This is a genomic window from Candidatus Eisenbacteria bacterium (assembly GCA_026388185.1).
Lineage (GTDB): Bacteria > Eisenbacteria > RBG-16-71-46 > JAFGJU01 > JAFGJU01 > JAPLKG01.
The window spans coordinates 115,343-173,013 of sequence record JAPLKG010000017.1; the positions used below are offsets into that span (position 1 = coordinate 115,343).

At 56.5% G+C, this 57,671-nt stretch carries 44 protein-coding genes (2 of these 44 running past the window's edge); 3 read left to right on the top strand and 41 right to left on the bottom strand.

Translation table 11 applies throughout. The features are described 5' to 3' along the window. Positions 1-3,751, bottom strand: the 5' portion of a protein-coding gene (locus NTX17_09560) for a T9SS type A sorting domain-containing protein (protein ID MCX5801618.1). It extends 590 nt beyond the left edge of the window; only the first 3,751 of its 4,341 coding nucleotides appear in the window; its start codon is at positions 3,749-3,751; its stop codon lies beyond the left edge, outside the window. A gap of 5 nt (positions 3,752-3,756) precedes the next feature. Beyond that, positions 3,757-4,917, bottom strand: a complete 1,161-nt coding sequence (locus tag NTX17_09565; GenBank protein ID MCX5801619.1) for a LacI family DNA-binding transcriptional regulator — start codon at positions 4,915-4,917, stop codon at positions 3,757-3,759. A gap of 289 nt (positions 4,918-5,206) precedes the next feature. On the opposite strand from NTX17_09565, the gene NTX17_09570 reads away from it, so the two are divergent. Next, positions 5,207-5,701, top strand: a complete 495-nt coding sequence (locus NTX17_09570; GenBank protein ID MCX5801620.1) for a C-GCAxxG-C-C family protein — start codon at positions 5,207-5,209, stop codon at positions 5,699-5,701. A 54-nt stretch (positions 5,702-5,755) separates the two neighbouring features. Here NTX17_09570 and NTX17_09575 read toward each other — a convergent pair whose 3' ends face one another. From NTX17_09575 to NTX17_09610, 8 genes are all read right to left on the bottom strand, one after another. Continuing rightward, positions 5,756-7,222 carry a hypothetical protein gene (locus tag NTX17_09575; GenBank protein MCX5801621.1) on the bottom strand — a complete coding sequence of 489 codons (1,467 nt, stop codon included), beginning with the start codon at positions 7,220-7,222 and terminating at the stop codon, positions 5,756-5,758. A 15-nt stretch (positions 7,223-7,237) separates the two neighbouring features. Then, the gene (locus NTX17_09580; GenBank protein ID MCX5801622.1) at positions 7,238-7,753 is read right to left on the bottom strand and encodes a hypothetical protein; all 516 of its coding nucleotides are present in this window, start codon (positions 7,751-7,753) and stop codon (positions 7,238-7,240) included. 41 nt (positions 7,754-7,794) lie between these two features. Continuing rightward, entirely contained in the window at positions 7,795-9,291 is a 1,497-nt protein-coding gene (accC, locus tag NTX17_09585; protein MCX5801623.1) for an acetyl-CoA carboxylase biotin carboxylase subunit, read from the bottom strand. Then, a complete protein-coding gene (locus NTX17_09590; GenBank protein ID MCX5801624.1) occupies positions 9,288-10,079 on the bottom strand; it encodes an enoyl-CoA hydratase/isomerase family protein in 792 nt (263 codons plus the stop codon). The genes accC and NTX17_09590 overlap by 4 nt, the downstream gene beginning before the upstream one ends. A gap of 9 nt (positions 10,080-10,088) precedes the next feature. Then, complete coding sequence (locus tag NTX17_09595) at positions 10,089-11,696, bottom strand: methylcrotonoyl-CoA carboxylase (protein MCX5801625.1); 1,608 nt, start codon at positions 11,694-11,696, stop codon at positions 10,089-10,091. Between the two features lie 43 nt (positions 11,697-11,739). Continuing rightward, the gene (locus NTX17_09600) at positions 11,740-12,132 is read right to left on the bottom strand and encodes a Zn-ribbon domain-containing OB-fold protein (GenBank protein ID MCX5801626.1); all 393 of its coding nucleotides are present in this window, start codon (positions 12,130-12,132) and stop codon (positions 11,740-11,742) included. After that, the gene (locus NTX17_09605) at positions 12,132-13,289 is read right to left on the bottom strand and encodes a thiolase domain-containing protein (protein MCX5801627.1); all 1,158 of its coding nucleotides are present in this window, start codon (positions 13,287-13,289) and stop codon (positions 12,132-12,134) included. The genes NTX17_09600 and NTX17_09605 overlap by 1 nt, the downstream gene beginning before the upstream one ends. Before the next feature lie 70 nt (positions 13,290-13,359). Further along, positions 13,360-14,403 (bottom strand): hydroxymethylglutaryl-CoA synthase, encoded by a 1,044-nt coding sequence (locus tag NTX17_09610; GenBank protein MCX5801628.1) that lies wholly within the window; start codon positions 14,401-14,403, stop codon positions 13,360-13,362. A 256-nt stretch (positions 14,404-14,659) separates the two neighbouring features. Here NTX17_09610 and NTX17_09615 point away from each other — a divergent pair, with 256 nt between their 5' ends. Continuing rightward, positions 14,660-15,628 carry an inositol monophosphatase family protein gene (locus NTX17_09615; GenBank protein ID MCX5801629.1) on the top strand — a complete coding sequence of 323 codons (969 nt, stop codon included), beginning with the start codon at positions 14,660-14,662 and terminating at the stop codon, positions 15,626-15,628. An 83-nt stretch (positions 15,629-15,711) separates the two neighbouring features. Further along, positions 15,712-18,195, top strand: a complete 2,484-nt coding sequence (locus NTX17_09620) for an ATP-binding protein (GenBank protein ID MCX5801630.1) — start codon at positions 15,712-15,714, stop codon at positions 18,193-18,195. A 149-nt stretch (positions 18,196-18,344) separates the two neighbouring features. Here NTX17_09620 and NTX17_09625 read toward each other — a convergent pair whose 3' ends face one another. The 31 genes from NTX17_09625 to NTX17_09775 form a co-directional block, all read right to left on the bottom strand. Beyond that, on the bottom strand, positions 18,345-20,648 hold the full coding sequence (locus NTX17_09625) for a transketolase (protein ID MCX5801631.1): 2,304 nt from the start codon (positions 20,646-20,648) through the stop codon (positions 18,345-18,347). 106 nt (positions 20,649-20,754) lie between these two features. Further along, positions 20,755-21,681 (bottom strand): malate dehydrogenase, encoded by a 927-nt coding sequence (mdh, locus tag NTX17_09630; protein MCX5801632.1) that lies wholly within the window; start codon positions 21,679-21,681, stop codon positions 20,755-20,757. A 179-nt stretch (positions 21,682-21,860) separates the two neighbouring features. Beyond that, on the bottom strand, positions 21,861-24,269 hold the full coding sequence (locus NTX17_09635) for a vitamin B12-dependent ribonucleotide reductase (GenBank protein MCX5801633.1): 2,409 nt from the start codon (positions 24,267-24,269) through the stop codon (positions 21,861-21,863). A gap of 448 nt (positions 24,270-24,717) precedes the next feature. Further along, the gene (locus tag NTX17_09640) at positions 24,718-24,912 is read right to left on the bottom strand and encodes a hypothetical protein (GenBank protein ID MCX5801634.1); all 195 of its coding nucleotides are present in this window, start codon (positions 24,910-24,912) and stop codon (positions 24,718-24,720) included. Between the two features lie 298 nt (positions 24,913-25,210). Next, complete coding sequence (locus tag NTX17_09645; GenBank protein MCX5801635.1) at positions 25,211-26,356, bottom strand: multiheme c-type cytochrome; 1,146 nt, start codon at positions 26,354-26,356, stop codon at positions 25,211-25,213. Between the two features lie 39 nt (positions 26,357-26,395). Beyond that, positions 26,396-26,542, bottom strand: coding sequence for a hypothetical protein (locus NTX17_09650; GenBank protein ID MCX5801636.1), 147 nt, complete (start codon positions 26,540-26,542; stop codon positions 26,396-26,398). A 130-nt stretch (positions 26,543-26,672) separates the two neighbouring features. Beyond that, the gene (locus tag NTX17_09655) at positions 26,673-26,966 is read right to left on the bottom strand and encodes an HU family DNA-binding protein (GenBank protein ID MCX5801637.1); all 294 of its coding nucleotides are present in this window, start codon (positions 26,964-26,966) and stop codon (positions 26,673-26,675) included. Between the two features lie 115 nt (positions 26,967-27,081). Then, positions 27,082-30,540 (bottom strand): putative LPS assembly protein LptD, encoded by a 3,459-nt coding sequence (locus NTX17_09660; protein ID MCX5801638.1) that lies wholly within the window; start codon positions 30,538-30,540, stop codon positions 27,082-27,084. A gap of 144 nt (positions 30,541-30,684) precedes the next feature. Next, entirely contained in the window at positions 30,685-31,662 is a 978-nt protein-coding gene (locus tag NTX17_09665) for an ROK family protein (protein ID MCX5801639.1), read from the bottom strand. A gap of 117 nt (positions 31,663-31,779) precedes the next feature. Further along, positions 31,780-32,892 (bottom strand): sn-glycerol-3-phosphate ABC transporter ATP-binding protein UgpC, encoded by a 1,113-nt coding sequence (ugpC, locus tag NTX17_09670; GenBank protein MCX5801640.1) that lies wholly within the window; start codon positions 32,890-32,892, stop codon positions 31,780-31,782. 30 nt (positions 32,893-32,922) lie between these two features. Continuing rightward, complete coding sequence (locus tag NTX17_09675; GenBank protein ID MCX5801641.1) at positions 32,923-34,290, bottom strand: bifunctional folylpolyglutamate synthase/dihydrofolate synthase; 1,368 nt, start codon at positions 34,288-34,290, stop codon at positions 32,923-32,925. Beyond that, on the bottom strand, positions 34,271-35,173 hold the full coding sequence (gene accD / locus NTX17_09680; GenBank protein ID MCX5801642.1) for an acetyl-CoA carboxylase, carboxyltransferase subunit beta: 903 nt from the start codon (positions 35,171-35,173) through the stop codon (positions 34,271-34,273). Before accD ends, NTX17_09675 begins: the two co-directional genes overlap by 20 nt. A gap of 19 nt (positions 35,174-35,192) precedes the next feature. Further along, positions 35,193-35,705, bottom strand: coding sequence for a ribosomal protein S18-alanine N-acetyltransferase (rimI, locus tag NTX17_09685; GenBank protein ID MCX5801643.1), 513 nt, complete (start codon positions 35,703-35,705; stop codon positions 35,193-35,195). Continuing rightward, entirely contained in the window at positions 35,662-36,369 is a 708-nt protein-coding gene (tsaB, locus tag NTX17_09690) for a tRNA (adenosine(37)-N6)-threonylcarbamoyltransferase complex dimerization subunit type 1 TsaB (protein ID MCX5801644.1), read from the bottom strand. The genes rimI and tsaB overlap by 44 nt, the downstream gene beginning before the upstream one ends. Then, positions 36,366-36,836 (bottom strand): tRNA (adenosine(37)-N6)-threonylcarbamoyltransferase complex ATPase subunit type 1 TsaE, encoded by a 471-nt coding sequence (tsaE, locus tag NTX17_09695; protein ID MCX5801645.1) that lies wholly within the window; start codon positions 36,834-36,836, stop codon positions 36,366-36,368. Before tsaE ends, tsaB begins: the two co-directional genes overlap by 4 nt. A gap of 34 nt (positions 36,837-36,870) precedes the next feature. Further along, on the bottom strand, positions 36,871-38,430 hold the full coding sequence (locus NTX17_09700) for a response regulator (protein MCX5801646.1): 1,560 nt from the start codon (positions 38,428-38,430) through the stop codon (positions 36,871-36,873). 15 nt (positions 38,431-38,445) lie between these two features. After that, positions 38,446-39,726: a HAMP domain-containing sensor histidine kinase gene (locus tag NTX17_09705; GenBank protein ID MCX5801647.1), complete on the bottom strand. Its 1,281-nt coding sequence runs from the start codon at positions 39,724-39,726 to the stop codon at positions 38,446-38,448. A 73-nt stretch (positions 39,727-39,799) separates the two neighbouring features. Next, complete coding sequence (gene serS, locus NTX17_09710) at positions 39,800-41,071, bottom strand: serine--tRNA ligase (protein MCX5801648.1); 1,272 nt, start codon at positions 41,069-41,071, stop codon at positions 39,800-39,802. A gap of 41 nt (positions 41,072-41,112) precedes the next feature. Next, the gene (hemC, locus tag NTX17_09715; protein ID MCX5801649.1) at positions 41,113-42,033 is read right to left on the bottom strand and encodes a hydroxymethylbilane synthase; all 921 of its coding nucleotides are present in this window, start codon (positions 42,031-42,033) and stop codon (positions 41,113-41,115) included. A gap of 184 nt (positions 42,034-42,217) precedes the next feature. Then, positions 42,218-43,240 carry an MraY family glycosyltransferase gene (locus tag NTX17_09720; protein ID MCX5801650.1) on the bottom strand — a complete coding sequence of 341 codons (1,023 nt, stop codon included), beginning with the start codon at positions 43,238-43,240 and terminating at the stop codon, positions 42,218-42,220. A gap of 68 nt (positions 43,241-43,308) precedes the next feature. Next, complete coding sequence (locus NTX17_09725; protein ID MCX5801651.1) at positions 43,309-44,349, bottom strand: GDP-mannose 4,6-dehydratase; 1,041 nt, start codon at positions 44,347-44,349, stop codon at positions 43,309-43,311. 169 nt (positions 44,350-44,518) lie between these two features. After that, positions 44,519-45,613 carry a UDP-N-acetylglucosamine 2-epimerase (non-hydrolyzing) gene (wecB, locus tag NTX17_09730; GenBank protein ID MCX5801652.1) on the bottom strand — a complete coding sequence of 365 codons (1,095 nt, stop codon included), beginning with the start codon at positions 45,611-45,613 and terminating at the stop codon, positions 44,519-44,521. A 10-nt stretch (positions 45,614-45,623) separates the two neighbouring features. Next, the gene (locus tag NTX17_09735) at positions 45,624-46,628 is read right to left on the bottom strand and encodes a Gfo/Idh/MocA family oxidoreductase (protein MCX5801653.1); all 1,005 of its coding nucleotides are present in this window, start codon (positions 46,626-46,628) and stop codon (positions 45,624-45,626) included. A 10-nt stretch (positions 46,629-46,638) separates the two neighbouring features. Next, on the bottom strand, positions 46,639-48,495 hold the full coding sequence (gene asnB, locus NTX17_09740; GenBank protein MCX5801654.1) for an asparagine synthase (glutamine-hydrolyzing): 1,857 nt from the start codon (positions 48,493-48,495) through the stop codon (positions 46,639-46,641). Positions 48,496-48,499: 4 nt separating this feature from the next. Beyond that, positions 48,500-49,684, bottom strand: a complete 1,185-nt coding sequence (locus NTX17_09745; protein ID MCX5801655.1) for a glycosyltransferase — start codon at positions 49,682-49,684, stop codon at positions 48,500-48,502. Continuing rightward, the gene (locus tag NTX17_09750; protein MCX5801656.1) at positions 49,681-50,640 is read right to left on the bottom strand and encodes a DUF362 domain-containing protein; all 960 of its coding nucleotides are present in this window, start codon (positions 50,638-50,640) and stop codon (positions 49,681-49,683) included. The genes NTX17_09745 and NTX17_09750 overlap by 4 nt, the downstream gene beginning before the upstream one ends. Beyond that, positions 50,630-51,799, bottom strand: a complete 1,170-nt coding sequence (locus tag NTX17_09755; GenBank protein ID MCX5801657.1) for a glycosyltransferase family 4 protein — start codon at positions 51,797-51,799, stop codon at positions 50,630-50,632. Before NTX17_09755 ends, NTX17_09750 begins: the two co-directional genes overlap by 11 nt. Next, positions 51,796-54,054: a glycosyltransferase gene (locus NTX17_09760; protein ID MCX5801658.1), complete on the bottom strand. Its 2,259-nt coding sequence runs from the start codon at positions 54,052-54,054 to the stop codon at positions 51,796-51,798. Before NTX17_09760 ends, NTX17_09755 begins: the two co-directional genes overlap by 4 nt. A 15-nt stretch (positions 54,055-54,069) precedes the next feature. Continuing rightward, the gene (locus NTX17_09765; protein ID MCX5801659.1) at positions 54,070-55,440 is read right to left on the bottom strand and encodes an O-antigen ligase family protein; all 1,371 of its coding nucleotides are present in this window, start codon (positions 55,438-55,440) and stop codon (positions 54,070-54,072) included. Positions 55,441-55,443: 3 nt separating this feature from the next. Further along, positions 55,444-56,928 (bottom strand): oligosaccharide flippase family protein, encoded by a 1,485-nt coding sequence (locus NTX17_09770; protein MCX5801660.1) that lies wholly within the window; start codon positions 56,926-56,928, stop codon positions 55,444-55,446. Positions 56,929-56,988: 60 nt separating this feature from the next. Beyond that, a protein-coding gene (locus NTX17_09775; GenBank protein ID MCX5801661.1) for a glycosyltransferase crosses the window boundary here: on the bottom strand, positions 56,989-57,671 show its 3' portion. It continues 241 nt past the right edge of the window; only the last 683 of its 924 coding nucleotides appear in the window; the start codon falls outside the window, past its right edge; it ends in the stop codon at positions 56,989-56,991.

A 57,671-nucleotide genomic window follows, 5' to 3' on the forward strand; every position in this document is an offset into this window, starting at 1 on the left:
CCGAGGCCAGTGTAGGCGGCGTTCCGTCAGGCAAATCAGGGCGGCCGTCGCCGTCGGCGTCCACGACAAACGTGAACACCCTGTCAATGGTAGGCAGGACGGCGCTGACATTGCTGGGCGCGCTGTCTCCGCCCAGGACTCCGCTTGGCTCCGGATCCCAGCAAAGCGACGCCACCATTGATATGCTGCAGTGCTCGGGGACTCTCCCCTCTCCCAACCCGAACAATACGCTCCACGGAATCGCAAGCTCACTGCCCCCTACATCTCCGTAATAGTGCATCGAGTCGAAGGCGCTGAGGATCGAGTCGGAATATGCGACGCTCGTCGTGGGCGATGTTATTTTCCAGAAACTGTCACCGTCGGATTGTCCCTGATGCTGATAGCAACCGTACTCCCAATCGGCCTTGAAACCGGAGGCGGTGAACAAAGCGCCCCTCTCCCAGTGGTCGATGCCCGTGAGGTCGGTCTGACCGTTCGAGCCGCCCGGATCGGTGTCAAGATATACGATCCAGCTATTGGCGGTGACCTTCCCGTCAAGCGCCAGATACAGATATGTGCTGTCCATCGCCACGTAAAGCGCGTCTATCTCGTTGGATGAGCTCCACTGGGAATCGTTGGAATCTCTGACCGCCATGGCGCAGGCAGGCCACTCGTCCGAAGAGAGATGTCCATCGATCGCGATCATGGTAGGCAGTCCGTATGAAATCATCTTGTTGTCGGTGTTTCTCACGGCGAGGTTTCCGTTGCCGTGAACGTCGCAAACAGTGTTGACGGCGAGGAGCAGCCTGAGATTGGAAGTGTTGAGCGCCTCTATCTGGGCGGCCGTGGCTGCCGCTACCGAGATCACGATGGCGGGACCGTTTGCAGTATTCGTCACGTGAGAACTGCTGTCGAGTGTGACCTCGGCCGCACCGTCGTTGTCATCGTCTATTGAGATCCCGGTGAGCGTGACCTGCTGATAATTGATGTCCTCGGTGAACTCAATGGAAAGCTCGTCACGCCCGGGGAAATAAGTCGAAGTGACCACCTCGGGTTTCACCTTGTCGTAGAGTGAATCGGCAAGAACTTCGAGCTCCGCTACCCTCCCCTGTCCGTCCGGTGTAGATGTCTTTCCGGCGTAAAGGTACAGCTCGAACGCCTGTCTCCCTGTGATCTCGTCTCCCTTCATTATGGTGCCCGTGAAATCCCTGACGTGAGACGTCCCACCGGTTCCGACGACGTACGCGCCCGTAGCACCCGTATTGGGGTTCCTCTGCCCCACGTAGGCGATGTCGGAGACCCAGATGCGGTCCATGCTTGCGTTCCAGACAAGGTCAACCAAGTCCGGGGAAAAGCCGGTCTGAACGTAGGCCTGCGTCCCGCCCGTGTAGTAGATAACGTCCAGGTACGGTTGTCCGGCAATAAGCTTCACGATCTTCTTTACACCTTCGTGCTGGAACGTGGCCTGGACGGTGTCACCGCTTGCTTGGTTGACTTCCATCGAGTAGAGGGAATGCTGATAGTTGGGGCCGACGTCGCTCAGCGCCCCGACGTGGTTGCCGTCGTTGTAGTCTGCGTCCGTGCCATACCAATAGGCGTTGTCAACGCCGACGACCGAAAAACTGTAGTCGGAGCCCTTTGCAAAAATGTTGACGGCCCGCCCGCCGATGGACTCAAACACGGCTAACACCCTGTCGTTGTACATCACAAGTTCCGAATAGCCGTCGTTGTCGATGTCGCTGAGATATGCGCCCGTGGAATTTGCGTAGAGGCCGGCCGCCCATCTGGAAGCCTCCGCGTACGTGTTAGCGTTCTTCATGTGGGAGGAGTATTTCTTCTCCCAATCGCTGATCGGTCCTCCCACGTAATCGTGCCAACCGGTCTCGTGGAGGTTGGTCATGAGAACGTACCATCCGGCCTGCGAGATGTTGTTGTTCGGCGCTGCCATGAGAGCATCGTAGGCGTCGTCCCAGAGCGTGCCGTAGTTCTTGCAGTTGCCGCCGGTGCCGGCACAGTTTCCGTAACCATCGCCTCCGTTGGCGTACGGAATGTAGCCGGCCCAGTGCGTGTACCACGCATTGTTGCTGCCGCCATATCCGTCCGTCCCGCCTATGCCCCAGTAAGTACCATTCGTGACGCTCATCGCCGAAGAACCGTTGAAACTAGGATTGCTGAGTGCGTCCGCCAGCTTCCACGTGTGGAGCCACGAGCTCTCGGACACGCACTTGTCCATCATCCAGTCATACGTGCCCTTCGCGTACGGCATGGTCTGCGCCCACTCACCCATCGCGGCGACCATCTCCCAGTCGTCTGCATATGTTACGATCCTGTAAGTGCCGTTGCCCGACGAAGCGAGATTCTGCAAGACGGCCAATGCGCCGGCGCCATCCCCGGAGTGCATCTTGCCGGTGAAATCGTGGTCTCTGAGAATCACCTTGAGCGAGCTCCCGCTCATCGTGTGAATCTGGTGATTGTCGTAGCCTATTCCGTGAACGTCGTCGTCGAGAATGACCGAATAGACCCCGTTGTTGGTCCAGTTGTCACCTATCCAATCTGAAACGCCGGCCGACGGATAGGAAGAGGAGCTGAGCCAGACCCGCTCGGGAACCCACGCCACGCGCGGGTAATAACCGTATCTTGTGTTGCCCATCTGGGTCTCGATGTTGACCGCCCAGTCGTTCATGCTGTTCTGCACAAACGGCATCATGTGCTGTCCGTAGGCCGACGAGACTATTCCGGCCCATCCCTCTGTCACGCCCGTCGCAAGCCACGTGTTGAAGTCCATTACGTCTCCGCAATTGTGATCCCAGAGTTGCGAGGTCTGAAGAAGAGGACAAAGCTGGAAGTTGCCGGGGATCCCCGTGGCCTCGTGCTTTTCGAGGGTTTCGTCGAAGCCGCTCTCCGCCTCGGCGCCGTAGCGACCGTGGAAGACGTCGGAGTGACCGAGACCCTGGTTACCGTGGTGAACGAAGGCGACGTTCGCCTCGTACGTGACGGGAGCCGGGTCAAAAGCCGTGAGCGTGTCCAAAACTGTGTTCCCTGATGCGGTAATGACAAAATACCCCGTGACGTTCTGCGCGACGGGGGCGGCCGAAACCCTTGCGCGGGGAATCGCCGCAAGGACGGCGTCGGAGGAACTGACCACGTTCATGAAGCGTTCGTCAAAGAGAGTCTCTCCGGCGGCCGAGTTGGTGCGGACGCGAAGACTACCGGGGACGTGAGCCGCTTGCGCGCCCGCGGGAGACTCACCTGCTCCTGTGCCTGCCGCACCGGGTCTGATCTCGACGAGCTCGTCCCAGGCAAACGGCGCTCTGCCTGCCAGACCGTTCGGCAGAGCGGTCTCACCTCCGGGGGCATTGTCAATCAGGACATAGACGCGGATGCCTTTGCTGAAAAATATCTCTTTCCCGGTTCTCAGGTCCTTCATGCTTACGAGGCTCACTCGAAAGCTCTCGTATCCGTCCTGCTCGTGAACGTAGAGTGAGAGAATGTCTCCCGGCGAAACTGAACCGTCTTCACGCCGGATGACCTTGCCCACTCCCTTGAGCGAACCTGAAGGCCATGCGACGGGAGCCGCTAGAAGCCTGGCCGAGAATGTTCCAGGCGCGGGAGAAGCAGTGACGCCGGCGGGTAGACTCTGAGCGCCGATTCCCTGGCGACCATCGGCATCACCGCCCGGAACGGGCGCCGCCAGCGCGTACGCAAGAGACACCAACGTAAGCCCAAGGACGATTAGCGACGTGACAATAGTCGATTGCAGTGTGCGCTCCATGTTCCTTAACCCTCTTTCCTGAGACTTGAGATCGCTCCTCTTGGTGTCTCCAAATGTGTCGTGACGTTGCAGCCGCAAGATTCGCGGACTATGAGCTCAGTAGCAACCGTCTCCTCCACCGGCCATTCCCCGGAACCGGAGAGTTTCTTGAGCAAGAGACTGGTAGCGAGACAGCCTATTTCGAACATGGGTTGCCTGAGCGTGGTGAGTCGTGGTTCGACGTACGAACCCAGCGCTATGTCATCAGCTCCTACCACGGCCAGGTCACCCGGGACGGCCATCCCTGCCTGCCTCGCGTATTCGATGCATCCGATCGCCATCATGTCGTTGCACGCAAAGACGGCACTCGGTCTATTCCTTCTGGAGAGAATTCTCCGGGCGGCCTCATACCCGCTCTGCTGCGAGAAGTCTCCGTACTCGACGTGGTTCCTTACGAACTGTAGACCGCAATCCGAGACGCCTCGTTTGTAACCTTGGTTTCTCCTGAGGCCCACGGTCGTGCTGTCCAGGCCACCGATGAACCCTATGCTTTTGTGACCCAGCGAGGCCAGATGAGACACGACGAGACGCGCACCGCCGAAGTTGTCCGCCACTACGCACGAGACCCCCGGGCGCCAACTATTGACGAGAACGGCGGTGCAGCCCCCTGCGAAAACCTCTCCGACGTAGGTGTCGGTGTCGAGCGTCCCAACCAGCAGCATCCCGTCAATCTGGCGCTCGCGAAAGAGTCTCACGTGCATCGAATCCTTGAGGAAGTTCTCGGTGACCATCTCTATGATCATGCGGTAGCCATTTGAACTGAGAACGTCGCTTATGCCGCTGATGGATTCGGAAAAGTAATAGTCGCTGAAAACGTGCGCGGATATCTTGGGGACCACGACCGCCACGATCATTGAACGCTTCCTCGCGAGACCCCTGGCCATGCAGTTGGGCTCGTAGCCCACCCTTTCAATAACCTCCCAGACCTTGGCCCGCGTAGAATGAGCTATGCGAGGGTCGCCGTTCAGCACCAGAGAAACCGTGGAGCGCGAGAATCCCGAGAGCCGTGCGATGTCCCTTATGGTGTGATGCGCCATGGGATCGTCAATCGCACGATTCCCTGCAACGGGCAGATTCCCAGACGAATTGGGACGGACGGAGACTGCGGAAGTGGAACGTCGAGACATGTTTGGTTTTCTCTGCTCTGCAGAGCGAACGTCGTTGGAGCGGTCCAAAAGACAACAACAAAAAAAGACATCTCGCAAGCAGTGGAATGATAGCACATTTGAGGCTTTTTTGCAAGCACAATACGAAGCACCAAAGGGGTTTTTCGCCACGACCTTCCCGTTTCCGATTGACGGGTGTGAAGGCTTCCACTAGCATGGGCTTCCGGGCACATTCTACCGGACATGTCTATCGTGCCGGCTGAACGCAGCCCGGATTCATTGGAACCGGTTGAGAACTTGGGGGGGTCACATGGTACGCGAGGACTACACCGACGGCGGAAGGAATGATATCGCCGCCAAAGCTGTTTCGCTCTTCATGGACACAGACTTCAACTGCGCCGAGAGTGTTCTTCTGGCTGCTGCAGAGTGCCTGACGAAGCGCACTCCCTCGATACCTTGTGTCGCGACTGCGTTCGGCGGAGGGATGGGAAGAAAGGGTTCGGTGTGCGGGGCGCTGACAGGCGCCCTCATGGCACTCGGTCAGATCTACGGGAGAAGCGAGCCGAAGGACGACAAAGAGAAAATCTATGCCCTCACGTGCGAACTCTACGATGGCTTCTCAAAGAAATTCGGAAGCCCATTTTGTGCCGAGCTTCTCGAGTGTGACCTCGGCACCGCAGAGGGAATGGACAAATATCACAAGCTAGCATTGCGTAGATTCAAGTGCAAGAATTACGTGGCGTTTTGCGGAGAGACTCTGACCCGCATGCTGAAACCTGCCGCGCCGAAGCCGAAAACTTCCTGATTGTAACCCGGCCGGTCGGAGGCAAAGCGGCAAACCCACCTCATTGCCGGGCGACTATCCCCTCTTTTCCAGCAACGCGGCGGCGCCAGCGAGATTGTCCGCGAATGCTCTTGCGTAGTCAGACTCGCGCAGCAACGAAGCCAACACCCTCGCTGCAAGCGGGACGGTTTCCTCGACGGGCAGGCAGTACTGCATTTCCAGGAATTTCGACCTTTCCTTCTCAACGACTCTACCGACGTCCTTGTTGCGTATGACAACGTCCGCCACCAGGCCGGCCAGCACCTCGAAGTCAGTCTCTCTCATTCCGAATCGCGTCATTTCCTGGACGCCGGTTCTGATTCCGCTCGAATTAATGAAGCTCTCGTCGTCAGGAAGAGCCTGGTAGTTGACGACGATGCCGTTTTGTTCGAGCCTTTGAGCGATTTCCTCACCCGTGCCGTACTTGCGCACCCTGACTATCACCTGGTGGGTCTGCGTGTAACCGTATGCGGAGTTTCCTTCAACATCAAGTCCGTGTTTCTTGAGATGACCCGCGAATGCCTTCGCATTCTTGATGACCTGCGCCTGGTACTCTTTCTTGAAGGCGTTCATCTCGTGGACGGCCAAGAGCAGCCCCAGAAGCGTTCCAAGATGATGATTGCTGGTCGAGCCGGGGAAAGCTCGACCCTTGATTTCCGTCCACAGACCGGCGTTGGGCGCGCCCTTTTCCATTGAACTCGCTATGACCCCTCTCTGCGGGCCGAAGAAGGTCTTGTGCGTGCTTCCTGTAACAAGCTCGGCTCCCTCGTCGAACGGCTTCTGGAACGCTCCGTACAGGCCCAGCACGTGAGCCATGTCGTACATCAGCGTCGGCCGAGGATTCATTCCTGTCGCTATCTGAGCGACTTCGCGCACGGGTTCGGGGTAGATGAACATGCTCTTTCCGAAGACAACAAGCTCCGGTTTTGCGGCCGTCATCAGCTCTTCCAGCTTCGAGACGTCCGCGCGATAGAGGTCGCCCTCGAGCACGGGAAAATTGACCACCCTCTCCTTTCCCGTCGCAGGGTCAACCTCGACGTAATTGAACAGCGCTCCCATGGGCTGGCTGCTCAAGTGTCCGCCCTTCGTGAGCTCGTTGTTCATGACGGCTCTCATGCGGGTGAAGGGCTTTCCCTGTGTCGCGTCACGATTCAGGAACTTCAGCATTGCCTTGAAAACGACTTCGTTCGCCATCTGGCCGCTTATCGGCCTCAGTTCCACCCTCGTGCATCCGAAATACTCGCACATGGCGGCCCTGGTTTCTTCTTCAACGTCGCGTATGAAATCCGTGCCCTGATAGAAATAGATCTCTTTGCCCTTGAGTGTTCTGTGCTCGGCGTATCTGCCCGCCGGGTCAGATATCTCGCACAACTTCACGAGGAGACTCGGGGTCGTCTCGGAGGGGATGAGGTTGAAGCACTTGTTCTGGCGCCAGAGATTGTTTGCAATCACCCTGTCGATGACCGATTCGATCTTCTCTCTGAGCATGTCATTCCTTCCCATCAGGCAGAGACCGCCTCAAGTTCCGGCGGAGGAAATCGGTTCCAGTTCCACGAGCGGCGAGCCGAAGTTCACAGAATCGCCCGCCCCGACGTTCACGCGCTTGACACGAGCTTCGCTGCCGGCGCGGATGTTGTTCTCCATTTTCATGGACTCGACGACCACCAAGACCTGGTTGGCCTTCACCACTTCCCCTTCGGCGACCGACACCTTCACTATGACACCGGGCATCGGAGCGCAGACGACTTCCTCTGCCTTTAACGTTCCGCCGATTTCGGATTTCCGCCTGGCTCCCGAGGCCGGTTTGGCAATGCAGTATTGTCGGCCTGCGACAAAAACGTAGAATTTTCCGTCGCTCTCCGCGGCGTGGGTGACGAAGGACTTCCCGGAAGCACTAATCCAGAAAGTGCAGGGTCCGACGGGAAGAACGTCGGCCTCGATGGTCTCGTCGCCGAACTTGACGAGCCAGAAACCGCCCTTCTCCTCTACGTTGAGTTTCTCTTCCCTTTCGCCTACGACGAACACGAACTCCATTTCTTGCCTTTCACCGTTTTCTCAAGGCTCGCCAAAGCTTCTCATCCGGTCCCGGCGATCCGCCACCTGTTGTTGGATTTCCAGGGAGAGAAGGTCTCTCTCGTCGCGACCCCTGTCTTGACAGTGGAGCTGCTCTTGCCAAGCGCCGCGGCCAAGAGTGCGATCTTGAGCTCCAAGGGATCTCCCTCGGCCGGTTTCCACTCCGAAAAGTACTCGGGAATGAACCCGGTGTGGGTCCTGCCTTCGGCGAAGGCGGGGTGTTCCATCACGTCTGCGAGGAAGGGGATCGTGGTCTTTATACCCAGAATCACGTATTGTCTCAGGGCGGATGCCATCCTCCGCCGCGCTTGCTCTCTCGTCTCGTCCCACACGACAAGCTTCGAGAGTATAGGATCGTAGTGAACCGAAACCTCGCAACCGCTCCAGATTCCGCTGTCGCATCGAATGCCCGGCCCCGCGGGTTCTTTCACGAAGAGAATCTTGCCCGCGCACGGGAGAAAACCGTTCTCCGGATCCTCTGCATAAATTCGACATTCGATGGCGTGCCCGCGCTGACGCAGGTCTTCTTGTTTGAGCGAAAGCCTCTCGCCGGAAGCAACACGGATCTGTTGCTTCACCAAGTCCACCCCGACCACCGCCTCCGTTATGGGATGCTCAACCTGAACTCGCGCGTTCACCTCAAGGAAGTAGAACTTCCCCGCCTGATCCAAAAGAAACTCTACCGTCCCTGCATTTGTGTAGCCCGCCGTTCTCGCCACTTGAACCGCGACGTTGCCCATCTTCTCTCTGAGCTCTCCGCCGAGGGCAACGGACGGGGTCTCTTCGACAATCTTCTGATAGCGCCGTTGTATGGAACACTCTCTTTCGAAAAGGTGAACGACGTTGCCTTGGGTGTCGGCCAGTATTTGAAACTCGATGTGTCTCGGCCGCTCTATGTATTTCTCGAGATAAATGGTGTCGTCTCCGAAGGCCGACCTCGCTTCTCTCATGCACGCTGCGAGAGAGTCCTCGAGCTCCTTTGCGTCTCGAACTATCCGCATCCCCTTACCGCCACCGCCACCCGCAGCTTTCACGAGAACGGGATAACCCATCTGATTGGCCTCGCCCGCCAGCGAACCCGCGTCGTTACATCCGCCCATCATGCCAGGAATGACCGGAATGCCCGCCTTGACCATCGTCTTTCTGGATTCGACCTTGTTTCCGAGAAGCCTCATGGCCTCGTGGTTTGGCCCGATGAATGTGATGCCCTCTTCCGCGCAGCGCCGGGCGAAATCGGAGTTCTCGGCCAGAAACCCGTAGCCGGGATGAACGGCGTCGGCTCCAGCCTGTTTCGCGGCGCCCATGATTTTTTCGATGTTGAGGTAGCTCTCGAGCGGCTGAGGGGGTCCGATGCAGATCGCCTCGTCCGCAAACTGAACGTGAAGGCTTCCTTTGTCCGAGGTCGAATAGACGGCAACGGTAGGTATGCCCATTTCGCGGCAGGCCTTCATGACCCTGAGAGCAATCTCGCCCCTATTCGCAACAAGGATCTTGTTCATGTGGACCAGCGGGGTTTCCGTTTCTCCAGGAATGCCTTCATTCCTTCCTGACCTTCGTCGCTCACCCTCAAGTTCGCTATGGCCTCGGCCGTCATTTTCTTGGCCTCGTCAAGGCTCATGGCGGGGACCTTTCTCAGAAGTTCTTTACAGATGGCAATGGCTTTCGGCCCGCTCGAAATGAGCCTCTCGACAAGCGCTGAAACGGCGTTGTCCAGATCGCCTGGCTCAACAACTTCGTTCACGAGCCCAAGCCGCATGGCTTTTTCTGCGGTGAGTCTCTCTCCCGTCAACATGAATTCTCGGCAGGCGCCCTCCCCTGCCTTGCGGATGACGTACGGCGAGATGCACGCGGGTACAAGTCCGAGCTTCACTTCACTCAAGCTGAAACGCGCGTCGGACGCAGCCACGGCAATATCGCAAGCGGCCACGAAACCCATGCCGCCGCCGACGGCGGCTCCGTTCACCCTGGCAATCGTGGGGAGCGGCAGAGAATAAATGGAGTACATTAGTTCGGAAATGTCCAGGGACTCGCTCAAGTTTTCCTCGAAAGAGTAGTCCTTCACCCTCTTCATCCAGTTGAGGTCGGCTCCCGCACAAAAGCTCTTGCCGGCCCCCGTGAACACGACCACCCTCACGTCGCGAGCTTCGCGAAGCTTACGAAACACTTCAAGTAACTCCGTTATCATGCTGTCATTGAAAGCGTTATGTACCTCGGGCCTATTAAGGATGACCTTGACCACGAGCCCCTCGGCTTCGCAGCGGATGGTTCTGAAGTCCTCCTCAAACATCTGTCTTCCTCACATCCTGAACACGCCGAACTTGTGTTCGGGGATCGGGGTGTTTAGAGCGGTAGAGATTCCAAGAGCAAGACACATGCGCGTATCGAGCGGATCTATTATCCCGTCGTCCCAGAGCCTTGCCGTGGAGTAATAGGCGCTGGACTCCTCTTCGTATTTCTTCAAGATCGGCTCCTTCATCCGCTCCTGCTCTTCCCCAGTCAGAGTCTTACCCTGCTTCCTAAGCGCGTCCACCTTCACTCTCACGAGCACGCTGGCTGCTTGCTCACCACCCATCACACATATTTTCGCGGTGGGCCACATCCAGAGCAGCCTGGCGCCGTACGCTCTGCCGCACATGGCGTAGTTCCCGGCCCCGTACGATCCGCCCACGATGACGGTGAACTTGGGGACGTCGGCGTTCGCCACTGCGTGGACAAGCTTGGCCCCGTCCCTCGCAATTCCGCCGTGCTCGTATTTCCTACCCACTATGAAGCCCGTGATGTTCTGCAGAAAAACGAGAGGAATCTTTCTCACCGCGCACAGTTCTATGAAGTGTGCACCCTTCAAGGAACTTTCCGAGAAGAGCACACCGTTGTTTGCAAGTATCCCCACGGGGTAGCCCATTATCCGAGCGAACCCGCACACGAGAGTCGTGCCGTAAAGCTCCTTGAACTCGTGGAATCTGCTGCCGTCAACGATTCTGGCTATCACTTCCCTCACGTCGAACTGCGTCTTCAGATCCTTAGGGATGACACCGTAGAGTTCTTTCGGGTCGTACTGCGGCTCTTCCGGCTCGGCCATGTCCAGCCTGAATTTCTCCTGAGTGTTCAGGTTTTCCACTATGTTCCTGGCGATTTCAATCGCGTGAGCGTCGTTGCTGGCGTAGTGATCGCTGACTCCCGATATCCTACAGTGCACGTCGGCACCACCGAGCTCCTCGTCCGTGACGTCTTCGCCGGTGGCGGCTTTGACGAGCGGGGGTCCTCCGATGAAGATCGTGCCCTGTTGCCTCACGATTACGGTCTCGTCGCTCATGGCGGGCACGTAGGCGCCTCCCGCAGTACAGGAACCCAGCACGACGGACACCTGGGGAATGTTGAGCGCGGAAAGCCTTGCCTGGTTGTAGAAGATTCTGCCGAAGTGATCTCTGTCCGGAAACGTGCCCGACTGCAGGGGCAGGAAGATTCCGCCGGAATCGACGAGATAAACGCAGGGCAGGCGGTTTTCCATGGCGATTTCCTGCGCCCTGACGTGCTTCTTTATCGTCATGGGGAAATACGTGCCGCCCTTCACCGTGGCGTCGTTGGCGACGACCAGCACTTCCTTGCCGTGAACGACGCCTATCCCGGTCACCATGCTGGCGGCGGGAGCTTCGTTGTCATACATGCCGTAAGCGGCCAGAGCGCTGAGTTCCAGGAAAGGTGAGTTTCTGTCGAAAAGAAGGTCGAGTCTTTCTCGTACTGTGAGTTTACCCCGCGACTTGTGCTTTTCGATTGCGGAAGGAGGACCGCCCTTCTTCACTTGATCGAGTCTCTGCTTGAGCCCGGCCACGGCCTCTTCCATGGTGAGCTTGTTCTCTTTGAATTCAGGGTCCTGAGGATTGATCTGTGATTCAAGTACGTACATTGTCAATCACCTTCGCACGCGCCTTCGCGCATGTTCGAAAGACCTAGCTTACAGGCACGCACTTGTACCCGTAGCAGAGTATGCCCGCGCTTCCGTCCTCTTGAATGCGGCGGAATTCCACTCTCACCTTCTGGCCCACGTGTATCTTGTCGAGCGGACAATCGACTATTTGCGTGGTGATCTTGACGCCGCCATCGAGCTCGACAATTCCTACGGCGTACGGCGCCTGGTCAGAGAATTGAGACGGAGCCACGCGTATCACGGTGAAGGTCCGCACAACGCCGCCCTCGGACAACCTCACGGCATCAAACTCCATGCTCCCACACTTCGGGCACTTGCTTCTAGGCGGGAAGCAAATCCTCCCGCAGCGTTTGCATTTCTCTGCCTCGAGACGATATCTCTGCGGGATTTCCCTCCAATAACGTGCCGGAAACATCAGGCCACCTCCAGTATGTGTACGACGGTGCTGCCGCCTGTTCCACCCATGTTCTGAGTCAGCCCTCTCCTTGCACCCTTGACTTGTCTCTTTCCTGACTCGCCTCTCAATTGCTCGGTAATCTCAACGATCTGAGCGACGCCCGTGGCTCCCACGGGGTGCCCCTTCGACTTAAGCCCACCGCTCGTGTTGACGGGGATGCGACCCCCGAGAGCAGTGAGTCCGCTCTCCGCGGCTTTTCCGCCCTCCCCTCTCTCAACGAAACCCAAGGCTTCGATAACACAAATCTCTGCGATCGTGAAGCAGTCGTGGACCTCCGCGAGACTTATGTCGGAGGGCCCCACGCCTGCCATCTTGTACGCTCGCTCGGCCGCTCTCTTCGTCGCGGCGAATTCACAGAAGTCTTCCCTGTCGTGCAGGGCGATTGTGTCAGTGGAGCTGCCAGAGCCTGTGACCTTGATCAGCGGTTTCTTCGTGAACTTCTTCGCCGCGTCAAGAGGACAGAGAATCACGGCAGCGGCCCCGTCAGTTATCGGTGAACAGTCCAGTATGCGCAGCGGGTCCGCCACCAGGACCGATTTCAGTACCGCGTCGACCGTTATTTCGTATGGGTATTGGGCCCTGGGGTTCATCGCACCATGCTTGTGATTCTTCACGGCGACGTGAGCAATCTGTTCCCTGGTCGTACCGAACCGCCTCATGTGATCGCTCGCCATCATGGCGTAGAGCCCGGGAAAAGTCACGCCCTGGTAGCCCTCGTACTCCTGGTCCGCCGCCGTGGCGAGCGCGTAAGTGGCACCGTCTCCGCTCACGTCAGTCATTTTCTCAACGCCGCCCACGAGCACGATGTCGCTAATTCCAGAGGCGACCTCGATGTATCCGCTCCTGAAGGCGACGCCCCCGGAGGCGCAGGCAGACTCGACTCTCGCGGCTGATATTCCGGCGACCCCCACGTAGTCTGCAAGTAGAGAGGCCAGATGCTCCTGGCCGACAAAAAGCCCGCTGCTCATGCAGCCGACGTACATCGAGTCAATTTTGTCAACACCGGCATCGCCGATGGCCGCCAGAGCGGCGTCAACAAATATCTGTCTCAAGGATTTCTTCCAGAGCTCCCCCCACTGGCTCATTCCCACTCCGATTACTGCGACTTCGCGCATACGCACCTCCACCGCGGAAATCTAGGTTTGCCGACCATTCACTCTCACGTCCGTATCCGTTCCCGGGCGCCTATTCGTTCTTGAGAATCTTTCCTCTGAACTTGGCATAGACGCCATACTCGATGTAGCTCTTCCTATCCAACTGCTGTCTCGTTTTCGGAGCCAGATTCTGCACCTTCTCGATTTCCTTTGTCACCTCGAAGACGAACGCATCACTTCCGGCTCCCGAACCGTACGAGGTCATGAAGATCTTGTCTCCGGGTTTCGCTACGTCAAGGATTGCGGTCAATCCCATGGGCGAAGAACCGGAATAAGTATTGCCTAGAATCGGTGAGAGCCAGCCGGTTTCCAGTTGTTCCTTCTTGAAGCCCAGCTTCTGTCCCACCTGCATCGGGAATTTGCCGTTGGGCTGATGGAAGACTGCGTAAGCGAAATCCTGCGGCTTCAGGCTCATTTTTTCCATCATCTGCGTTGCGGCAGTGGTGACGTGGCGGAAATACGCCTGCTCACCGGTGAAACGGCCGCCGTGTCTGGGATAATACTCGTACTCTCGTCTCCAGAAATCGGGAGTGTCCGTCATGAAGGTGTGCGTGCCCAGCACCTTCGCCACTCCGTCTTCCTTTCCGAAGATGAAGGCAGCAGCGCCGGCTGCAGCGGAGTATTCGAGGGCATCGCCCGGCGCTCCCTGCGACGTGTCGGCGCCTATTGCCAAGCCGTACTTGACCATACCGCCCTGGACAAGACCTATACAAACGAACATCGCCTCGCTTCCCGCCTTGCACGCAAACTCGAAGTCTGCACAGTGCGTGTTCGGCGAGGTCCCTATGGCTTCAGAGACGACCGTACCGCTGGGCTTCACGGCGTACGGATGGGATTCGGAACCGACGTAAGTGGCTTCTATGAGGGACGGGTTGATTTTGGCCCGCTTCAAGGCATTCCTGGCGGCTTCAACGGACATCGTTATCGTGTCCTGGTCCGGCGAAGGGACGGATTTCTCGACGAGCATGAGTCCCCTCTTGTAGCTCTCGGCGTCCGCACCCCAGACCTTGGCGATCTCCTCAACTTTGATGCGATGCATGGGCACGTAGGCTCCGTAGCCGACTATTCCTGCCATGACTTCCTCCTTCCCTCGTTTTCCTTCCCTGTCTCAAGAAAAGGCATAGGTTCTCACGAAACTGGTGCGAGACGAGCGGGTGTAACGACACAACTAGCCAAGATTCAGATGATAGCATCTCTGCCGATAATCGTCAATCTTGTCCGAGCACCATGGGGTGCGAGGAATGCACGGGCGTCGCGCGATCACGCACACAACGGTCACTGACCGCACTACCCTTGACTACGCGGGGGCCCTCTGGCATTATTGGAAAGATATGAACCAAGCTCAAGTCAAGCTCATGTTCCGAGCCGCCGCCAAAGCCGCAAAGGCGGCCGGCAGGATTCTCAAGTCAAGGGCTTCCCTCAGGAAGAGGGTGACCTACAAGGGCAGAGTGAATCTTGTCACAGAGGTGGACACGCTCTCCGAGGCGACCATAGTCAGCTACCTGGCGGCACGATTCCCGAATCATTCATTCCTGGCGGAAGAAGGCGGCGTTACCCAATCCGGCTCCGAGTTCCAGTGGGTGATAGACCCCCTCGACGGCACAACCAACTACGTCCACGGCTATCCCATTTACTCCGTTTCAATTGCCCTTCGCCGTCGTGAGTCCACCGTGCTGGGCGTCGTCTATGACCCAAACCTGGACGAGCTCTTCGGAGCAATCGAAGGCGGCGGCGCGCATCTCAACGGAAAGAAGATACGAGTGTCCGCCACGGCTTCCTTGTCCCAGAGCCTGCTCGCAACCGGTTTCCCTTACGACGTTCGAGAGAGCAAGAATAACAACCTCGACCACTTTTCCAATTTCGCCGTGCGGGCGCAGGCCGTGCGACGCGGAGGCTCTGCCGCCCTGGACCTTTGCCAGGTAGCCTGTGGCAGGCTGGATGGTTTCTGGGAGCTCAAGCTTGGCCCCTGGGACACGGCCGCGGGCGCCTTGATCGTCAAGGAGGCCGGCGGAACGCTGACCGATTTCAGCGGCAACGACTTCGATATATTCAAGAAAGAAATCGCGGCTTCGAATGGGAAGATTCACAAGGAGATGCTGAGGACGCTCGAGCTGTCTCTCGACAACGCTCGGCGCACAAGAGGCGGTTCTCGCCCTCGGCGCACCAAGAATGGCTCACGCGCCCGCAGCGCAGGGGGCGGGCCCGGATCGCAGCAGTTCCGCTCGCGTGCGAAGCACACTCGGGGCTTGAGGTCCCCACTCTCGCGCACGGACGGCAGGCGGAACGGCGTAGGGCGTTGACGAACTTCCGCGCCTGTGTCAGACTCTCTACCTCGAAATGAAAACAGGCCGCGCGCCTGAACTTCCAACGTGGAGGCAAAGAAGTGAAAGAAAGAAAACTCCCCGAGGTTCCCGTTTCCAAGCTCAGGTGGAAGTGCCCGATCGAGAAACTTGACTTCAACTCTACCAAGGACGTCGAACCCTGCACAAAGATCATCGGCCAGGAGCGGGCTCTGAAGGCCGTGCGGCTCGGGCTGGAAATTGAGAGCGCGGGTTTCAACATCTACGTAGCAGGTTTTGTCGGGACAGGCAGAAACTCGACCATAAAGAGACTCCTCGAAGAGCTGGAAAAGGGGGAGACTCCTCCGGACGACCTCTGCTACGTGAACAACTTCAAGAATCCAGATGTGCCGACCTTGATCACGCTTCCGGCGGGAAAAGGAAAAGTCCTGAGGCGCGACATAAATCTGTTGATAGAGACTCTGCGAAGAAACGTGCCCCTCATCTTTGAGGACGAGCGCTATCAGGAGAACAAGAAGAAGCTTCTCGAATCGTTCAAGAGCAAAGAAAAGGAAATCCTAAAGGCTCTGGAGAAGCGCGTCGAAACGGACGGCTTCGTCCTGGCTCAGGTCCAGACGGGTCCCTTCACGAGACCGGAAGTGCTTCCAGTGGTCGGAGAAAACGCAGTCTCGATGGAGACTCTCGAGAAATACGTGGAGGAAGGCAAGTACAAGCAAGAGGATCTGGACCAGAAGAAGGTGCAATACGAACACCTATCCGGAGACCTCGAGGCCGCCTTCAAGGACGTGAGGAAGATCGAGAAGCAGATGAAGGCCGAGCTCGACAATTTCGACATGGTCGCCGTCATGCCTCTCGTCAAGGACGCCATAGGGGAGCTCAAGCAAAAGTACGCGAAATATCCAAAGCTCCTGGTTTACGTTGAAGAGGTGCAGACTGACATCATCCAGAACATCGACAAGTTCAAGCCCAAGGTGGAGCAGCCGGCAATGCTGGCGCCCTTCATGCCGTTCCAACCGAGGACGGATGAATTCCTTGAATACGAAGTGAACGTCGTCGTAGACAATTCTGAGATAAAGGGAAGGCCGGTCATAATCGAGACCACGCCGACCTACAGGAATCTCTTCGGTTCGATCGAGAGAGTCGTCGGCAGGTTCGGCGAATGGAAGAGCGACTTCACGCGCATAAAGGCCGGGTCTCTGATGAAGGCCAACGGAGGCTACCTCGTCTTGAACGCTCTTGACGTGCTCACCGAACCGGGCGCGTGGAACGCGCTCAAGCGCACGATAAGAAACAGAATTATAGAGATGCAGCCTTACGATCCTTTCTACTTGTTCGGCGGCACTTCTCTCAAGCCGGAACCTGTGGATTTCAAGTTGAAGGTCGTAATGATAGGCGACGCCTACCTCTACTCCCTCCTCTACGCCTACGACGAGGATTTCAGGAAGACCTTCAAGATAAAGGCGGACTTCGACACCGTGATGAAGCGGAGCAAGGACACAATCTACGACTACGCGTGCTTCATCGCCAAAGTCTGTAGGGACGAAGGACTTCGTCACTTCGACAAGAGCGGCGTCGCCGCCGTTGCCGAATACGCCGTGAGGCTGGCCGGAAACCAGGAAAAGCTCACCGCGCGCTTTCTCCAGATCGCCGACATAGTGAAAGAGGCGAACTACTGGGCCTCCAAGGACCGCGGCGAGCTTGTTCAGGGGAAGCACGTCGAGAGGGCGATCTACGAAAAGATCTACCGCGTGAAGCTCATTGAAGAGAAGATACAGGAGCTCATTGAGCGCGGCATTCTGATGATCGACATAGAGGGCGCCAGCGTGGGTCAGGTGAACGGGCTTGCGGTGTACGACCTCGGCGATCACGTTTTTGCCAAGCCCTCAAAGATCACGGCGCAGACTTCCCTGGGTAGGGCCGGCATCATAAACATAGAGAGAGAAGCCAACTTGAGCGGCCGCACTCACGACAAGGGCGTGCTCATAATGACCGGCTACGTGAGGGCGATGTATGCCCGCAAGAGACCCCTGACGCTGAGCGCAAGCCTCTGCTTCGAGCAATCGTATGCCGGAGTGGAAGGAGACAGCGCCTCCGCTGCCGAGCTCTTTGCGTTCATGTCGAGCCTGGCCGAGGTGCCCCTGAGACAGGACATAGCCGTTACGGGCTCGGTGAACCAGAAGGGAGAAATCCAGCCGATCGGAGGCGTGAACGAGAAGATCGAAGGCTTTTTCGACGTCTGCAAGGCGAACGAGCTCACCGGCACGCAGGGGGTGATAATCCCGGAGCGGAACGTGCAGGAGCTGATGCTGAGGAACGACGTCGTGCAGGCCGCGCAGGAAGGCAAGTTCCACATCTACACGATGAAGAAGGTCGAGGACGGGATTGCGATATTGACCGGCATGCCGGCCGGCGAGCGCGGCAAGAACGGAGAATACCCCAAGGGAACCGTCAACCACCTGGTCGACAAGAAGCTCCTCCAGATGAGCGAGCAAATGAAGGAATTCGGCGAGAAATCCAGGGGCGAGGAAGAAGAGGCGCCGAAGAAGGCGGAGAAGGGCCGAGGATAGGCGGGAGACAAGAGATCACGTCAACGGCGGAGGACTTGCCAAGAAACGAATCGCCGTCCTCCCGAGCAAGTCACTGCTCATGTGAAGGACGGCGTTCTATTGACAGCCTCGCCGAGCGGCCATCCACTCGTCGAGCAAATTGCTGGACGTTATCTCTTCCTAGCGCGCCTCGTGCTGCCCCGCTTCGGCTTGCCGATGGAAGAGGCTTTCTTCCGAGCAGAGGCAGACCTCGCCTTTGCGGAGGATGCTTTTCTCGGCCTGGAAGGCTTGCGGACTTTCGCGCGCCTCATCACTCCAGTCACCTTGATCGATGTCGTGCGCTTCCCGGCTTTCGCCTCGCTGCCCGCCGTCTTCACCGTCGCCTTCGCACGCTTCCCAGCCTGCGGACGCTGGGCCGTCCCAACCACCTTACCAGTCCCCTTCCCCGGCTTCGCCCCTTTCCTCTTTGCGAAGTCATAGAGTTCCTTCGCCTTCTGGGCAATGTGCTCCGCACTCACTTCAAACTCTTTGATGAGTTCCCACGGCTTCCCGGATTCACCGAATCTGTCTTTCACGCCGATCATGCCCATGATTGCAGGCAGGCCGTAGGCTTCCTTCGCTTCCGCAACAACTGCTGCAACAAGGTTGCCGAGCCCGCCGACCTGATGCTCCTCCGCGCTCACGACGATTCCCGTCTCCACGCACGCTCTCACTATGGTGCGCTTGTCCAAGGGTTTCACCGTGTGCATGTTCACGATTCTCGTTTCCAGGCCGTACTCCTCCTTGAGGATGTAAGCCGCCCTCATCGCCTCGGGAACTTCCGGACCACAGGCTATTATTGTGAGATCCTCGTTTTCGTTCTTGTACTTGGACGAAAGCACCGTCTCGAAGGCGTCCATGAAATTGTCCTTCTCGCCCCTGAGCCTGATCACGTTGGCTTCACCAAACTTGAAAGGCGTGGCGGCGTTGGTGACAATCGGCGTGGCCTCTCTCGCAAATCTCAAGTACTTGGGGCCGAACACGTCGAAGAGCAACATCTTGCCCGCCTTCGCCGTTTCGATGGAGTCGCAGGGCACGACCACGTTCATGTTCGGAAGGCCACACATCTGGAATAACTCTTCGAGAGCCTGGTGAGTGGCGCCGTCAGGCCCCACGGAGACACCACCGTGGGCGCCGGCTATGAAGACGTTGAAGTTCCCGTAGCAGACGGTTGTCCTCAATTGGTCAAGGTTCCTGCCGGAGGCAAAGACTCCGTACGTGCCGAACACGGGGAGCTTCCCTTCTTTTGCCAAACCGGCGGCAACGCCCGTCGCGCTCTGCTCGGCAATTCCCATGCTCAAGAATCTGTCGCTCCTGTGAGGATGCTTCGCATGGAACTCGCTGATTGCGATGGACCCTGAAATGTCGGCTCCAAGACAAACAACTCTCTCGTCGTCGCCCGTTTCTCTCAGGGCGCAGCCGAACCCAAACCTCGTGGGATCCATCTGAGCTTTCATGCGCGGCCCCGTGTTCCAGAAATAGTCCCTCGAGAACTTGGGCATCTTGGCGTCGAGCTTCCTGTCGGCGGACGCCTGATAGCGCTTCGCCTTCTCCATGAGCCTCTCCACGGGAAGCTTGTCCCTCAGGCCCAGTTGGGTGAGTCCGTCGAGCATCTGCTCATAGCTGGGCACCTTGCCGTGCCAGCCGGCCACGTTCTCCATGAAACTCACGCCCTTTCCCTTGATGGTGTGGGCGATTATCACGGTGGGCTTACCCTTGAAGTTCTTGGCTTGCTCGAAGGCGTTCAGTATTTGCGTCATGTCGTGGCCGTCTATTTCTATGACGTTCCAGCCGAAGCTCTCGTATTTCTTGTTCAGAGGGTCGATGTCCATTACTTCTTCGACCCAGCCGTCGATCTGGAGCCTGTTCTTGTCAACGATGCCGCAGAGGTTGTCGAGCTTGTAGTGGCCGGCTTCCATCGCGGCCTCCCAAATCTGTCCCTCCTGCTGCTCGCCGTCGCCCATGAAGCAGTAGACTCTGTAGTCGCGATTGTCGAGCTTTGCGGCAAGAGCAATCCCGTTTGATATGCTCAGGCCCTGGCCGAGCGACCCCGTCGAAGCCTCTACGCCGGTGAGTTTGAGCCAGTGCGGATGCCCCTGGAAAGGACTGTAGAGCTTCCTCAGGGTCACGACCTCCTCGATGTCGAAGTAGCCGCTCATCCCGAGGCAGAGATAGAGGGACGGGGCCTTGTGTCCGGTTGACCAGAGTATCCGGTCTCTCCCCTCCCAGTGGGGATTCTTGGGGTCGTGCTTGGCCACGTTCAGGTAAACAGCGGCCGCAATGTCCATGATCGAGAGTGTACCGCCGGCATGGCCTGACCCTGCGGCAGTAAGACAGATGAGGTTGTAGCCTCGAAGCAGCTTGGCGGCGTCAGCCAGCTCCGGTGCCGAAAGCTGCTTAAGAATTTCGCCGCTTCTTGAATCGATTATTGGCATAGTTCCTCCCGTGAACTACAAGAACGTGTGCGAAATCAATCTAAAAAAGGATGGAGGAAGCCGGCGATCCTCATCTGCAGCGCGCCTGCGCCATCCAAGCCGCCCCCTATATCTTTATGAGCTGCACGAGCTCGCGCACAGCATTCGCAGACTTGTTGAGCGCTGCCTTCTCCTCGTCGGTGAGCTTGAGCTCTATTATCTGCTCGACTCCGCTTGTGCCGATCTTGATGGGCACTCCCACGTACAAATCTCTTATGCCGTACTCCCCTTCCAGATAGGCCGCGCACGGGACAACTCTCTTCTTGTCCTTGAGCACTGACTCCACCATCTGCACCACGGCGGCGGAAGGAGAATAGTACGCGCTCCCCGTCTTGAGCAAAGCCACGATCTCGCCGCCGGCCTTCCTGGTCCTGCTGACGATGGCGTCGATCTTCTCCTTGGACATGAGCTCGGTTATGGGAACGCCTGCAACCGTCGTGTACCTGGGAAGAGGTACCATGTCGTCGCCGTGCCCGCCCAGAACCATCGCCTGAATGTCTTCGACGGAGACGTTGAGCTCCATGGAGACAAAGCATCTAAACCGAGCCGTGTCGAGAATTCCCGCCATTCCAAAAACGCGGTGTTTCGGGAACTTACTTACCATCTTTGCCACGTGGCACATGGCGTCGAGAGGATTTGAAACGATTATGAGTATGGCATTAGGCGAGTACTTACAGACTTGCTCGGTCACGCCTTGGACGATCTTCTTGTTCACGTCCAGGAGCTCGTCCCTGCTCATTCCGGGCTTCCTCGGGAGCCCAGCGGTGATGACAACGATGTCTGAATTCGCCGTATCTTTGTAGTCGTTGGTGCCCAGGATCTTTGTGTCGAAATCCTCGACGGGCCTCGTTTCCATCAAGTCGAGAGCCTTCCCTTGAGGCATACCCTCAACGATGTCGACAAGAACGATGTCGGCCAGCTCCTTTTCTGCTGCCCAGTGCGCAGCAGTAGCTCCAACGTTTCCCGCACCGACGATGGTCACCTTGTTCTTCATTGGCATCCCTCCTGAATGAACGGGTAGGTCCTCTGAAAGAGCCCGAGGCGCGCCTCAACCTCCCAAGGCAAAAGGGCGGCTGAGGCATCCAGCCACAAGTTGCAACTTGTTATTGTCCCTTGTGCTAGGCGATGTGTCAACAGAATTTTGGCGCGCTGATCGGGCCGGCGCCTTGTGGGTTATCCGCACCGCGAGAATCCGCAGAAATGGCAGACCAGGCAACCGCCTTCAGGTTCTACTTTGCCACCGCAGTCCGGACACGTGAGCTGCTGAATCTGCGTGTCCCGCGCCCCTTCTGACACGCCGCTGGAAGCGACCGTCGCGCCCGTGGAGCCGACCGCCCCGCCGCTACCGGGCTCACCCGAAGAGGGCCCAAAGCCCGAGCCGGAGGCAGAAGAGCGTTCGAGGAATCTCTCTATGGCCTTTCCTATGGCGTCGGGGCAGGAAAGGACTTGGCTGCCGTTGTCCCACAGGGGTTGAGGGCACCTTATTCCCTTCAATTGCGTGAGCGTAGAGCGGATGTCTATGCCCGACCTCAGAGCGAGAGAGACGAGCCGGCTTATGGCTTCCGTCTGGGAGGCGGCGCAACCGCCCGTCTTTCCGAGTCTGGCAAAGACCTCGAAGGGACCCTGCTCGTCTTCGTTCACCGTTACGTAGAGACTTCCGCAGCCCGTCCCGATCTTTTCCGTGGAACCTCTCGTGACGAGAGGTCGCGAACGTGGCGTCAGTCTTCCCCTGAGCCTTCCCCCGAGTTTCTTGTCCTCCCTGCCTATCGTGAGGACCTGCCGTTCCCGGCTCCCGTCTCGATAGATGGTCACGCCCTTACACTGAAGTCTGTAGGCAAGCATGTACGCGTTCTCTACGTCCGCGACGGTGGCGTTGCGACCGAAGTTTATGGTCTTTGAGACCGCGTTGTCTGTGTGCTTCTGGAATGCCGCCTGCATCCGAACGTGCCACTCGGGAGTGATGTCGTGCGCCGTGACGAAGACTCTTTTCACGTCCTCCGGAATCCCCTCGATGTCTTTGAGACTCCCTTTGGCCGCTACTGCCCTGGCAAGCTCTTCCGTGTAGAAGCCTCTGTCCTCCGCAGTTTTCCTGAACGCCTTGTTGACTTCGGGAAGTTCCGTGTTGTCCATCACATTTTTGATGTATGAAATTGCAAACAACGGCTCGATGCCACTCGAGCAATCCGCCAATATGCTGAGCGTACCGGTCGGCGCGATGGTCGTGGTGGTGGCGTTGCGCACCCTGGGAGCGCCTGGAGAGTCACTGGCGCTGCCCTTGAAGACGGGAAAGACACCCTTCTTCCTGGCAAGCTCGACGGAAGCCTTCTTGGATTCGGCTTGTATGAGGCTCATCACCTTCTCGGCAAGCTCAATGGCGTCCTGGGAGTCATACGGAATTCCCAACTTCAGGAGCATGTCCGCAAAACCCATGACTCCGAGGCCTATCTTCCGCGTGCCTCTGGACATCTTCTCAATGTCGGGGATGGGATACTTGTTCACGTCTATCACGTTGTCCAAGAATCTCACCGCAATCGGTATGACTTCTTGGAGTCTCTCAAAATCCACTTCTGTGCGGCCGTTGACGGTCCTCACCATTTTAGACAGATTGATCGAACCGAGGTTGCACGACTCGTAGGGCAGGAGAGGTTGTTCGCCGCAAGGGTTGGTGCTCTCTATCCTGCCGAGATGAGGCGTGGGGTTGTCGCGGTTGAGTCTGTCGAGAAAGACGACGCCCGGCTCGCCGTTTTTCCAGGCCATGAGGACAATCAACCTGAATACTTTCCTCGCCTTGAGTTTGCCGATCGCGTCGTTTGTTCGTGGGTTTATCAGGTCGTACTCTTCGTCCTTCTCGACCGCCTCCATGAACCTCTCGGTCACGCCGACGGAGAGATTGAAGTTGTTGAGACAGTTTTCCTTGTTCTTTGCTGTAATGAAATCGAGGACGTCGGGATGATCGACGCGAAGAAGCCCCATGTTGGCGCCCCTTCGCGTTCCGCCTTGCTTGATGGCATCCGTGGCAGAGTCAAACACTGTCATGAATGAGACCGGCCCGCTGGAGATACCCCGCGTGGAAAGCACGACGTCGTTTCTGGGTCTGAGTTTTGAGAAAGAGAAGCCCGTCCCGCCACCGCTTTTGTGAATCAGAGCGGTGTTCTTGACGGCTTCAAAAATGCTCTCCATTGAATCCTCGACGGGAAGAACAAAACAGGCAGAAAGTTGCTGCAGGTCGGCGCCCGCGTTCATCAGAGTCGGTGAATTCGGAAGGAACTCGAGCGAGGCCATGATCTCAAAGAAGTCCTTTTCTATCCTCGCTACTTCTTCTTGGTTCTCGTATCTCGCGTCCGACGAAGCTATGTTCTTCGCAACCCGCCGGAGCATCTCCTCGGGCGTCTCGATGAGTTTTCCGGCTTCGTCTTTCCTCAGGTATCTTCGTTCAAGGACTTTCGCTGCGTTTTCCGAGAAGCGGACTTCGGCTTCGCAGCTTCCGTGGCTGCACCTGGGGGGTTCAGTTCGGCGAGCAGATCTTCTAGCGACTCTAGATCTCATAGGAGCGCCCGGCGCATCCTGAATTGCCTTTGCCATCACTGCCACTCCCGAGCTCTATTGTAAAGAGAGATTGCTGGTCTAGAAGGTCCACGAAACGGAACCGGAATTTCCCCCGTGGAGAAACTCCGGCCCGAAACACTGCAGAACAAATCGACTTAACTCTATCTAGTGGCGAGGTGGACTATAGACACCCACATATAGTGGTGTCAAGAAAAATGTACTTTCACGTCCTGATATTGAGGTGTTTTTATAATCTCTTGGTATTACGTGGGTTATCGCCGCCGACGGAGTCGCACCGTGTGTTGAGAAGCCGACCTTTCGGCGATCCGAGATAAAGATATTTGTGATGTGCGCGGTGACAACGGAGGGTTCAGCGGAATTCTACAAAAAACTGAGGAAGAATCTGGAACATGAGGTTCCAGATTCTTCCTCGCTTATTGATGCCTGCTCATACAACTGACTCGCATACGGCAGGCTTGTTGGCTTAGTTACCTCCCGAAGTGGTCGTCGTAGTAGTGGTCGTCGTGGAGGTATCAACCGGAGCTGTCTCCGGAACTGGAGTGGTCTCCGTCGTCGTCGTCGTCGTCCCCTCCGGCGGCGCCTTCTTTGCGCAGCCCAGACCGGCGCAAAGGGTCACGACAAACAGGGCTATCAAAAGGATAGCTAGTGCCTTCTTCATTTCACGTATCACCTCCTTAAGCTCGCAACACCACGCAAAAGCGTCGTATTGTTGTGCTGTGAATCTTGATCTGAATTCCAGATGCTTCCGAAAAAAGGCATCTTGATGATGCCTACTACAACAAAGCAATAGAAGTTGTCAAAAGGTAGAAGCTACAGAATGGCTGTTTCAAAGTCAAGCTAAAAATTCGGGATTTCACGAAGTGAAGATCCGCGATTCGGAGCAAGGCCACAACTCTCTCAATACCAATATGTTACGAGGTGGGGGCGCGAGGCAACTAATCCCGCACACACATCCCTCAGTGCGAAATCTTCTTCACGTACGTCTTGTAGTTGAAATCGGGGCTTCTATCCTTCGTGTGGCACACAAGACACTTCTGTTCGCTCACCTGCTTGTAGCTTCCGTCCCTCTTGTGAGCGCTACCCATGCCGTGACAAGCCTCACATTGCACATTCTCCAACTCGACAGAAGAAGCCTTGCCAAATCCGGTGGGCTCTCCGTAGCCGGTCGTATGACAGGCCAGACACTCCGTCAAACCCTCACTGTTCGTCTTCGTGAGAGTCTCGTATGCGCGAGCGTGCCCCATCTTTGACACCTTCTGGTCTACACCTTCGTGGCATCGTCTACACGTCCCCTCACCGAGGTAGCGATCTTCGCCCGCTCTGGACAGAGACGCTTCCTGCTCCTGTCGCATTCTTTCGTCCGTCAGTTTTTTTTCCTGCTTGTTGTACTCTTGGATGACTGCCAGTACGAGTTTACCCTCACGTATTCTGCCGTCGAGCGGCACTTGTGTTCCTTCGTGAGATATTATGCCCTTCTTGCCCTCCAGTTTCAGGATCAGACGGCCCACGTACTGCGCCTTCGCCCCACCCGCCATGACCAGGGCATTACCTTCCTTGCGCGGCTCGATGAGAACGCTCGTGTTGTGACCGATCACAAGGACGTCGATCTGGGGGACTTCGTTGACCAGCTTCGTGCTCTTGGCGATGCCCATGTGGGCAAGCACCACCACTACGTCCACTTTCTTCTTCAGAGAAGGTATCAGCTTCTTTGCGGTCTCTACGGGATCAAGTATTACCAGACTGTCGGGCCTGCTTGCCGCTGGGGGCACGGAGAGCACGTTGTCGATGAGACCGACTATGCCCACCTTAACGTTGCCACGCTTGGTTATCAAGTAGGGCTGAACGACTGTCTTGCCGTTCCTGCGGTAAACGAGATTGGCGTTCACCAGGGGGACCTTTGTCTCACGCGCAGCATCAAGCAAGAATTCTGTCCCGAGCTCCAGTTCAAGCTCGCCGACGCACAGAGCATCGTATCCCATGAGACCCATGCAGCGGAGAACAACCTCGGCCTTCCTTTTCTCCAACTCGGAGTTGCCGCCGAAAGCGTCACCCGCATCCACAGAGACTACGTTATTGAAAGACGCGCGCATAGAGTCAATCAAGCCGGCCCGCCGGGCCAGACCACCCTTCTGGGACGAGTGTCAGCCACAGGGGGCAAGTTCTGAACGGGTGTCGTTAGTCGAGAGGATAACCAGAGTCTCTTCCTTGGCTTGCAGGACTGGCGGCATAAGTGCGAGCACCAGTGTGGCCGAGAGAAGAATGATGGGTGCAAGTCTCAGATGTTTCAACGTAAGCGTCACCTCCTGCATACTCAAGCGCATTACAGCATATAACTATAGCAGGCCTGAAGAGTGGGCGCAAGGAATTTGTGGCCGGCGCAGACGCAGCGGTGGGCACCCGCATCTCGTCAGGCTCGGATCAGGCTCGGACTCTCTCTTTGAGTGCTTTCCCAGCCTGAAACGCAGGGAATCTCGCCGCGGGTATCTTGATCCTCTCTCCAGTCTGGGGGTTTCGTCCCTCCCTGGCCTTTCGCTTCCTCGTCTTAAAGGTACCGAAACCCGTTATCTGGACTTTTCTCCGGCTCACGAGCTCACCAACTATGATCCCGCGCTTGGGAAGAGTGCTGAAAAGAGCGTCTATGGCCGCCTTTGCATCCTTGAGGGAGAGCCCGGTTCTTCTGGCAAGCTCCGCCGCAAGCTTCGTCTTGCTCATACGATTCACCTCCAGAAAACGTGAGAGAGGATGGTGCTTACGAAATGGCTTACTCGCAAGGTAGACGGAATCACACTATAACACCATGGCGTCGTTGTCAACACGTTCTCCAATACTACTGGGCCGTCCCACGCTCTACGTAGATTTCTTTGTGTGCCTTGATGTTGATCTTGAAGTAATACTCCCACTTTTGCCCCGAGAACACTCTCGTGAAATACGCTTCCCAACAATGGAGGTCCCTGTAGAGCGAGAATCTCTGGCTGATGATCTCCTTATCTTTCAAGTCATAGTGTGCGGAATACTGGACCCGCCAGTTGGGAGAAAGATCGAAGCCTGCATTGCCGTCGACCCAATAGCTGGCGCTCGCCCTGTCCTCGCCGCGGTTATAGCTGAAGGTGAAGGCGCCCTGCAGCGGAGGCAGGGAAATACCCTTTTCCTCAGTGTCCCCAGTGTCCTCATCAACTCCCTGCGCTGCGCTCTCCCCTTCCAGAACACGCTCTCCAGGGGCCGCCTCCTCCGGTTCTTCCCCACCACCCGCTTTTCCTCCGGTCTGGAAGGAAACGTTAGAAACAAGACTCATACTGGTCATGTGGAACTTCACGGGATCGTGGGTCAGAAATAGTTCCGAGGACAGGTTGTTTGTGGGTTTCAATCTCACAGAAGTGTTTATGTTCGAAAAGGCCTGTGAATTGTTCTTTTCTTTGTACAGAAAATCGTAGGAAGTGGAGACATTAAGATCCAGAAGGTCGTCCAGCTTTATCACCCTGTCCTTCCATTTCAATTTTGCCTGGAAGCGGTTGCTCAACGCCATTGAGAGAAGCTGGCTCTTACTCCACGAAGTCGAGATCGAGCTGAAACTGGGAAAACGGCTTCGTCTGGTGCCGTACTCGTCGACATAACTGTACTCCGGAAAATCGGGCTGGTAGGAAAACTGGAGGCTGGGCGAGAGAGAGTGCCTGATTCCGTCGAGTGGGCCAAGCCTCGGCATGAAGACACGATAGAGCGTGGCACTTCCTGTCATTGAAGCGCTCCAGACGCCCGAACGCTCATACTTGTTTCCAAGGAGATCCTTATCATACCAATTCTCGGTGTACGACAACCCTGGGGAAACGTTGAGAATCCCGAACAGCTTTCTCGCGTCCCTCAAGCTCAGACGCGTACTCATCCCGGAATGAGTGTCCTCACTCAATTCATATTTCTTGGATTCCGAAACGAGCACTGAAGACGCGCTGAGATACATGCTACTCAGCCAGGGAAGCCACCCCTTGTCCTTCCCGCCCTTGGAGGCCCTGCCAATCGCCTTGCTCTGTAACGACAGACTCACCTTGGGTCTCAACTCCGACCTCGTCAGCTCGTTCACGCCGTCGGTCGGGTCAGTGTTCATGTAGTCTGTTCTATCGTAGGCGCCGGTGAGCTGCGCTGAGGCCCAGCGCTTCGTTAGAGACATTTTCGAGCGCAATATTTGGTTCATGCGCTGCACGAAGTCCCTTCCTAATCCCCTATCCAGTCTGTAGGTCTTGTCGCTGACGAAATCCCCTTCCATGGAAAGATCGAGTCCTTCCCCCAACTTCTGGAGGTGACTGCCCCTGAGGTCCCACTGGGAGGTGCCGAGACCCTCATTCCGTGAGTATGAGGTGTTGAGGTAGCCCGACAGTTTGTAGCGAACCTCGTAGCGCCCCTCGAGATATCCAATCCAGCGAGGTGAGCTCTCGTAGTAGTCAATCCAGGCCGTGGCATCGGCGTACTCATTGACGGCCCAGTAGTAGCCGGCATTTCTGATAAACCTACCCTTGTTCGAGCTCAAGCCGAACTCCACCTGGGGAATCAAAAAACCTGAATGCCTTCCCGGTTTTATGGGAAATACATAGAACGGCAGAGCCAAGACGGGAATCTTCCTTACGTAGAGAATGAGCGGCTTCACGATCACCTTGTCGTTTGCGTAGACCTTCATTCGAGTGCCTGTGAAATGATAGTGCGGCTCCTTGAGCTCGCAGGTTGTGTAGTCACCCACCCTGACGTCGAGGATCTTGTCCCCCACCTTCCGAATCTGATCACCCGTGTAGAATCCCTTCTGAAATCTCGTGTTTCCGTGGAATATGGTGCCCCTTGCGCTCTCCAGGGAATACGTCATTCTGTCGCCCGTAACCTTCTGCTCGCCTTCCCAGAGGATGGGCTCTCCCGTGGCCTCGAGGCTCTGCTTGTCGGAATCAAACGCCACCTGCTCGGCTATCAGCCTGAGATTCTTGTACTTGAGTTCTGCCTGACCCGTGAGGTTTATGAGGTGTTCGCCCACGAAGAACTCTATTTTCTTCTTACTTGAATACTCGACCTCTTCTTGTTTCATGCTGTCGCCCGAGGCAGTGGAGAAATGGTACTTTCCTGAAGTCACTCCATCAAACGTCGCCTTGTAGGGCTTTCGGTCACGGACCTCCAGGTGCAGCGTCTCGCCGTCTGCGGTGTTCGAGGTGGGCTTGCGCCCTGCGGCGGAGAAGTATTCGCTGTGCGCGTGTCCGTAAACAAAAACCTCTTTGACTTCCTCGTTGTCCATCAGGATGCGTATGGAGTCTCCGCGCACAAGACTCGTCTCGGCCTCTTGGCCGGCGGGCGCTCTGTAGAAAACCTGCGCATTTTCAAAGACCTTGACGGTGCGGATCTGATCTCCGTCCGTGAGAAGTTCGAGCGAATCCCCCAGAATTTCTCCATCTTTGTCCCACGCACGCGGCTGTCCGGACAGCGCTGCTCTGTTCTCGTTCCTGAAGAACTCCGCCAGTTGGCAGGTGGCTTCCATGTCCTCACGATTTATGTGAACGCTGCCTCTGGCCTTGAAGATATCCTTGTCCATCAGGAATTCCATTTCCTCTCCAACGACGACCGTTTGCTTTCCCTTCTTGTCGGTGGAGACCAGCTTCGGGCTTGAGGTAACCAGTGCAACCTTCGTGTTTCTGTTGTACAGCGCCTGGCCGCCTGTGACGGTGGCGTCGTTCGGCCTGTCAAAGGCCGTGACGTTGCCCGTTGCCTCGACCAGCTCGGTGTCCCTGTGGTAGACGATCCTGTCCGCGTCAATCTTCCTCGTGCTGTCCACCATGGTGACATTTCCCGAGACCACAGCCACGTTTTCTCTCCTGCGAAACTCGGCCACCGCACCGGTCAGGGTGACGTCGGCGTTCTTGATGTGAACGTTCTCCTGAAGCGTGGCCACCTGAGTCTCGAGAGAATATGTGGCTCTCCTAGAATTCATTATGGTCTCTCCGTCAACGATCCTCACGCCGCCGCCGAGCGTGGCTATCCGTGAATTGCGGAAGTATATCCCCGTCGCGCCGGTTGCCGCCGTGGTGCCATGCACGATGCGAACATTACCTTCAAGAAGAAGAAAGTCCTCCCCGGTCTCTCCTTGCCCCTTCAGGTTGTCGGCGGAGATCTGGAAGGGTATCTCTTCCTCTGCTTGAGCCGAATCCTGTGCAGATTCGGTCGTGGCAGGTTTCTGGAGAGGCGCTGTGACGGTCGTCTGAGCAGAATCCTGGGACGTCTTTGGGTCGGCTCCCTGAGCCGTGGCGACACCGGGAGAGAGCGGCATGAGCAAACTCAAGGACAGGAAGAGAAACAGACAGAGGAAGGCGCAGGAAGACCGGCAATAAAACGGGCGGACGGACGGGCAGATCGACCGGAGAAATCGTGATCTGCGGGAGGCCGTGACGGGGCGAAGCCGCTTGTGCATGACTCAGTCTTCCTCGCTCGTCAACACCATCATGGCTGCGCCAATGACTCCCGCGTCATTACCAAACCGCGCAGGTACTATCTCGACGCACTTGCTGGAGGGCGCAATCGCTCTCCTGGTCACGGTGGCCTTCACCGCCCGGAACAGTGGCTCGCCGGCGTTCGACACCCCGCCGCCTATTACTACGATCTCGGGATTGAGGAGGTTTATTGCGCCCGCAAGCGCTATGCCAATGTACTCGCCGGCTTCTGCGAACACTCTTTCCGCGATCTCGTTACCTTCCTTCGCCGCCTCGCCAAGGTCTCTTGCAGTCAGATCGTCCAGAGACCCGAGACCCATAACCTCCCACTCCTTCTGTTTACCCTCCTCCTGTATCAAAGTTCTCGCTCTGCGTACGATTTGCCCGCTTCCGGCAAAACTCTCAAGACAACCTCTGTTGCCACACGAACAGATCGGCCCGTCCGGATCAATTGTGACGTGGCCGATCTCCCCGGCAAAACCGCAACTGCCGGTGTACATTTCACCGTTGAGCTTGAGTCCTCCCCCGACTCCGGTTCCCAGTGTCACGAACACGGCGTTAGTTGCGTCCTTCGCGGCCCCATAGAAACCTTCGGCGACACTGAAGACATTGGCGTCGTTGTCCAGCGTGACCTTGACGCGAAGCTCTTGAGAAAGCAGGCCCGCGAGCGGTGTGTCTCGCCAACCCGGGAGGTTAGGTGAGATCTTGACTATTCCAAGGCGTGTATCGATTAGACCCGCGCACCCGATGCCTATTGACGGCAGCTCTATTTGCGCTTCACGTCCAAGTTCTCTCACTGCACCAGAGAGTCTTGCTACGACTGCTTCGGGTGCTTCTTTGGGACTCATGGGGAGAAGGCGCCGGCCGAGGACTCTGGGACCCTCGGCAACCAGAGCAACCTTGATGTACGTGCCACCGACATCCACACCGATTGCAATGGGGTTCTCGCGTGAAGATGACATAGCGAAATCTCCCGAGGCGTGGCCTACTGGCCTGACTCGTCAGTTTAGTTCTTCACGACAGAGCATCTCCGGCGCAGGCAGAGATCACCTTCCTGGCGACACGCTCTCACAAACGGTTCATCCTCGAGGAAGTGCGATTTTTGCTTCGCTTCTAGAATCAAAGACGTGTGCCCTCGAAGCCGGCACAAAAAGCCTCACGGATGCAAGTCGCACCGGAATCTCTCTGCCCGTTGCTTTATAAACGATGGGGGTTTTGCCCACGCCAACATGCACCACCGCCTCATTTCCGAGAACCTCAACAAGATCCACGGTCCCCTGAGCCAACTCCAGAAACTTCGTGTCTGTGGGCCGCTCCGTGACGATGTCTTCGGGCCTCGCGCCGAGGCTTATCTCGCAATGTGGACACGCCTGCATGATGGAGCCGAACTCGGGAGGAAGCCCGACAGACATGTAGGGAGACCTGAAGAACAGCTTACCGTCGACCTCTTCAATCGTTCCCTCTACGATGTTCATCGAGGGAGTGCCGATGAAACCTGCCACAAACCTGTCCGCCGGATTGCGGTAGACCTCGAGGGGTTCGTCAATCTGCCTCACGACTCCCTTGTTCATCACGGCTATCCTTTGCCCCATGGTCATGGCCTCTGTCTGGTCGTGCGTGACGTAGATCATCGTGACGCCCAGCTTGGCATGGAGTTTCACGATTTCCGCGCGCATCTGGACTCTAAGTCTTGCGTCGAGGTTGGAGAGAGGCTCGTCAAAAAGGAATACCTTGGGATGCCTCACTATGGCTCTGCCGACGGCGACTCTTTGCCTCTGTCCGCCGGAAAGCTCTTTCGGCTTTCTCGAGAGCAGGGAGGCGATTTCGAGAATCTCTGCGGCCTCCTGGACTCTTCGGTCTATCTCTGCCTTTGCGAACTTCCTGAGTCTCAGGCCGAAAGACATGTTGTCATACACGGTCATGTGAGGATAGAGAGCGTAGTTCTGAAAAACCATGGCGATGTCGCGGTCCTTGGGGGCCACGTCGTTGACCAACGTGTCGCCGACGTAGACCTCTCCCTGGCTGGGCTGCTCCAACCCCGCCACAATTCGCAGGACGGTCGTCTTTCCGCAACCGGAGGGACCGACCAGGACCAAGAGCTCCTTGTCCCTCACGTTGAGACTCACGTCGTCAACGGCCACGACTCCACCTGCAAATGATTTCGTCACACCTTTGAGGACTACTTCTGCCATCTCACGTTCTCCCTTGAGTACGCGTGCTCCCTAAATGCACTCCCTGACGCCAATTCCCAGACAATCCATCGCTTCGCCAACAGTATAGAAGGAGCCCGTCACACATACAAGCTCATCGTCGCCGGCAAGAGAGAAGGCCTCATCGAGGGCCCGGGGCACGCTGTCCTTCACGCTCCATTTGGAGAATGTGGACGGCCCCTTGCTCTTGAGTTCGCACGCAGGAAGCGCCCGGGGAGTGGAGGCTTGCGTGAACACTACGTGCCTGACGCGGGGCAAGAGGCGTTTCAGAAATGTCTTGTGGTCCTTGTCCTGAACCATACCCACTACCGCCACCACGTTCTTACCCCGGTAGATTGTGGCCAGGGCTTCACTCAGCGCATTCCCGGCATCGGGATTGTGGGCGACGTCAAGAAGAACAAGCGGCTTCCATCCCCGTTCTTCGAGCCTTCCTGGCCACTCGGCGTCTCTCAAGCCTGCCTCGATGGCCTCTTTGCCTATTGTGATCCCGCGGTTTTCCAGATGCGAGCAAGCGAGAAGCGCGCAGCCCGCGTTCCTGATCTGGCGCTTACCTCTCAGACGTAAGTAAAGGTCGGTCCAGCGGGTTTTGTACTCGCAACCATCGGCGGCGTGAACATTACCCGGTTGTGGGCCGCGACGTGTCGGGCTGCGACGCGCCGATGAGGCGGTGGCGGAAAAGACCGTGCCCGCTCGCGACACAAAACGCGACCTGAGCCTTATGTCCCTGCCCACTACAGAAAGTGGTGAGGCGAGAGAAGTAGATATTTCGGCGAGCGCCTCAAGCGCCTCACCTCGGGCACCGGTGACGACCGGGCGCCCTTTCCGCATTATCCCCGCCTTTTCAGCGGCGATCGCGCGCAACGTGGTGCCCAGGATACTACTGTGCTCTACGGCAATCCCGGTAATGATCGAAACCAGCGGGCTCAGGACGTTCGTGGAGTCCAGTCTCCCTCCGAGTCCCACTTCTGCAACAACAAGCTCCACCTTTGTGTCCTTGAAATGTTTGAAGGCAAGTGCGGTGATCGTCTCGAAGAAGGAATGCCCGCCCTTTTCGGCGATGGGAACAAGAAATCTCAGCAACTCTCCGGCTTCATTCCTGGCAATGCACTCGCCTGAGATTCTTATCCTCTCTCTGAAGTCGATGAGGTGGGGAGACGTGTAGAGGCCGACGTTGTAACCGGCGGCTTTGAGTATCGAGGCGATGAGAGAGCACGTTGAACCCTTGCCGTTTGTGCCAGCCACGAGAACAGAGGGAAAGTGTCGTTCCGGCCTGCCGACTGTCTTGAGTAACGTCCTTGTGCCGTCCAGGCTAAACTTCATTCCTCTCTTTTGGAGAGAGTAAAAGCGCCCGACCAGCCTGTCATACTCCGTTCCCCTCATTTTTCTCCCACAGGCGCGTGCTCTTCCAAAAGAGATTCAGCAATCCCACGACTGTCGACTTGAGTTCTTTTCGCTCCACGATCATGTCTATCATGCCATGTTCCAGGACAAACTCAGACCTCTGAAAACCCGGGGGAAGCTCCTGGTTTATGGTTTGCTCGATGACTCTCGGTCCGGCGAAGCCTATCAGGGCGCCAGGCTCCGCTATGATGACGTCACCGAGTGAGGCATAGCTTGCAGAGACGCCGGCAGTCGTGGGATTCGTGAGGATCGAAATGAAGGGGATTCCCTTCCGGGCAAGCATGGCGAGGGCAACGGAGACTTTGGCCATTTGCATCAGAGACAGTATTCCTTCCTGCATGCGCGCCCCGCCAGACGTCGAAACGATGATGAGAGGAATCTTGGATGTCAGGCAGTATTCGACCAGGAGCGTGATCTTCTCGCCCACGGCCGACGCCAGCGTGCCGCCCATGAAGGAAAAATCCATGGCAGCCAATCCAGTCGGATGCCCCCCCACAGAGGCGCGACCGGTGGTCACCGCCTCCCTGAGCCCTGTCTTTTCCTGTGCCTGTTTGATTCTTTCCACGTAGCGTTTGGAATCACGGAACTTGAGCGGATCACCCGATACTATATCGGAGAAAAACTCCTCGAAAGCACCGTCGTCACCCAAGAGGTTGATGTAGGCCCATCCAGAGATTCTGAAATGATAACCACACTTGCGACACACCCAGTGGTTTCTCTCCAGTTCTTTGTGATAGATGAACTCCTGGCACTTTTCACACTTCGTCCAGAGACCGTCCGGCATCTCCCGCTTCTTCTTGGGCCTGAGCCCTTCGCTTGTTCTCTCGAACCAAGAAAGTTCTTTCTCGCTATCTTCGACCAACTGAGATCTCCCCGCCGGGTTACACTTCATCAACCGGCACAGTTTTGTCTCGCAACATTACAAAAGCGTCTTCCCTATTGTCAACGTAGTAACCGCGACGCATGGATACGGCTCTGAAGCCGAAGTTCCTATACAGCCTTATTGCGCCCACGTTGGAAACTCTCACTTCCAGAGTCATCCTCGTAACCATGCGCGCGTCGGCTTCTTCGATCAATCTCTTCATGAGCCCGGTGGCTACTTGTCTTCGTCTCAGTTCCGGATTGACGGCAATGTTACCCAGATGGGCTTCGTCGAGCACGAACCAAGCGACAAGGTACCCTGCAAGCAATCCTTCCAATCGTGCAACAAGAGATAGAGTTCCCGCCCCCTCCTTGATCTCATCCACGAAGGCCTGCCTTGACCAGGGAGATGGAAATATCAGGCGCTCCATCAGCCCGATCTCGTCGACATCCTCGATTCGCATTGGCCTGATGAGGAGGCCGGGAGTCTCATATTCGCTCCTTTCTGAGTTCTGCGTCCGAACGCCTGACATAGATTGGCTCCACCCTTTCTACATCTTCGATCTTACCCTGTCTCAGTAAGTCCAGCGCAAGCATTCCCACGCAAGAGGCTCGCGGGATGCCTAAATGATACGGAGGAAAAAGAGACCGCCCTCCGATTCTCGTTTCGACAAACTCGCGGCAAAGGCCGACTCCATCGCCGAGAAACGCCACGTTGCCTTCGGCCATCGTCGCAAGAAGCGAACAAAGCTCAATAGCAGCCTTCTCGGGGTGAGCAGCCCGGCATTCCACGAGCTTCTCCTGCCGGCCGATCCCGTCCCGGTAGAGAGAATAAAAAACCTCTCCCCTCTTGGCGTCTATGATGGGACAAACGTACTGGCAGAGGCCGACAACATTGTAGGCAATGACGTCGAGTGTCCCCACTCCCACGAGCGGCTTGCCCAAGGAAAACGAAAGTGCCTTGGCAGTGCTCAATCCTATGCGGAGTGCGGTGAAAGAGCCGGGGCCGAGCGAGACGGCGATGGCGTCTGCCGACGACATCTCTATGCCGGCTTGGGAGAGCATCCTTTCGAGCATCGGAAGGACGCTCTCGCAGTGTCCCTGAGGTACGAACATGCACTCCTCGGCACGCAGGCTTCCTTCTTCCACCGCCGCCACACTACCGAAGGTGGCGGACGTCTCGATTGCGATTATCATCGATTCCCCGACGTGAGTATGTCTTCCACTATTCTCTCGTGTCTCTCTGCGCTTGCTTTGAGCGTTATTCTGCGTGTCTCCTCACCGGTCATCTCGATACTGATGTCAAGCGACGCTGGCGGCAAGAGAGGACCGAACTTGTCCGCCCACTCTATAAGAGTGATCGAATCGGAATAAAGAACTTCCTCCCAGCCGAGCGTCGCAAGCTCTCCCATGCGCTCTATTCTGTAGAGGTCAATGTGATAGACGTCTACGGGGCCGCGATAGCGATTCATGAACGTGAAGGAGGGGCTTCTAGTCCTCTGCGCTATTCCGAGTCCCTCGCATATTCCTCTGACAATAACGCTCTTCCCCGCTCCGAGCTCTCCCCTGATTCCGACCACGTCACCGCGCACGAGGCTGCGGCCGATCTTCTTGCCCAGAGAAAGAGTCTGCTCTTCGCTTCCGCTGTCAACTACTGCCTGCAACGCGACCTCCGCGGAACTGCAGTCCTACCACGCGCTATTTGGGTTCCAACGTGATGCACGGCAATATCATTTCTTCGAGAGATATCCCGCCGTGTTGAAAACTCCCCCTGTACTGTCTCTCGTACTCGTGGAACTTGGTAGGATAAACAAAATAGTAGTCTTCTTTCGCGATAATGTAGTTCTTGTTGAAACCGTCGGCGGGAAGCTTGAATCTCGCCGGATCTTTCACGTGCAAGGCCTGTTTCTCGTCGCACACAAGGTTGTTGCCGAACTTGTATCGCAGATTCGTCGAAGTCGCTCTGTCCCCGTACACGAGGGCGGCCCTGTTTCCCAATATCGAGCCATGATCGGTGGAGAGTATGATGATTGCCTCCTGCTGAGCCATGGCTTTCATTATGTCGAAAAGCACCGAGTGGCTGAACCAGGACTTCATCAAGGATCTGAAGGCCGATTCGTCGGGAGCCAGCTCTTGCAGGATTTCGGACTCAGAGCGACCGTGTGCCAGTATGTCAAGGAAGTTGAAGACAAACGCCGCAAAAGGAATCGAGAGATAGGTGGAGACTTGCCTCCTCACGGCGTTGGCTTCTTCAGTATTGTACACCTTGACGTACCGCGGGCCAGGGTTGAGCCTTGTCCCCAGCCTGTTAAGCTGGGCCTCCATCAGGCTTCGTTCGAACTTGTTCCTGCTTATCTCCTCGGGAACATTCTCTTGCCAGTACTCGGGATACCTCTGGGCGATTTCTTGCGGAAAGAGACCACTGAAGATTGCATTCCTTGAATACGGTGTGGCAGTAGGAAGAATGGAGTAATAGTATTCCTTCGAGACGTTGAAGTAGGTCTCGAGCAGAGGTTCGATCTTGAACCACTGGTCCAGTCGCATACAGTCTATCACGATGAAATAGACTTTCTTCTTCTGCTTCAAGTGCGGAACTATGAATCTCGAAAAGAGCGAAGGAGAAAGGGGGGGACCGTCTGAACCCGAGAGCCAGCTCACATAGTTGGCCTCCACGAAGTGGCCGAACTCGACGTTGGCCTCCTTCTTCAGGTCTGCTTGTGACTGCTTCAGACCGGGATCCTCCACGTCATCAAGTCTCACGTCCCATGAGGAGAGGACGACGTGAAGCTTCGCCCAACCTCTCCAGTCCAACCCCGTGGCCCGCAGGGCCTGAAGACGATTGAACTCTTCAACGTATTCTCTGGTGAGTTGGTCGTCCAGGAGCCTTCTCGATTCAAGAACCTGCTTGCACGCCGTGAGAATCTGCGTGGGATTCACAGGTTTTATGAGATAATGGGCGATTCTCTTCCCAATGGCCTCGTTCATGAGCTGTTCTTCTTCGCTCTTCGTTATCATTATGATCGGCACACTGGGGTCTATGTCCTTTATGCCTTTCAACGTTTCGAGCCCGCCGAGGCCGGGCATCATCTCGTCGAGAAGGACGACGTCGAACTTCTGCCTCGACACCATTTCGATGGCGTCTTCACCGTTGGCAACGGGAGTGACTGAGTAACCTCTCCCTTCCAGGAAAAGCATGTGAGATCTCAGAAGGTCAATCTCATCGTCAACCCAGAGGATCTTTCTTTTTTCTGTCGCCAATGCCTCACCTTCTCCTCAAACTGGAAAAGCCATGGCCACGACCGTGCCTTTCCCAGGCTCGCTTGATCTTATCCAAATCCTACCGCCGTGATATTCCTCGATTATCCTTCGGGCGAGCGTGAGCCCAAGCCCCCATCCTCTCTTCTTGGTGCTGAAGCCCGGAAACAACGCCCTCTGTTGCTCGGAAGGTGTCATCCCTTTACCGTTGTCACTGAGGATGATCTCGACCGTCTCCTGGTCGGGATTTCTTCTGATCGTGATTTCGATCCTGCCCCCGGTTGTGTCGGTGGCGTCGACGGCATTCTTCAGCACGTTCTCCACGGCCCACTCCATCAGTTCCCTGTTAATGTTGAGGAACGGGACGGTCTCGTAGTTCTCGACTACCTGAAGCTCTCGACCAAGCTTGGGAAGTCTGGTTCTCAAGTACTGCACGGCCTCCGCCACGACGGGCACCACATCCTGGAGCTGGAGCTTCGGCATCGAGCCGATGCTCCCAAAGCGACTGGCCACTTTCTCAAGCCTCTCCACGTCGCCGTCGAGCTCGTCAACGAATTGATTGAAGAGCGACCTCTCTATGGTCACGGGCGCGTTGGCTTCTCTTGCCTTGTCCACCAAGTCCTTTATGACTTCAAGCCAACCCATGAGCGAAGAAATGGGAGTTCCAAGTTGATGAGCAGTCTCCCTCGCCATTCCCACCCAGATGAATCTCTGTTCGCTCACTTTGACGCTTCTGAAACCTACGTAGCCTAGTCCCATGAATAGAAACACCGCCGCGAGCTCGACCAGAGGAACCCACCTCAGTTCGGTGGCAATCTCGCTCTTGCCATAATGCACGTAGCCCAATACGCCCTTCCCTGCCGGAGACACCATCGGTATTGGCGGGTTAACCTTGTCCAGTTCATGTACAATCTCGACTATCTCACGAAGCGGACCAGGGGGAGGATCGGCGGGATTCATCTTCGCCGTTTCCTCCGCTGACACCGTATCAACCGATATTCCGATCCTGGCCCACGCGTAAGGCCTTCCCTGGACGTCGGTGACTACTACAGGGAAATTGATTCTCCTTATGACCTCGTTGTAGATATCTCTGAGCTGTTTGTTTTCAGAGGCAGGTATTGTGGCCACCGCGCAGAAATGGGCAAAGACCTCGGAGAGCGTGTCCGTCTGTTCCTCAAGCTTGCGGACCATTCTACTCGTATAAAGGAAGACTACAGTGACAAGAAGGCTCGTCCCGAGGAATAGATACGCCTTCAGCAGTTGGGTGCCACCGGGCTTCTTTTCGATCGTGCTTGCCAAGAAAATCACCGCCACAGGTTAAGTCGGGAAGAAATCTTCATCGCAGCCGGATCTATCATGAATCGAAAACCTGTCAGGAAATCTCTTCCAGGCCGTCCATGTACGGGACAAGGACAGGGGGTATCCTTACTGTGCCCCGCGGAGTTTGAAAATTCTCCAAGATGGCCACAAGCGTTCGCGGGAGAGCCAAGCCTGAGCCGTTGAGGGTGTGCACGTACTCGAGCTTTTTTCCCTGTCGCGTCCTGTACCGTATGGTCATTCTGCGTGCCTGGAAGCTCTCGAAATTGCTGCAAGACGAGACTTCCAACCATCTTTCTTCGGCGGGCGCCCATGCTTCGAGATCGTAACACTTCGAGGCAGCAAAGCTCAGATCGCCCGAGCACAGGAGCATTACCCTGTAGGGGATCCCCAGAAGTTGGAGAATTTTCTCGGCACAGTTGGTGAGACTCTCAAGCTCGTCGTACGAGCTTTCGGGAGTCACAAACTTGACCATCTCGACCTTGTCAAACTGATGGACTCTGACTATGCCTCTCGTTTCCTTGCCGTAAGAGCCGGCCTCCCTCCTGAAACTGGGGCAGTAGCCGACCAGCTTGATGGGAAGCGTATCTTCCTCGAGTATCTCGTCCCTGTAAATGTTGGTAATTGGTACCTCTGCGGTCGGGTTGAGGAAAACGTCATCCTTCTCGCAAAGGTACATGTCTTCTTTCAGCTTCGGCAGTTGCCCCGTCCCGAACAGACACTCTCTTCTCACAAGAATCGGAGGCCACACTTCCGCAAACCCATGCGAGCCAGTGTGAACGCTGAGCATGAACCTGATGAGCGCCCTCTCGAGCTTGGCTCCCACACCCCTGAGCAGAATGAAGCCCGAACCGCTTATCTTGGAAGCGCGCGCAAGATCAAATATACCCAGCGACTCCCCTATTTGCCAATGAGGCAAAGGCTTGAAGTCAAGCTTCGGAATCTCGCCGAAGCGGCGCACTTGCACGTTTGCAGAAGGGTCGTGACCGACGGGGACGGAAGAATGGGGAACGTTTGGAATCGTGGCCTGAATGCAGTCGAGATGGTCTTCCATTTCCTCCAGCTCCCCCTCCATCTCTTCCATCCTCTGAGAGAGTTGTTTCACTTCATCGAGCTGGGGCAGCGCCTCCTGCCCTCCTCTCTTCAGCTTTCCGATCTCTTCGGAGAGCACGTTCTTCTTGTGCTTGAGTTGATCTAGCTCGGAAAGGAGCCGGCGACGATTCTCGTCAAGCCGCAGGAAGCCGTCCAGGTCGACGCTGTCACCCTTGTCCAGTATCGCGCGACGCACGTCATCGGGCTTCGCGCGAATGAGCTTTCTATCCAGCACCGTGAGATTCTCCTCCATCCTTTTTGCGACGCGGACTCTCGTCAGATCCCGAGACTCGCGAGAATAGAGCTGCCGCCTTCTTCGAGAATCCTTTCTGCCAGTCTGGAGCCTATTTCTCTCTCCTGACCCAGACGTCCGGTCTCCGTGTCTTTGAAGAGGTGCTTCCCGTCGGGGCTTGCAAGAAAGGCTTCCACGACGAGCTCGTTGCCGTTTGTCCTGCCCAGCGCTCCCGCAGGAAACCAATTCGACCCACCCAGGGCGTCGAGAAAACAGAGCTCGGCCTTGATTTCTGCCCTCGAAATCGGATCGTCCATGTGCTTCACCAGTTTCAGTATTCCCTGCTCGCCCCTCCTGATCTCAATGCACAAGGAACCCTGACCCACGGCGGGAAGGCAAACCGACGTGGTGAATACCTCTGTCACCTTGTCTTGCCAGCCCATGCCTTCTGCATCCGCGGCAGAGATGACAAAGGCGTCAAAAACGCCCGACGTCATCCTCTTCATCTGGGCCTCCATCTCCACGCCCGTCCAGACGAGCTCGAGGTCAGGACGATAATGAAGAAGCTGCGCTTTTACCCTGAGACTTCCGGTGGCCACTCGCGATCCGAGCGGAAGCTCATCCAATATCTGGTTGTTCGAACACACAAGAGCGTCAAAAGGCGTGAGCCGCTTTGTGACAGCCGCTATCTGCAGTTGGGCTGACGGATCCCGAATCACGTCTCTAGTGCTCAGAACTGCGATGTCTATCTTGCGCTCGACGAGTGCTTTCTCCAACTCGTTGGGACCGACCTCGTCGGGCTTTTCCTTACATTCGTTCCTGTGCCCTTGCTTGAAAGAAATCGTGACGAGTTTGAGGCGCGAATCGGGGGCAAAACGCTCGAGGGTTTTGAGAACTCTCTCTCCGTTGATCGAGTCCAACTTGCCGGGGCCGATTCCAATCGCGACGGAACGTACGGGACGCATTTTGTCTATCCTCAGGTTTCCCTCGAAAAAGTGCGAAGAGGCGCGCAATGCAAAACTAAAATTAACATAACGAACAGGCACAGTCAATGCGATTGCCCCGACTGGCAAGCCACCTTCGTTGGAGTGGGCGCTCACGCTCGAGCGAGGACGGTCACTTTGAGGGGCGGGCTCTCTGCGAGGGTGGTCACCGTGTCGCCGACTCTAGAGGAGGCGTGTTGCTCGCCACCTTTTCGAGACGCAGGCCGAGAAGGATAAAGCACGCGAAGACTGCCGCCAGTACGGAAAAGGAAAGAGCCGGACTCCCGAAGCCGTCGACGAGGAGTGCGATCCCGCCCAATGTCAGGCAAAGCGCGTAAATCACGAGGGAGGTCTTGCGAGGAGAAAGAAGTAATGAGGCCAGCCTGTGTGACGAATGATCCTTGCCTCCTTGATAGAACTTGCGGTGTTCCTTGATTCTGACAACGGTGACGAAGGACATATCGAAAACCGGGTATCCCAGGACGATCAATGGGGCGACCATCGCCTGCAAGTCGGCGCTCCCTGCAGCCATGATGGAGAGCGCGCTGAGCAGGTAGCCCATCGGCAGGCTTCCTGCGTCGCCAAGAAAAATCTTGGCAGGAGCAAAATTGAACTTGAGAAACCCCAGGGAAGCTCCGCACGTCGCTCCCGCGATGATTACTCCCACCCACTGCTTGTTAAGGGCAAGGAGAAGAACGAACGCCAGAGAAGCAAGCCCGGTCACGCCACTCGCGATGCCATCCATGTTGTCGAGGAAGTTCATCGCGTTCATTATCGCGACCACCCACACCACGAGAAAGGGAAAGAGCAATCCGGCGTCCGTCCAACCGCCGGCGTAACAAGCAGTAACGAGAAGCGATCCACAGACAAACTGACCCAAGAGCTTCCATCGAGCCTTCATCCCGTTCTTGTCGTCGTACATTCCCAGTGAAAAGGACGACAGAAGACCGATGATGAGGATGACTTCCGCGGTCTCGATCAGAGGGCCTACCACCAGACGAGTCAGTAGCCACGCTGCGGTGACGGAAGCTGTGAACGCGACACCGCCGAGGAGAGGGACTGCCGAACGGTGGTACCTCTTGCCGTCCGGCATGTCAAAAAACGAGCATCTGACCGCAACGGCAATAGCGAGGGGAGTCAAAAGAAGCGAGAGAACAAGTCCCAGAGGCAAGGCTACCAGATAGAACATCGCCGGCTAACCTGTACGAGACACCAACGTCGGAACTCTTAGCAAGGCGTGGACGGACAACTGATGTGTCAAGCGTCTTCGGCCGTCGTAAGAGCAAAGACGTGAGGGATGTTCACGGAAGAAAGTCCCTGCGGCGGCGCAACGTCAAGCCGCTGGCAAGTATGATTGATGGTAAGGACAAGGAGCTCGTCAAGTGAGACACTGGGCCTATAGCCGACGAGCGCCCCTATCTTGGAAAGATCCGGGACTCTCCTTCTCATGTCATCAAAGCCAGGGTCGTAAGCTTCTTCGTAGGGAACATAGACGATGGGAGAAGAGCTACCTGTGATTTCCTTTATCTTCAGCGCGAGATTCTCAATCGTGATTTCTTGATCGGAGCCGATGTTGAACACCTCTCCAACCGCATCCTGATGCTCGCTAAGAAGAAGCACTCCTCGCACGACGTCGCCAACGTAGGAAAAACATCTCGACTGCTGGCCGTCGCCGTACACCGATATCGGCTCGCCCTGAAGGGCCTGAAGGACGAACCGCGGCACCACCATACCGTAGTCTCCAGTCTGCCTGGGACCACAGGTGTTGAAGCACCTTACAATTACCGTAGGCAAGCTTTTCTCACGCCAGTACGCGAGGGCAAGAAACTCGTCCACGGCCTTACCCGTGGCGTAGCTCCATCTCGAAATTGCAGTCGGACCCAGGACGCGGTCATCAGACTCTCTGAAAGGAACCGAGTTCCCCTTCCCGTACACCTCCGAGCTGGAGAAGAGAATCACCTTCTTCCGGCCTGCACAGGCCTCTTCCAGCACCACTTCGCTACCCCTGATGTTGGTCACGAGCGACTTCAAGGGATGCTTCACCACGTATTTCACGCCTACAGCGGCGGCCAGATGGAAGACCATGTCGCAATGCGTGATTGTCTCTCTGACAAGCTCCTTGTCGAGGACGCTCCCGTAGCACCAGTGAAAGCGGCGGTTTTCCTCGAGGTGGGTGATGTTTTCCTTTCGTCCTGTGGATAGGTCGTCTATCACCCAGACTTCGTCACCCCTGCAAAGCAGGGCTTCAACAAGGTGCGAACCGATGAATCCTGCACCGCCAGTGACCAGAACTTTCATAGAAAGCCTACCTCCGTAGTTCTTGGAGAAAAGAGCGCGGTGAAGCCCGCCCCGAGGCCCACAACGCTCGTCAGGCTTGGCCACAACTGGCCAAGCTTAACGACTGCACCAAGATATGACAAGGCCGGCTTCTTGTCAAGAAGCTTTATCCCTTTCTGCAAGAGGGCATTCAGCGGCTCGTGGTCTCGAAGTGACGTCCAAGGATCGAAGCTATCTTGACAGAGGCGTCGCCCTTTCCAAACCGGTCGCTGCGGCGCGAAGCGGGCATAAAACCCCTGAGGGCTTCCAGCGCGTCCCCCACGTCGCTGCCAACGAGCTTGTTCCATCCGTCCTCAACCGTCTCGACCCACTCTGTTTCCTCTCTCAAGGTTATACACCGCACACCAAGCAAATATGCCTCTTTCTGCATACCGCCTGAGTCTGTCAAGACGGCATCGGCGTTCTTCTGAAGGAAGAGCATGTCCAGGTATCCGAGGGGAGAAACGCTCAAGACGTTACGTGATTCTGCCAGCTTCTTCTCCAGATCGGCTCTCCTAAGTGCCTCCCTTGTACGGGGATGGACGGGAAAGACTACCTTCCTGGGGGCAGCCATCAAAATCTCGACTATTCTGGAGAGATTCTCGAAAACGTCGGTGTTGGCTGCACGATGCACCGTCGCAACGATATATTCTCCGGGCTCAAGCCCGAGGTCCTGAAGCACCCTCGATCGCGAGGCCGCCACGTCGATGTGCTCCTTGAGAGCATCGACCATCACGTCTCCGACCAGATGAACACCCTCACTAATACCTTCGTGCGCCAAGTTGCGTACTGCCGTCTCCGTGGGAACAAACAGAATCCTGGAGAGCCTGTCCGCAATCACCCTGTTGACCTCCTCGGGCATCTTCATGTCGAAACTTCTTAGGCCCGCCTCAACGTGTGCCACGGGCAGATTGAGCTTGGAGGCCGTGAGTGCGCCGGCCAGCGTTGAATTCGTGTCACCGTACACGAGGACAAAGTCGGGCTTCTCCGCGAGGAGAATTTCTTCGAGTTTTTCCATCATCTCGCCCGTCTGCCGGGCGTGACCCTTCGAGCTTACTCCGAGCGTGAAGTCGGGCGCAGGGATGCCGAGCTCGTCGAAAAAGACGTCCGACATGTCGACGTCGTAGTGCTGACCGGTATGGACGAGTAGCTCTTCAGACACCTTCCTGAGCTGCCTGCTTACCGGCGAAGCCTTTATGAATTGCGGCCTCGCGCCTACTACGCTGACGATTTTCGGTCTTCTCATGAGCCTGCGTTCACAACTTCACTACCGAACCGGAGAGGTGCATGGACTTCTGCGCCCCTTCGAGCACCCTGACCACCGCCACGCCCTCCTCCGCGTCGCTCATCGGATGTTTCCCTTGCTCCACGCACTCTATGAAATGCTCGCACTCGATCCTCAGGGGCTCCTTCATTGGAACCCGTGGGATGAGGATGTCTCCAACGCGGAGGCTGACGGCCTCGGAGTAAGACTTGAAACCGGGCGTATAGTCCACCCCCTTGTCATATATGCGAATCATCTCCGCGGCCTCCATGTCGTCGAAGACGGCCATCTTCTTGTTTCCCACGACGGTCAGCTTTCGAATCTTGTGCGGGTCCAGCCAACTGACGTGCACGTGGGCCATGCAATTTCCTTCAAAAAATATAGTCAGAAAAACCACGTCTTCTACGCCGGTCTTGAGGTAACTTTGACCCACGGCCGATACGGACACGGGCTTGCGTCCCATCAAGTATATGATTACCGCGATGTCGTGAGGCGCGAAACTCCACAGAGCATTTTCGTCCTGCCTCACCTTGCCAAGGTTGACCCGCGTAGAATAGATGTAAAGGATCTCACCGAGTTCGCCTCTTTCCAGATAGTCCTTGAGGAGTTTCACGGCCGGATGATATCGCAAGAGGTGGCCGACCATGAGAACCCTATTCTTCGCCGTGCTGAGAGCGAGCAACTCCTCGGCCTCGCTGGTGCGCAGGGCAAGCGGTTTTTCCACGAACACGTGCTTCCCTCTCTCGAGGGCCGCTTTCGACAGACCGAAATGAGAGGCAGGTTGGGTGGCGATGACCACGGCGTCAACGTCCGGGGAATTCAAGACGAGGTTGTGATCCGAGACAAACTCTACGCCTGGAAAGGAGCTCTTGAGCTTCCCGATGACCGCGGCATCCTGGTCGCACACGTAGCGCACGCAATTTCTGTCGATACCGTAGAAGTTCCTTATCAGATTCGGTCCCCAGTAACCCGCGCCAATCACTGCCAGTCTGACCATTTTGACCCCCTCAGGAATCCTTGAAACTGTCGATGTCTTGAACTCTCTTCCCCTCAATGAAAAGCGAGTACCACAACTCAACGTTTATCATTTTCCAGATGAGAAAACTGTTGTCACGCTTGCCCCGCACGTGGTCTGACACTATCTCGACCGCCCCTTTTCTGTCCAGAATGCCCCTCTCTTCCACTCCGGGTGAATCGAGAAGATTCAAGATAGCACGGCTTCGACGCGAGAACCACACATCAATTGGAGTCGGAAACCCCTTCTTGTCACGCCTGGAAAGGATGACGTCGGGCACGCTGCCAGTCGCGGCTCGCCTCAACAGGTGTTTTGTGAGTCCATGTCGCATCTTGTACTTGTACGGCACTGACGCCGCCAATTCCACGATTCTGTGATCCAAGATGGGAACCCTCGACTCTATGGAGGCCGCCATGCTGGCCCTGTCCTCAACGTGCAGAAGACTCTGAAGATATTCCTTCAGGTCGACGTAGAGCATCAGATCGAGACTCCCCAGCCCTTCCGGCAGAACGGGAAGAGGCAGCTCCGTCGCGAGCCGCCTCATCTTTGGTGAGAGCACCGAATGGGGAGAAGGCGCGGAGAGCTTTCGCAAGAAGGCGGGTATGTCGGTGGTGCCACGGTTTCTCAGAAACATCAAGAAATCAGGAATGATCGTAGCGGGAGACGACCGGCCGAAGCGCAGCCTTGCAAAGTCCGCAATCCTGTCCGTGAAGTAAGGTCTGTAGTACTTCGTGTATCCCGCGAAGAGCTCGTCGCCGCCCTGACCACCGAGGATCACTTTCACGTGCTTCCCCGCCAGAGCGGAGACCGCGTATTGAGGAAAGACGCCTGCGCCCACGACCGGCTCGTCCAGAAACCAGATCAATAGAGGGAGTCGCTCAAAGAACTCATCCATGGTGGGGACGATCTCGTGATGATCTGTCTTGCACGCCTTCTCGACGACCGCAATGTATTTCCGCTCGTCGTACCGCGGTCCCTCGGCAAACGCGCCCGAGAAAGTCTTGAGCGGTCGGGAAAGAAGCTTGGTCGCAGCGCAGACAACCGTGCTGGAGTCTATCCCGCCGCTGAGGTAAGCACCCAGAGGCACGTCGCTGCGCAACTGAAGCCTCACGGAATCAGAAATGAGCCACGCGAGTTTCTCGACGTAATGGCTCTCGCCTTTGTCCTCTCCCGCGAAGCTCACGTCCCAGTATTTCGACTTCTTGAGCGAGCCGTCCTGATAGACGAGCAGGTGACCGGGCTCCAGCTTTCTCACGTCGACCAGAAAGGTTCTCTCTCCCGTGACGTACGAACGCACCATGTATTCGGCGACCGATCCCATGTCGGCGCGTCGCTTGCAAATCTGGTTTTCCAAGAGTCCCTTGATCTCCGACGCGAAGAGGAACTGTCCCCCTTGCCGGGTGTAGTAGAGGGGCTTTATTCCGACGCGGTCCCTTGCGAGCAGGAGTTTTCTCCGGGGTTTGTCCCATATTGCAAACGCAAACATTCCGTTGAAGTCGTCGACGCATGCTTCGCCGTATTCTTCGTAGCTGTGAAGCACGACTTCGGTGTCGGATCTGGTGCGAAATATGTGTCCCTTTGCGACGAGTTCGCGGCGAAGCTCTATGTAGTTGTAGATTTCTCCGTTCAACACGATCCAAACGGTCTCGTCTTCGTTGGGCATGGGTTCGCAGCCGTGCTCGACGTCAATGATGCTGAGCCGGACGTGGCCGAGGGCCACGAATTCATCCAAGTAAAAACCCTCGGCGTCGGGGCCGCGATGCTTCATCACGCGAGTCATCTTCTCGAGCGTATCGCGCGTCTCCGGGTTGCGACTCTCCGCACCCACTATTCCACAAATGCCGCACATGCTTCTACCGCTCTCCTATCTGTGCCTCTATGGCAGCCATTCTGTTCGTAGCATGTTGCCAGGAGAATCGTCGTTCCACAAACTTGCGCGCGTTCGCGGCAATACGATTCCGAAGAGAAGCATCTCTGAGCACGGAGACGACCTTCTCCGCAAAAGCGTTCGGATCGGACGCCAGGAGTATTTCTTCGCCCGGCTCGGCGCCCAGTCCCTCATTCACGCAAGGTGTCGCCACAACGGGTACCCCGGCTGCCATGGCTTCGAGCACCTTGTTTTGCAAACCGGCGCAATACCTGAGGGGCGCGACGAACACGCTGGAACTGCTCAGGGAAGCATTCAGGTCTTCCACAAAACCAGTCATTACGACCCGACTGTCTCCCTTCAGGGGAAGAAGCGAACGGTGTGCAGACGGACCCACGACCTGGAACTTGCACTCCGGCCACTCTTTCAGGACGAGAGGAAATATCACATCGTAGAAATGCAACACCGCGTCGACGTTGTGGGGGACACCCAGGTGGCCGACGAAACTCACAATGTTGCCGGGCTTGATCTCACAGGGCCTGAACTTTTCAAGATCGACGCCGTTGGGCACGACTCGAACGTTCGCCGGGGGACACAGTTCCCGGAGGGCCTCGGCCTCTCTTTCAGACACCACCCAGCACTCCTTGAAGGACGAGGCGACGGAGGCTTCGAAGCGTCTTACGCGTTGAAGTTCAACAGCATAGATGAGTCTGTTGAGGTCGCGTCTGAAGGTCAGTGACCTCTCGATTTCTCGAGAAATCACGTCCGTGAGATCCACAAGCGCGTACTCGGGCCTTTCGTCACGGACGTACTGCGCCATCCGGAAAAGATGGACGTATATGAGGTCGAACTTCTCCCTTTCCAGAAGCGCGCCGACTGCCCCAGCCATTCTCCCGGACTTGTAGTACGCGACCTGTAGCGGGGTCTTGCCAAGCAGCGCCGCCGCGCACGAAAACCAGGAAGCAAGCGGAGACATCTCGACCAGAAGGAGCGTCTTGCAGAAGGACCTGAGCGAATCGGCGCTCCTCCTTTCACTTTCACTCGAAATGAAGGACGCGAGGTGGATCTCGTGACCCGCCTCGGACAGACTCCTCATCACGTGGAAGGCTCTCAGCCTGTCCCCTCTGTCCGGAGGGAATGGCAAGCGGGAGGCCAGGAAGAGGATTCTCATGAAAGCCCGATTCTCCTTAGAAGAGCCACAACCCCTTTTCCTAGTTGGAAAATTGTGTTGTTGAGCAGAATGTGTTTGGTGAAGAATGGGTATCTCGTCATGTGGTTCATCAGTCTCACGGTGCGTTCGAGTCTCGCGGGTTCTATCTTGAATTGCCCACCGGGGTCGCCGGTCAAGACAATGTCTTCTTTCGAAAGCGTACCGAGCCCCCTCTCTGCCGCCATGACGACGTGCCTCGCCCTCCGAGGCTCGAGACCCACGAGCCGCATGGCAGTAGCGTCGAGCGCGACGGGATCGCGGCTGCCCAGCAAGAGATCGAGCCTCACTTTGCGCCCGTTTACCGGTCCCCTCCCTTCCATCGCCCAGATACCGTCCATGATACACAACGCAGGTTTCAGCAAGCAGTTCAATTCGACGATGAGATCGTCAAGTTTCTTGTGGAGAAGTATCCTGTCGTACCTCGGTATGCAACCCCATTGATTCTTGAGCGCGCCGGTAAAGTAGGTGAGCGCGTGAGTCTTGAGTTTTGGCAAGGTGATGAGGGCGTCGCAATGTACCAGATCGACGGGAAGCTCGAAACCCTCGAGCATGGCTATTCCCGCAGGTTCCGTCGCTGCCCTGGAGAAATTGACCCATCGCACGCGATTCCTGGCCACCACGTCTGAATAGCCCGAGGCTTCAAAACACTCGTCCACCGAGAAGCGTGTTCCGTCGGATTCGCCGACCGTTATCCTGTCCGTTCGTTCCAGCAGGATCTTTATGAGTGCGTCCAGGACGTCCGGAGACGTGTTGGCGTACGAGGCCCTGTCCTTTCCCGGCCAGGAAAGGTTGGGCTTCACGACTACGGATGCTCCTTCGGCTATATGCTTCGTCCACTCGAGTTCTTCAAGGATTGCCCTCGTGCAATCAAGAACCGAGCCGGAGCGTGTAGAGAAAACCGCAACCTTACTTCTCATCCCGTCCCTCCGTGGCGGAAGAATACAGAGAAATTATGCGGCCTACAAGCCGATCCCAATCAAAAAGTCTGACGCGTTTGAGTCCTTCGGAAGCAAGCTCAAACCTGAGCTCCGGATGCGCCACAAGCCTCTGTATCGCGTCGGCAAGACCGCGCTTGTCCCTGGGAGGCACAAGTAGCGCGTTGACTCCGTCTTCGAGCATCCCGCTGACGCCGGGGATTCTTGTTGCGACTATCGGCAGACCTGAAGCCGCGGCTTCGAGAAACACTATGCCCTGCCCCTCCCAAAGAGAAGGAAGAACAAAAAGTTGCGAGTGCCTGAACTCGTCCATCAGGGCGGCCCTCGTGAGCCTTCCCGCAAAGCTTACCCTGTCTGTAACACCGAGCGTCCCGGCAAGTTTCTTCAATCTCCCGAAGTGCGGCCCGTCTCCCACGATCGTTAGCAGCACGCGCCTGTCGTTGATGAGACTGAACGCTTCGAGAAGATAGTCCAGACCCTTCCTCGCCTGCATGAAGGCAACCGTAAGACATCTGACTTGTGTCTCGCTCCGAATCGTCTGAGAGATCTCGAGCGGAAACTCCGAGAGTTCAATCCCGTTAGGCACGACCACGGTCTTCTCACGCAAGCCGGGGCCGTATCTTGAGACCTCCTCCCTCGCAAGTTCGCTCACGGCTATTATGCGAGAGCTTTTCCTGTAGGAAAGAAGATCGAGCAACGCAAGGACAGGATACAGACAAAACTTGCCGAGCACTTCCTTCGGCAAAAGCCTTTTCAAAGGCCGAAGGGCAAGGAGTTCTCCCACGTGTGTGCCGTGTGCGGTCTCGATGAGAGTCGTGGAATCAAGCGTCGTGCGTCCAAGAAAGGCACACGGACCGAAATGCGAGTGTATGACGTCGAACGGGAACTTGCGTCTCACGCGCTCGACACAACCAGGCACCTTCAGGGCGAAGGAAAGAAGCTTGCAGCCGGGAATTCCGGCGATCGTCGTTGTGAAATGCCTTATGTTTCCCTCTATTCTATCCCCTTCTACGGCTCCGGGCGATAGAACGCCGACTTCAATCCCCTTCCGGGCCAGAGCCCTGGAAAGATGGAAGACGTGCGAACCCACACCCCCAAAACTGTAAGGAGGATACTCAAGGGAAACGAGAAGAACTTTCATTTCTGAAAAACAGGCCTCTTCTTTGTAAGAAGACTATTGTAAACCTCGAGCGTCTCCTTCGCCATCTTTTCCGCCGAAAAGTGGGTCTCCAGCCTCTCTCTGCCCGACTTCCCCATGCGAACGGCAAGCTCCGGATCACGAAGAATCCTTGTGATCGCCTCAGCGAGCGCCGCGGGATCCGAAGGAGGAACCACGAGACCCGTCCGGCCGTCCGAGACAACGTGCGAAGAGACCGTCGTTGTCACAATCGGGCGCGAAGCGGACATTGCCTCGAGCAGGGCGTACGGCGTGCCTTCCCACAAGCTGGGCAAGACAAAGAGATCGGATGATGCAACGAGGCTCAAGACGTCGCCTCTGTAACCCGTGAATATGATGTGCGAGGAGAGACCAAGTTCGGAACTCAGATTTTTCAATTCCGCTTCCAGTTCACCCTGACCCACAACCAGCAGGACGGCTTCGGGAAAGGCCCTGACGACTCCCCTCATGGCGCGGATCAGAAACTCGAGTCCCTTCTGACGGGAAAGTCTCGCGGCGGTGCAGAGCAAGGGCGCCCCGGGACTGAGCCCGAACTCGCGGCAGGTTCGCTCTCTCTCGTTGCGTGGGGCCGCCGACAGGGCGACTCCGTTGGCAATGAATCTCACCCTCTCGGGTCCGCGGTTGAACCGTTCGATCAAGACTCGAGCGTCTACCTGTGAGACGGCGATCGTAAAATCGACTGTCAGGGTTCGCAGCCTTTCCCACGCGAGCCGAAACCAGTTCGGCTCGATGGAATCCGAAGCCTGGGAACCGAGAAGATGGTACGTCATGACGACGGCAGGAACGCCGGCAAGCTTCGCAGCGAGGCAGGCAATGCGCTCCGGATGCCCGTGCACGACGTCAAACGAGGCGCGTCTGAAGAGAAACGCCAACCGCATCAGAAGAAAGAAATCCGGCCTCGCCCTTTTCCTCAATACAATGACCGAAAAGCCCTCCGACCGGAGCCTCTCCACAAGCTCTCCTTCGGAAAAAACAAAGACGGTCACCTCTACCTTTCCACGATCGAACGCCCTCGCAAGCTCGAGCACGTGGCGCTCCGTGCCCGCTATTCTGCCTCTCCCCACGGCGAGAGCGACCTTCAACGCTCTTGCCCGGAGCCCGTTTTCTTTCAGGAGCCTGGCGTAGAGAGATTCGATTTGGGCCACCGTGTCGTCGAATCTAAAGAGTTTAGTGACTTTCTCTCTGGCCCTCGCGCCCACTTCCGCGACGATTTCTCTGTTCGAGAGAAGCATAGTTATGATCGAGGCGCTATCTTCTGAATTCTCGCTCTCAAAAAGAAAGCCGTCCACGCGATCGTTGATGAGTTCTTCCACGCCGCCCGTTCTGGAGGCCACGACGGGCACTCCGACAGCCATCGCCTCCAGTACGGAAGTTGGAAATCCCTCCGATCTCGAGGACAAAACCACGACCGAGGATCTGGAGAAGACTTCTCTCAGGGAAGGCACCTCTCCGACAAAGTGCACGGCCTGACTTAGGCCCAGCTCTTCCGCGAGAGAAACGAGTTCATCTCGCATGGGACCTTCTCCTATCAGTAGAAACCTGGTCCCGGGATTCCGACGATAGACGGAGGCCGCCGCTTTCAAGTAGACGTCGGGACCCTTCAGCCGGTAAAGCCGTCCCGCAAACGTAACCACCGGGCCCTTCTCGAAGAAATCGTCGGGCAAAACAGATTCACTTTGGACGTCGTGAACGCTTTCCTCCTCGGCGAGTCCGGCGTATATCACAGAAATGTCCTCGGGCGCCTGACCCGTGAGTCTCTCCCTGTGAACCCTGCATGCCTGGCAGTTGGCCACGACGTGTCTCACTCGCAACCGAGCCATCCTCAGCAAGAATCTGGAGAGACTCCCGTTCGGCACGATTACGTCATACTGGCTTCCAACCACGATAGGCTTCCACACGACAAAACCCGCAAGCGCACCCAGAATCTCGGCTCTGTGAAAGAAAGTCTGAACAAGCTCTACGTGCTCTTCTCTGAGAAGCTTGACAAGCCCGGCCACGACTCTGACCGTCGAAACCAACGACCCAAGCCTCCAGCCCAACACCACCACACGGAATCCCCGCGCTTCTATCCGAGGCGCCAGCTTTCCTTTTTCCACTAGACAACAGACGATCGGTCTGAATCTTGACTGATCCAGACGAGCGAGAAGGTTCGACAGAAAGACTTCTGAACCGCCCAGGTTGAGAGATTCTATTAGAAAAAGCACACTAGTACGTCTCATAGTCAAGCCTTTGCCTCAACGCCGGCCAGCGGAGGTAATGCCTGGCGTCGTGGAAGTCTCTCCTCTGGCGACCCGAAGGAAGAACACCGAAGCCGCAGGCATGAACCAGAAGCTTTGATTGAGCTGGATACTCGTGAGAAGTCCGCAGAGCAGAAATGCCACGTAGGCAAGAACATAGCCGCGAGCCAGAAAACGAAGAGGAGAGCCTTCCGAGGCCGCCTTCTCTGCCAGCCTCATGTTGCGAAACGAACTCCATATTAGAAACAACATCGCACCCAGTCCAAGAATTCCGCTTTCGGCAAGCACGTGCAAGTACATGTTGTGGGCGACGAGAGAAAATATGATGTCGCCGTACTGCGTCGACTTGCCCAAATAGGCGCCAAAACCCACGCCGGTAATGGGATTTTCGGTGAACATCCTGAGACCTGCCGTCATGGCTCCGGTGCGCAAGAGGGCGGAGGAATCTCCCGTCAAGAGGCCCGTCGCTGCGAATCTGACCCAGAATCCGCGGGGGATGAGAAGTGGAAGTGCCAGGACAAAGACGGCAACAAGCAGTCTTCCCCACTTCCTTCGCCTTTCGAGAACGGCAATGATGAGCAACACCACGACCATTACGATGAGGCCCGTGCGCGCCAGAGTCACAAGGTTTGCTCCTATGAGAGTCAACGTAATCGCCGCAAAAAAGAGGCGTGCCAGCTTCTCTTTCACTGCTCCCAGCACGTAAATGGAAATCGGTAAGGCAGTGACCATGACGATGGCAAGTTCGTTCGGGTTGCTGGCCAACCCGGCGGCCCTGAAGACGGCGCGCAGTGTGACCGGCATCTCTTGCTGCGAGAAGGTCCACAGTCCTGCAAAACCGCTCAAGCCGGCCCCGAAGAGAACAAACACGCTCAACAGAATCACGTGTCTCTGCGTGCGCACGATGTTTGAGACCAACACATAGAATATGAGCCACTTCACACTGAGAAGAAGCGGCGGACCTCCGGCTTCAGGCGTAGGCGAAAAGAGCATGGAAACGAGGAGTGTCGACACGTAAATGATGAGAGCCACGTCGACCCGGCTACGGGAAATAGACGCGTCTGAACTCAAGAGGACTCTCATCACCCACGCGATGAGAGTGAGAACAAGCAAACCCGAGAAAACTCCCGGTAAAAACGCTGCCGACACATTCCCGTATGCCAAGAACGCCAACACGCACAGCGCAGAAAACGGGTACAGCACGAACAGGATCACGGATATGATACCAGCCAGGGCCAGCGCGGCTATGAGGATCAACCTTACCCTGACACTTGCAAGCAGCACCGCCGTGGTGAGGAGCACCAACAGGGTCAGCTTTCTTTCTGAGGCGGTTCGCCTCAGCACGTCGCTCCGCACAGTACTTGTCACGCTCTATCGCTCCCGCCCTCGCAATCCGGCCAGCTTCTCCCTGGCAATTGCCAGGCCACTCCTGGCTTCTTGCGGGCTTACGGAAAACCGCCCCCAGAGCGTCACGAGCCCAAACCCTGCCAGAGAAAGAGGCACATTTCCGGAAGGTATGATTCCACAAGCGACTATCAACAAGAAGGACCTCGACAGAAGTCTTCTGAGCGGACCGCCAAAAGAAAAACCTATGCTTCTGCGAGAGTAGCTGTAGTTCAATACGCAGTGTAACAGATACGCGAGGCAGTGTGCAATCGGGGCCGCGAGTAAGGCGAGCGGACCAAGATGAGCCATCCTTCCAAGCAGAAAGAGAAAACTTCCAATCAGAACAACGTTCATCGCAAGGTCAAGTACCACCCAAATCCTCAGTCGGCCCTGTGGCAACAACCAGATGCCCATCATCCACGCCGTTGCCCTGAGGAAATCCGCAATGAACTGGACCGGCAGGAGTGTCTGGGCCTCCAGGAATTCGCGCGTGAAGAGAATAGGTATCAACCAATGTCTGACAAGCAACAGCACCGAAGCGCAACCGGTGACGAGAAGAATGGAAAGCCTGATGGCGCCTCTCAGCTCCTCGACGGTTGAACCCTTTTCTTTCAGCTCGCTCAGCCTGGGGAAGGTGTAAGTCGAAATGGAACTCAGAATCAGCATCAGGTACTGAAATGAAATACCCACGGCGACTTGATAAAGTCCGTTGGCAGTAGGACCGAGTCTGTGTAGGATCACACTCCTCACGACGAGGAGATTGATCGAATAGACGGCGCCGACGGCGAGACTGCTCACGCCATACGTGAGAAGCCCTCTCGCCAGCTTGCGGTCGAACTTCGCGTGCGCCTCTTGGAAGAACGGTGCTGAGAGCCGCCCGGAGATGACGTGAACAACCGCGTAACTCAAGACCCCGGCCGCAACGAGATGTATCACTGCTCCGTTGAATCTCAGGAAATACACGAGCGGAAACAGAACAAGGAGTCCAAGAGCAGAGGCCAGCGCGTTGGCCAGAGCGTAGGGCCTCATCTGTTTTAGACCTTGCATGATGGCGAGGTGAAAACTCACCTGGACCAGAAGCGGAACGGCAAGAACCGATACTGCTACGGCCCACCCCAATTCGGGCTTGCCGAAAAGCAGGACAGCTATCCTGGCGCTGAAACCCCACGCGATGAGAACTGCGACGGCGCCCGCTGCCCAGGACATGATGATCCCACTTCGCCTGAGTCTCCCGAGGTCGCCATAGGCAGCGACGGAAGAGAACTCGGCCACGTACTTGGCCACGCCGACTCCTATTCCCAGAGAGGCGAGCGCGCTCAACACGTTCAGGAAATTGCCTATCTGCGCAAGAAGGCCGACGCCCACTGTGCCCACAAGAACCGCCAGGAGCTTATTCCTTATGACTGCGGTCAGCACTCCAAAGAGAGAAGAAGTCCCGACGAGGGCTGTTGAAGTGACAAGCTTTTTCATTTCACAAGAGGTTGAGATCCTTGGTCAAATGACTACGGTTCGCGCCGCGAGGGCCGAGACCTACCACACCGCTTTCTTGAACGACCTCAGGGTTAGAACGAACCGCCTTCCGAAGAGAGCAAGTAGAAAAAACGGGATTATGTCCAGCCTCAGCGGGAAGCTTGCCAGCGCTCTGGAAAAAAGACGCCTCGCCTCCAGGGTCTGCCCGGAGAAAAGGTGGTTTCGCGCCAGCATCGACAGCATCTTGGCCCGACCTCTTCTAGCATTGAGTCTGTGTTTGCCGAATTCTTCGGGGAATCTCTTTTCAATGTCGTCCAGGACCCTGACCGCGTCGGCAAAAAGCAACATCTTGTCTGTTGTTATTGCCCGGGAATGAACACGAATCTGACAGAGGGGAGCATTTATGAGGCCGACTTTCCCCCTCGCGGACAACTTGAGCCAGAGGTGCCAGTCTTCCGACATCGTGAGCCACTGTTCGAATCCTCCCACGTCGAGAACTACATCTCTTCTGACAAGAACGGTCGGGCAAGGAATGAAGTTGCCCAGAAGGAGGTGATTGAACACCCATCCCGATCGCAGATGTTCTCTCTGGCTCTGCAGGCCCAGGCGATCGCCATTCTCGCCGAGAAACGCGGCGTCGCAGTAGCTCATCACAAACGAGGGATCTCGCTCCAGCAGATTGATCTGATTTTCCAGTTTCGCGGGCGCCCATCCGTCATCGGAATCCAGGAAGGCGACGTACT

What these genes read in the sequence shown, in the direction of transcription:
- NTX17_09570 (MCX5801620.1), top strand. Translation starts at nt 5,207, where the DNA reads ATGGTACGCGAGGACTACACCGACGGCGGAAGGAATGATATCGCCGCC.
- NTX17_09565 (MCX5801619.1), bottom strand. Translation starts at nt 4,917, where the DNA reads ATGTCTCGACGTTCCACTTCCGCAGTCTCCGTCCGTCCCAATTCGTCT.
- NTX17_09745 (MCX5801655.1), bottom strand. Translation starts at nt 49,684, where the DNA reads ATGAGAATCCTCTTCCTGGCCTCCCGCTTGCCATTCCCTCCGGACAGA.
- NTX17_09625 (MCX5801631.1), bottom strand. Translation starts at nt 20,648, where the DNA reads ATGCCAATAATCGATTCAAGAAGCGGCGAAATTCTTAAGCAGCTTTCG.
- tsaB (MCX5801644.1), bottom strand. Translation starts at nt 36,369, where the DNA reads ATGATAATCGCAATCGAGACGTCCGCCACCTTCGGTAGTGTGGCGGCG.
- NTX17_09755 (MCX5801657.1), bottom strand. Translation starts at nt 51,799, where the DNA reads ATGAAAGTTCTTCTCGTTTCCCTTGAGTATCCTCCTTACAGTTTTGGG.
- hemC (MCX5801649.1), bottom strand. Translation starts at nt 42,033, where the DNA reads ATGCGTCCCGTACGTTCCGTCGCGATTGGAATCGGCCCCGGCAAGTTG.
- NTX17_09720 (MCX5801650.1), bottom strand. Translation starts at nt 43,240, where the DNA reads ATGTTCTATCTGGTAGCCTTGCCTCTGGGACTTGTTCTCTCGCTTCTT.
- NTX17_09610 (MCX5801628.1), bottom strand. Translation starts at nt 14,403, where the DNA reads ATGGCAGGAATAGTCGGCTACGGAGCCTACGTGCCCATGCATCGCATC.
- ugpC (MCX5801640.1), bottom strand. Translation starts at nt 32,892, where the DNA reads ATGGCAGAAGTAGTCCTCAAAGGTGTGACGAAATCATTTGCAGGTGGA.
- NTX17_09640 (MCX5801634.1), bottom strand. Translation starts at nt 24,912, where the DNA reads ATGAAGAAGGCACTAGCTATCCTTTTGATAGCCCTGTTTGTCGTGACC.
- mdh (MCX5801632.1), bottom strand. Translation starts at nt 21,681, where the DNA reads ATGAAGAACAAGGTGACCATCGTCGGTGCGGGAAACGTTGGAGCTACT.
- accC (MCX5801623.1), bottom strand. Translation starts at nt 9,291, where the DNA reads ATGAACAAGATCCTTGTTGCGAATAGGGGCGAGATTGCTCTCAGGGTC.
- NTX17_09655 (MCX5801637.1), bottom strand. Translation starts at nt 26,966, where the DNA reads ATGAGCAAGACGAAGCTTGCGGCGGAGCTTGCCAGAAGAACCGGGCTC.
- NTX17_09600 (MCX5801626.1), bottom strand. Translation starts at nt 12,132, where the DNA reads ATGTTTCCGGCACGTTATTGGAGGGAAATCCCGCAGAGATATCGTCTC.
- NTX17_09575 (MCX5801621.1), bottom strand. Translation starts at nt 7,222, where the DNA reads ATGGGAAGGAATGACATGCTCAGAGAGAAGATCGAATCGGTCATCGAC.
- NTX17_09750 (MCX5801656.1), bottom strand. Translation starts at nt 50,640, where the DNA reads ATGAGAAGTAAGGTTGCGGTTTTCTCTACACGCTCCGGCTCGGTTCTT.
- NTX17_09725 (MCX5801651.1), bottom strand. Translation starts at nt 44,349, where the DNA reads ATGAAAGTTCTGGTCACTGGCGGTGCAGGATTCATCGGTTCGCACCTT.
- NTX17_09660 (MCX5801638.1), bottom strand. Translation starts at nt 30,540, where the DNA reads ATGCCGCTCTCTCCCGGTGTCGCCACGGCTCAGGGAGCCGACCCAAAG.
- NTX17_09770 (MCX5801660.1), bottom strand. Translation starts at nt 56,928, where the DNA reads ATGAAAAAGCTTGTCACTTCAACAGCCCTCGTCGGGACTTCTTCTCTC.
- NTX17_09675 (MCX5801641.1), bottom strand. Translation starts at nt 34,290, where the DNA reads ATGAGGGGAACGGAGTATGACAGGCTGGTCGGGCGCTTTTACTCTCTC.
- rimI (MCX5801643.1), bottom strand. Translation starts at nt 35,705, where the DNA reads ATGTCAGGCGTTCGGACGCAGAACTCAGAAAGGAGCGAATATGAGACT.
- wecB (MCX5801652.1), bottom strand. Translation starts at nt 45,613, where the DNA reads ATGAGAAGACCGAAAATCGTCAGCGTAGTAGGCGCGAGGCCGCAATTC.
- NTX17_09735 (MCX5801653.1), bottom strand. Translation starts at nt 46,628, where the DNA reads ATGGTCAGACTGGCAGTGATTGGCGCGGGTTACTGGGGACCGAATCTG.
- NTX17_09580 (MCX5801622.1), bottom strand. Translation starts at nt 7,753, where the DNA reads ATGGAGTTCGTGTTCGTCGTAGGCGAAAGGGAAGAGAAACTCAACGTA.
- asnB (MCX5801654.1), bottom strand. Translation starts at nt 48,495, where the DNA reads ATGTGCGGCATTTGTGGAATAGTGGGTGCGGAGAGTCGCAACCCGGAG.
- NTX17_09590 (MCX5801624.1), bottom strand. Translation starts at nt 10,079, where the DNA reads ATGTTTGAGGAGGACTTCAGAACCATCCGCTGCGAAGCCGAGGGGCTC.
- NTX17_09605 (MCX5801627.1), bottom strand. Translation starts at nt 13,289, where the DNA reads ATGCGCGAAGTCGCAGTAATCGGAGTGGGAATGAGCCAGTGGGGGGAG.
- NTX17_09595 (MCX5801625.1), bottom strand. Translation starts at nt 11,696, where the DNA reads ATGTACGTACTTGAATCACAGATCAATCCTCAGGACCCTGAATTCAAA.
- NTX17_09665 (MCX5801639.1), bottom strand. Translation starts at nt 31,662, where the DNA reads ATGTCATCTTCACGCGAGAACCCCATTGCAATCGGTGTGGATGTCGGT.
- NTX17_09635 (MCX5801633.1), bottom strand. Translation starts at nt 24,269, where the DNA reads ATGGCAAAGGCAATTCAGGATGCGCCGGGCGCTCCTATGAGATCTAGA.
- NTX17_09760 (MCX5801658.1), bottom strand. Translation starts at nt 54,054, where the DNA reads ATGAGACGTACTAGTGTGCTTTTTCTAATAGAATCTCTCAACCTGGGC.
- NTX17_09615 (MCX5801629.1), top strand. Translation starts at nt 14,660, where the DNA reads ATGAACCAAGCTCAAGTCAAGCTCATGTTCCGAGCCGCCGCCAAAGCC.